This is a genomic window from Burkholderia sp. S171, from assembly GCF_009766085.1.
Classification (GTDB): domain Bacteria; phylum Pseudomonadota; class Gammaproteobacteria; order Burkholderiales; family Burkholderiaceae; genus Caballeronia.
In genome coordinates, this window is the sequence record NZ_LMUF01000013.1 from 1 (window position 1) to 57,671 (window position 57,671).

Consider the following 57,671-nt stretch of genomic DNA (forward strand, 5'->3'; position numbering starts at 1 on the left):
GCGCTTTCTTTGCTTCGTTTCTTTGTCGCTAAGGACCAAGAAATGACGTGCCGCCACGCACAGTGGCTAACAGTGATAAAAAAATCATCTAACACTGGCAGACCACGAACACCGAAAGCACCACCCCGGCATAGACTCCGACCGCTAACCCCAAGACCCCCCGAACACTGACCAACCCCCCGTCCACCGGTGCGAACAAAAATTCCCCGTCCGAGTAAGTGCAAATCCCGATGATTGCGCTGCATCATTGGCGCGACAATAAGGCCTGCGTGCTTGTTGCACCGCAGGTCTGCATCACCATTGTGCAGCACGCAAGAAATGCAACGGCAGCGCAGCAAAATCGCAGCAGCATCACCATAATCACCCAACACCAACACCGCCAGCAAAATCACGGGGCATGCGCCAAAAGCGCGCCGAGCTGAAGCTGAAACAAAGGCTCAAACAAAGCACGGAAGGGGACATGATTCTCGGCGATACGATTCTGGAAACCCGCGGCCTGACAAAAGAGTTCAAAGGCTTCACCGCCGTCAACGGCGTGAACCTGCGCGTGCGCCGCGGCTCCATCCACGCATTGATCGGCCCCAACGGCGCGGGCAAAACCACCTGCTTCAACCTGCTCACCAAGTTCCTGGAACCCACCGCAGGACAAATCGTCTTCAACGGCATCGACATCACCCGCGAACGCCCCGCGCAAATCGCTCGCCGCGGTGTCATCCGCTCTTTCCAGATTTCCGCTGTGTTCCCGCATCTGACAGTGATGCAGAACGTGCGCATCGGATTGCAACGCTCGCTCGGTACATCGTTTAAATTCTGGAAGAGCGAACGCGTTCTCGATGAACTCAATGATCGCGCCATGGACTTGCTCACCCAGGTCGGCTTGACCGATTTCGCCGATACCACCACGGTCGAACTTTCCTATGGCCGCAAACGCGCACTCGAAATCGCCACCACGCTGTCGATGGAACCCGAACTCATGCTCCTCGATGAACCCACGCAAGGCATGGGTCACGAAGACGTCGACCGCGTGACGGCGCTGATCAAGAAAGTATCAGCGGGACGCACGATCCTGATGGTTGAACACAACATGAACGTGATCGCGGGTATCTCCGACACCATCACCGTCCTGCAACGCGGCGAAGTGCTGGCCGAGGGCAGCTATGCAGAGGTATCGAAGAACGCGCTGGTGATGGAAGCCTACATGGGCAGCGCCGACGCAGCCCTCGCCGGAGCGCACGCATGAGCACGATCGTGGAAGAGCGCCGCGCAGAACAATTGCGCAAAGCATCGACTCAGGAGCCGGCGCTCGAGCTCGTTGGCGCGCAAGCCTGGTACGGTGAATCGCACATCCTGCACGGCGTGGACCTGACCGTGCATCGAGGCGAAGTGGTGACGCTGCTCGGACGCAATGGCGCAGGCCGCACAACCACGCTGCGCGCCATCATGGGTCTGACGGGCCGTCGCACGGGGTCGATTCGTATCGGTGGACATGAAACCGTTGGCATGTCGACGCACAAGATCGCGCACTACGGCGTGGGGTATTGCCCGGAAGAACGCGGCATCTTTTCAAGCCTCTCGTGCGAAGAGAACCTGCTTCTGCCGCCGCTCGTGGGCCCGGCGAAAGACGCCATGTCGATCGATGAAATCTATTCGATGTTCCCCAATCTCAAGGAGCGCCGCAGTAGCCAGGGCACGCGGTTATCCGGTGGCGAACAGCAAATGCTGGCGGTCGCGCGCATCTTGCGTACGGGTGCAAATCTGCTGCTGCTCGATGAAATTTCGGAAGGGCTTGCGCCTGTCATCGTCCAGACGCTTGCGCGAATGATCATGATGCTGAAGGCGCGTGGCTACACCATCGTGATGGTCGAACAGAATTTTCGTTTTGCTGCGCCGCTCGCCGATCGCTTCTATGTCATGGAGCACGGGAAGATCGTCGAGCATTTCAATTCCGGCGAACTCGAAACGAAAATGCCGGTGCTGCACGAGCTGCTCGGGGTTTAGAACATCAACGCACGCTCAAAGCACGCTCAACGCAAGAACAACAACTCAACGGAGACTGTAATGAAGAAGAAGACCCTCGCGCGCCTGTCGGGACTCTGCCTGGCAGTTGCCGCGGCCACGGCCTCGCTGATGGCTGGCAACGTTCAGGCAGCTCCCGGCGACACGGTGAAGATTGGCTATATCACCGACTTGTCGGGCCTTTATGCTGATATCGACGGGCAGGGTGGCCTCGAATCCATCCGCATGGCAATCGCGGATTTCGGCGGCAAGGTGAACGGCAAGCCGATTGAACTCGTCTACGCGGATCACCAGAACAAGGCGGACATTGCAGCGTCGCGGGCGCGTGAATGGATTGACCGCGACGGCGTGAACGTGATTATTGGCGGCACGAATTCGGCAACCGCGTTGTCGACGAATCAAGTGGCCGGCGAAAAGCATATCCCGTACATCAACATTGGCGCGGGCGCGGACAACCTGACCAACGAGCAATGCACGCCCTACACGGTTCACTACGCGTACGACACCATGGCGCTCGCCAAGGGCACGGGTTCGGCGGTAACGAAGCAGGGCGGCAAGACGTGGTTCTTCCTGACGGCCGACTACGCGTTCGGCAAGGCGCTGGAAAAGAACACGTCGGACGTGGTGAAGGCGAACGGCGGCCAAGTACTCGGCGCGGTTCGTCATCCGTTGTCGGCGTCTGACTTTTCTTCGTTCCTGCTGCAGGCGCAATCGTCGAAGGCGCAGGTGCTGGGTCTGGCGAACGCAGGCGGCGACACGATCAACTCGATCAAGGCCGCGAAGGAATTCGGCATCACCAAGACGATGAAGCTCGCCGCACTGCTGATCTTCCTCACCGACATCCACAGCCTGGGTCTCGAAACCACGCAAGGCCTGGTTGCAACTGACAGCTGGTACTGGAACAAGGACGCGACCACGCGCGCCTGGGCACAGCGCTACTTTGCGAAGATGAAGAAGATGCCGACAAGTCTTCACGCAGCCGATTACTCCGCGGTCACCACGTACCTGAAGGCGGTGCAAGCGGCCGGCACGACGGATAGCGACAAGGTCATGGACCAGTTGCACAAGATGAAGATCAATGACTTCTACACGCAAAACGGCTACATCCGCGCGGACGGAAGCATGATCCACGACATGTACCTGATGCAAGTGAAGACGCCGGCGGAATCGAAGGAACCTTGGGACTACTACAAGATCACGGCGACCATTCCGGGCGATCAGGCCTTCGACACCAAGGCTGAATCGCGCTGCGCGTTGTGGAAGTAAGCGGCCGGTTTTAGCGGCACTGCGGATTCAGGTGTGACGCGTCGGGTGTTGAAGCCCACGCACCCTTCGTGATCCGCATGATCGATCGACGCATGCCGGCTTGCTCATCTTGAGCCTGCCAGCATGCGTCGAAACTACTCTGACGGCAGATTCAATGGAAATTTTCGGCATTCCGCTCGCGGCGATGATGAGCCAGTTGCTGCTCGGGCTGGTGAACGGATCGTTCTACGCCATCTTGAGCCTTGGCCTCGCGGTGATTTTCGGCCTGCTCAACGTGATCAACTTCGCGCACGGCGCGTTGTTCATGCTGGGCGCGATGCTCACATGGATGGGTTTTTCGTATTTCAACGTGCCGTATTGGGCGATGCTCGTGCTCGCGCCTTTAGTGGTGGGCGTGTTCGGCATCGTGATTGAACGGACGATGTTGCGCTGGCTGTATAAGCTCGATCATCTGTATGGCTTGCTGCTTACGTTTGGTCTGACGCTGGTTATTGAAGGCGTGTTCCGGTCTATCTATGGTTCATCCGGCCAGCCTTACGATGTCCCTGAAATGCTCTCCGGCGCGACGAACCTTGGCTTCATGTACCTGCCGAATTATCGTGCGTGGGTGGTGCTGGCATCGCTGGTCGTGTGTTTTGCGACGTGGTTCGTGATCGAGAAAACGCGCCTGGGTGCGTATCTTCGCGCGGGCACCGAGAACCCGAAGATGGTCGAGGCGTTCGGCATCAACGTGCCGCTGATGGTCACGCTCACCTACGGTTTCGGCGTCGCGCTCGCGGCGTTCGCGGGCGTGCTTGCCGCGCCGGTGATCCAGGTGTCGCCGCTGATGGGGCAGTCGATGATCATCACCGTGTTCGCGGTGGTCGTTATCGGCGGAATGGGGTCGATCATGGGATCGATCCTGACCGGCCTCGGGCTCGGCGTGATTGAGGGCCTGACGCGCGTGTTCTATCCGGAAGCCTCGGCGACGGTCGTTTTCGTGATCATGGCGCTGGTGCTGCTCGTGCGCCCGGCGGGACTTTTCGGCAAGGAAAAATGATGGTTAGGAAAGTGCTCTACGGCGTGTTGCTTGCCGGTCTGATCGCGGCGCCGTTCCTCGGCGTGTACCCGGTCTTCATGATGAAAGTGCTGTGTTTCGCGCTGTTGGCGGCCGCCTTCAACTTGTTGATCGGCTACACGGGTCTGCTTTCCTTCGGCCACGCGATGTTCCTCGCCAGCGCTGGTTATTCCGCCGGATATGCCATCCAGACGCTCGGTTTTACGCCGGAACTCGGCGTGATTGCAGGCACGGCAGTGGCGACTCTTCTTGGGTTGATCGTGGGCTTGTTCGCGATTCGGCGCCAAGGCATCTACTTCGCGATGGTCACGCTGGCGCTCGCGCAGATGGTCTATTTCGTGTTCTTGCAGGCGCCGTTCACGCATGGCGAAGACGGTATGCAAGGCGTGCCGCGCGGCAAGCTGTTCGGCGCAATCAGCCTCAGTTCCGACCTGACGCTCTATTACGTCGTGCTCGTGGTGATGGTGCTGGCGTTTGGGTTCATTGTGCGCGTGGTGCATTCGCCGTTCGGGCAAGTGCTGATCGCGATCAAGGAGAACGAGCCGCGCGCGATCTCGCTGGGTTACGACACGTCGCGTTTCAAGCTGCTGGCGTTCGTGTTGTCGGCGGGATTGGCGGGACTGGCTGGCGCGCTTCAAACATTGGTGCTCGGCTTCGAGACGCTCGGCGACGCCTACTGGACCATGTCCGGCCTGGTCGTGCTGATGACCCTGGTGGGTGGCATGAGCACCATGTTCGGGCCTCTGCTTGGCGCATTCATCATTGTGGCGCTGGAGAATCGTCTCGGCGATATCGGCGCAGCGCTGTCTTCGCTCACCGGTATCGACTGGTTTAACTCGCTGGGAGAGTCGGTGACGATCGTGACAGGCCTTATCTTTATTGCATGCGTGCTGCTGTTCCGGCGCGGCATTGTGGGGGAAATCGTCGCACGGGTGAGGCCGTTGCGCGGCTAGAACGACAGTAGCCGACACCACGCAATTTAGTTGGCGATCCGAAGTAGTTGCCATGACGAATGATGGTTTTCCCGCAGTTAACCGCCGCATTTAACAGGACCTGGATAAACGGGCGCCCAATAAAGGTGCTAACGTGCACCACTAGGGTAAATGCTAGGTTGTCGGTATTGATTGCACAATCTAATATCCGTTTCAGTTCTGTTGCACCCGAATTTTGAGGTGGAGAACGAGGAGACAACGAGGCATCAAGTGCCCGACCGAAAGCGCTGTTGGATGATTCCAACAGCGCTTTTTATTTGTGCTCCGTATTCTCGGATTTTCACATCCACATCGATTTATTCTGCCGGGATCAAAGGGCCAGACGCGCCCTTCGAACGCCCGCGATTCGCATTAATTTAATCATTTTCGTACGGGTTTTCCCGAGCATTTTTTAATGCGTGCTTTGGCGCGCATTCGCTCGTTCAAATTCCTTCAAATCGCTTGCCCCACGGGGTTCTCGTCCGCTACACTCGCGATTCACCGACCGCGTGGTCGGGATATAAAAATCGTAAAATCGCGCCAGTGAACAAAACACATTTACGGGGCATATCAATGAAGTTGGCTTTACGCTGGATCTCGACGGCGGCGCTCGTCGCGAGCGTGTCCATGGTAGTCAGTACGCAGGTTTTTGCAGACGTAAAGATTGGCGTGACGTTATCCGCTACCGGCCCGGCTGCATCGCTGGGAATTCCTGAAAAGAACACCATTGCGCTGCTGCCGAAGGAGATCGCCGGGCAAAAGATGGAATACATCGTGCTCGATGACGCGACCGATTCCACGCAAGCCATCAAGAATGCCCGCAAGTTGACGAGTGAAGATCACGTCGACGCCCTGATCGGTTCCACGGTTGTTCCGAATTCGCTTGCGATGATCGATGTGGCGTCAGAGACCTCCACACCCATGATCTCGATGGCCGCAGCGGCCACGATCGTCGAACCGATGGATGCAAAACGCGCGTGGGTCTTCAAGACGCCGCAGAACGACATCTTGATGGCGACGGCTATTGCGCAGCACATGTCGAATCATGGCGTGAAGTCGGTGGCGTTTATTGGTTTCAGCGATGCTTACGGCGAGAGCTGGTTCAAGGAATTCACCAAAGCCGCCGATCTCGCGAAGATCAAGGTGGTCGCTAACGAACGGTTCGCGCGCAACGATACATCGGTGACAGGGCAGGTTCTCAAGGCCATGTCGCAGAATCCCGATGCTGTGCTGATCGCGGGCGCCGGTACGCCAGCCGCGTTGCCGCAAAAGACGCTGAAAGAGCGGGGCTACAAGGGCAAGATCTATCAGACGCATGGCGTGGCGAACAACGACTTCCTGCGCGTGTGCGGCAAGGATTGTGAGGGCACATTCCTGCCGGCCGGGCCGTTGCTGGTTGCAGCGCAGCTGCCCGATTCGAACCCCGTGAAGAAGGCCGCGCTGACTTATAAACAGGCTTACGAAAGTGCTTATGGTGCGGGTTCCGTGTCCACGTTCGGCGGTCACGCGTGGGACGCGGGTCTGTTGCTGCAACGGGCGATTCCGATCGCGTTGAAGAAGGGGCAACCGGGCACGCAGGCGTTTCGTGAAGCGTTGCGCGCGGCTATCGAGAGCACCCAGGATTTGCCCGGCTCGCACGGGATCTTCAACATGAGCGCAAACGATCACTCAGGACTCGATCAGCGGGCGCGCGTGATGGTGGAGATCGTCGGCGGGCAGTGGAAGCTCGCCAAAGACTGACGGGAAACCTAAACGACGATATGAACCGACCTAAGGCGCGTTGCTTCGAACGCGCCTTTTTTTCGAGGTGTTATCGAATAGGTTGGATGTTTTAGATGGGCTCGGCAGCGCTGGCCTGATGGCTAACGCTGAGGGAAAACGAGTCTAGGCACAGGCAATGACCGAAAATAGATTGAGCGGCAACTAATAAGCGGCAGCAAGCCAAGACCGCACGACAAGATTCATAACAACTCGCAGTAGCGTACAAGGCGTGCGCGATGGCATAGCGTCTGGAGACGATGCAATGAAAAAGACTAACTCGTGGAAGTGGCAGGGACGGCTGACAAGCGCGGCGCTCGGCGTGACGCTTGCCTTTGCTGGTGGCACTGCGTTCGCGCAGGTGAAGATTGGCGTGACGTTATCGGCGACCGGGCCGGCGGCATCGCTTGGGATTCCCGAGAAAAATACGATCGCGTTGTTGCCGAAGGAGATCGGCGGGAAGACGGTGGAGTACATCGTGCTCGATGACGGTTCCGACACCAGCCGCGCAGTGCAGAACACGCGCAAGCTGATCGATGAAGATCATGTCGACGCTATCGTGGGCTCGACCGTCACGCCGAACTCGCTTGCCATGCTCGACCCGGCAAGCCAGGGCAAGACGCCAATGATCTCGCTGGCTGCATCGGCTGCGATCATCTCGCCGATGGATGCCAAACGCTCGTGGGCGTTCAAGACGCCCCAGAACGACAGCCTGATGGCCGACGCAATTGCCGAGTATATGGAGAAGCACGGCGTGAAGACGGTTGGCTTCATCGGCTTCGCAGATGCGTACGGCGACGGCTGGTACAGCGTGTTCAACACCGCCGCGGCCGCGCACAACCTGAAGATCGTCACGAACGAGCGCTTTAATCGCACCGATACCTCGGTCACCGGCCAAGTGCTGAAGACCATGAGCGCCAATCCGGATGCGGTGTTGATCGCGGGTGCGGGTACGCCGTCTGCGCTGCCTGCCAAGGCACTGAAGGAGCGTGGTTACAAGGGCAAGGTCTATCAGACGCACGGCGTGGCGAACAACGACTTCCTGCGCGTGTGCGGGAAGGATTGCGATGGCGAATTGCTGCCCGCGGGGCCGATCCTCGTGACGGATCAATTGCCTGACAGCAATCCGGTGAAGAAGTCGTCGCAGGCTTATAAGGCGGCGTATGAGAAGGCCTACGGCGCAGGGTCGGTATCCACGTTTGGCGGTCACGCGTGGGATGCCGGGCACATGCTGGAGCAAGCTATTCCCGAAGCGCTCAAGACGGCTCAACCAGGCACCGAAGCGTTTCGTGTAGCGCTACGCAACGCGCTGGAAAACGTGAAGGACCTGCCGCTCGCGCACGGCGTGATGAACACCACGCCAACCGATCACAACGGCCTCGACAAGCGCGCCCGCGTGATGGTGCAGATTGTCGATGGCAAGTGGAAGCTGCAGACCGACTAGTCGTGACATGGATCGCTTGCGCGCCGGCAATTTGGCGCGTTAGCGTTCCAACGTTCCGGGGTATCAACCATGGCCTGAGGCTGCGTTTTTCTCGCGGTTCCAGGCCATATTTTCGATGGGCTGATCCGGCAGTCCCAGTAGCAGGACGTTCCTAAAGAGGAAGTATGGACTTATCGATTGCGGCGATTCTCGCGCAAGACGGCATCACCACGGGCGCGATCTACGCATTGCTCGCGCTCGCGCTGGTCCTCGTGTTTTCGGTGACGCGTGTCATCTTCATCCCGCAGGGCGAATTCGTCGCGTATGGCGCGCTGACGCTGGCTGCGCTGCAAACGCAGAAGCTGCCGGCAACGTGCTGGCTGCTGATTGCCATGGGCGTGGGGTGCTTCGTCGCGGAGATAGCGGGCATCGTGCGGCATCCGTCGCGACACCGGCGGATAGGGCGCACGCTCGCCGTGCTGGCGGGCAAATACCTGATGTTCCCGGTAGCAGTCTATGGGCTGACGCAGAGCGTGTTGATGCAGCCGCTGCCCATGATCCTGCAAGTCGCGCTCGCGCTGCTGATCGTGATTCCGATGGGTCCGTTCGTCTATCGGTTGGCCTATGAGCCGATCGCCGAAGCGAGCACGCTGCTGCTGCTGATCGTGGCGGTCGCCGTGCATTTCGCGATGGTCGGCCTCGGTCTCGTGATGTTCGGCGCGGAGGGCTCGCGTACGACTGCTTTCTCCGATGCCACCTTCAACGTAGGCAGCGTGTCGATCTCCGGACAGAGTCTCTGGGTGGTCGGGACGGCTGCGGTGCTGATCGTCGCGCTGTACTTGTACTTCGATCGCACGATCTCCGGGAAGGCGCTGCGCGCGACCTCGGTGAACCGGCTTGGCGCGCGCCTGGTGGGCATCGGAACGACGCAGGCTGGACGGCTTGCCTTCACGCTCGCGGCCGGCCTGGGCGCGCTCTGCGGCGTCCTGGTGGCACCAATCACAACTATCTACTACGACTCGGGCTTCCTGATCGGCTTGAAGGGCTTTGTTGGGGCGATCGTGGGCGGATTGGTAAGTTATCCACTCGCCGCAGCGGGTTCGCTGCTGGTTGGACTGCTTGAATCGTATTCGTCGTTCTGGGCGAGCGCGTACAAAGAGGTGATCGTCTTCACGCTGATCATTCCGGTGCTGCTGTGGCGGAGTCTGGCAAGCCCGCATTCGGACGAAGATGAGGAGTGACGCGATGAAATTCGTCCTGCGAAACAAGTTTTTCTGGGTATTCCTGCTGCTCGTATTCGTGCTGCCGGTGCTGCCGCATCCAGTGCGCATGCCCGAGTACTGGATCACGCTGCTGAACTACATCGGTTTGTACTCCATTGTCGCTATCGGGCTCGTGCTGTTGACGGGTATTGGCGGGATGACGAGCTTCGGGCAAGCGGCGTTCGTGGGTGTGGGCGCTTATTCAACCGCCTACCTGACGACACAGTTTGGTGTGTCGCCGTGGCTTGCGTTGATCGTGGGCGTGGTGCTGACGGCGCTGATCGCGCTGCTGCTTGGGATGGTCACCATGCGGCTGTCTGGTCACTTCCTGCCGCTTGGAACAATCGCGTGGGGGCTATCGCTGTTCTTCCTGTTTGGGAATCTCGAATTTCTCGGCAAATACGACGGCATCAACGGCATTCCGGTGCTCAACCTGTTCGGATGGCATCTCGAATCCGGAAGGTCGATCTATTACCTGATCTGGGCGGTCGTGTTGCTCGCGGTCGTATCTGTTCAAAATCTGCTTAATAGCCGTCCGGGTCGCGCGATTCGTGCACTTCGCGGTGGCGGCACGATGGCCGAAGCCATGGGCGTGAACACTGCTTGGATGCGGGTGGTGATCTTCGTCTATGCCGCCGTGCTGGCCGCGATCTCTGGCTTCCTCTATGCGCATTTGCAGCGCGCGGTGAATCCAACGCCGTTCGGTTTGAATCACGGCATTGAATTCCTGTTCATGGCGGTGGTCGGGGGCGTATCGCATGTCTGGGGTGCGGTGTTGGGCGCGACGATCCTCACCGTTCTGCAGGACTATCTGCAGACCTTGCTGCCCAAACTGCTTGGCTCGAATGGCAATTTCGAGATCATCGTATTCGGGATATTGATGGTCTTGCTGCTTCAATACGCTCGGCAAGGGGTCTGGCCGTTTGTCGCGCGGCTCTTTCCCAGTGGCCCGCGTGCCCGTGCACCCGAGCACGCTGAAGCGCTGCCACAACGCGCGAAGCCAACTATCGGGGAGCCTTTGCTGGTCGTCGATAAAGCTCGCAAGGAGTTCGGTGGACTGGTCGCCGTCAACGACGTCAGCTTCCAGGTGAAGGCGGGCGAGATCATCGGATTGATCGGCCCGAACGGCGCGGGGAAATCGACGACATTCAACCTGGTTACCGGTGTGCTGCAGGCTACGAGCGGCTCGATCACCTTTCAGGGCGAACGTATCGATGCACTGACTTCACGTGAAATTGTCAAACGCGGTATTGGGCGGACGTTCCAGCACGTGCGGTTGCTATCGGGAATGACGGTTCTGGAGAACGTTGCGATTGGTGCGCACTTGCGAGGAAAGACGGGCGTCTGGCGCAGCGTCGCGCGTTTGAACGCCACGGAAGAAGGGCGTTTGATGGCAGAGGCGGTAAAGCAGATCACGCGTGTGGGCTTGGAGAAACATCTCTACGACGAAGCCGGCAGTCTGGCGTTGGGGCAACAACGCATTCTGGAAATTGCCCGCGCTCTATGCTGCGATCCGACTTTGCTATTACTCGACGAGCCCGCGGCCGGTTTGCGCTATCAGGAGAAACGGCAATTGGCGGAATTGCTGCGACGCCTGAAGGGCGAGGGCATGAGCATCTTGCTGGTAGAACACGACATGGATTTCGTGATGAATTTGACCGACCGGTTGGTAGTGATGGAGTTTGGAACCCGAATTGCGGAAGGATTGCCTGAGGATGTCCAGAAAGACCCAGCCGTGTTAGAAGCCTATTTGGGTGGGGTGGACTGATGGCTGATGCAATTCTTCAAGTCGCCGGATTGTCCGTTCGTTACGGCAAGGTCGAGGCACTGCACGACGGCAAGCTTACCGTTGGCGCGGGGCAAATCGTTTCAGTTATTGGGCCGAACGGCGCTGGCAAATCTACTTTGCTCAACGCCATCATGGGCGCGCTTCCTTCTACGGGGTATGCAAAGGGCACCGTTTTATATCAGGGCGAGGATGTTTCGGCGTTGGCGATCGAGAAACGCGTTGCCCGTGGAATGTGTCTGGTGCCAGAAAAGCGCGAATTGTTCGCGAGCATGACCGTGGAAGACAACTTGGTCTTGGGCGCATATCGACGGAAGCGGGCAGGCGAGCGCAATTTTCTCGATCAACTCGATCATGTGTTCGACTTGTTCCCACGTCTAAAAGAACGTAGAAAGCAGGCTGCCGGAACGTTGTCGGGCGGGGAGCGACAGATGCTTGCGGTGGGCCGTGCGCTGATGGGAAAGCCGGATTTGCTGATGTTGGATGAACCTAGTCTTGGGCTTGCACCGTTAATCGTGAAGGAAATTTTCCATATCATCAGTGCGTTGCGCCAAACGGGTGTCGCTACGTTGCTGATCGAGCAGAATGCACGCGCAGCGCTGCAGATATCGGATTACGGCTACGTGCTCGAAACAGGCGAGTTCGCGATGGAAGGCGTTGCTAGCGAACTGGCACACGATCCAAAGGTTATTGAAACATATTTGGGATTGGCGAAGAAAGTCGCGTAGCTGCCTTAAGGCTCAGCAAACTTTGGTGGCGTGTTTCACGTGAAACACGCTATTTTTTTTAGCTAAGCATTGATGGTGGATTTTTATGCGACTTGGAGATTATCGACGCGGTGGTTTTCAATGGCATGTTTCACGTGAAACATGCCATTTTTTCGCGCTAGCTGTTTAGCCTGAATCGTGGCAAAAGCTAACCGGCTATAATTCTTCGATATCTCTTTCGAAGGTCCGCCACATCGCGCGGGAACCCATGCTTTATCCAACTGAATTCGATGTGATCGTCGTAGGTGGCGGTCACGCTGGAACTGAAGCCGCCTTAGCCTCAGCTCGAACAGGCGCGGCCACGCTTTTGTTGACCCATAACATCGAAACGCTCGGCCAAATGAGCTGTAATCCCTCGATTGGCGGGATTGGGAAGGGCCATCTGGTAAAGGAAATCGATGCTCTTGGCGGCGCAATGGCCGCAGCAACTGACGAAGCGGGCATCCAGTTTCGAATTCTGAACTCGTCGAAAGGACCGGCCGTCCGCGCCACACGGGCGCAGGCAGATCGCGTTCTGTACAAGCAAGCGATTCGGCATCGGCTCGAAAATCAGCCGAATCTTTGGTTGTTCCAGCAGGCAGTGGATGATTTGATCGTAGAAGGCGACCGAGTTGTCGGCGCTGTGACTCAGGTCGGTGTGAAATTCCGTGCGAAAGCAGTCGTGCTGACGGCCGGTACTTTCCTCGATGGAAAGATTCACGTGGGTTTGAATAACTACACGGGCGGCAGGGCGGGCGATCCGGCTGCCGTGTCTTTGTCCGCGCGGCTTAAGGAACTTCAGCTCCCGCAAGGTCGACTGAAAACGGGTACGCCGCCGCGTATTGATGGCCGCACCATCGACTATTCAAAGCTCGAAGAGCAACCGGGCGATCTCGATCCAGTGCCCGTGTTCTCTTTCCTCGGGCGCGTTGAGCAACATCCGCGACAAGTACCGTGCTGGGTGACGCATACCAACGAGCGTACGCACGACATCATTCGGGCGGGCCTCGACCGTTCGCCGATGTACACAGGCGTGATCGAAGGCGTCGGTCCGCGCTATTGCCCGTCGATTGAGGACAAGATCCATCGGTTTGCGTCCAAGGACTCGCACCAGATCTTCCTGGAACCTGAAGGCCTGACGACGAACGAGTTTTATCCGAACGGCATTTCCACAAGCTTGCCATTCGACGTTCAGCTTGAATTGGTCCGTTCCATGAAGGGGTTGGAGCACGCGCACATTCTGCGACCGGGCTACGCGATTGAATACGATTACTTCGATCCCCGTGCGCTCAAGGCATCGTTGGAAACCAAAGCAATTGGCGGTCTGTTCTTCGCGGGACAGATCAATGGCACGACCGGCTACGAGGAAGCCGCTGCACAAGGCTTGCTCGCGGGTCTTAACGCGGCGTTGCAAGTCGGTGGGAAGGATGCATGGTGCCCCCGTCGTGACGAAGCGTATTTGGGCGTTCTGGTCGACGATTTGGTTACGCAAGGGGTGTCCGAGCCGTATCGGATGTTCACCAGTCGCGCGGAATATCGCCTGTCGCTGCGTGAAGACAACGCTGATATGCGTTTGACCGAGGCGGGTAGGGCGTTGGGCATTGTGGATGACATCCGCTGGAACGTGTTCAACGAAAAACGTGACGCTGTTTCACGTGAAACACAGCGCCTGAAATCGACTTGGGTTAACCCTAAAACGTTGCCCGTAGAAGAATCTATCGCGCTGCTCGGCAAGCCTATTGACCACGAATACAGCTTGGCGGATTTACTGCGGCGACCGAGCGTCACCTATGCCGATGTTTGTGCATTGCGGAATCACACGTCCGGCCCAGAAACACCGCTGGCCCACGATCCGATCTTGCTTGGCCAAATCGAAGAGCAGATCGAGATCGCGGTGAAATATCAGGGCTACATCGACCGCCAGGCCGGCGAGATAGAGCGCAATGGCACGCACGAGAATACGCGCTTGCCGGAAGCGTTCGACTACGCAGAAGTGCGCGGACTGTCCTTCGAGGCTCGTCAAAAACTCATACAGCATCGGCCGGAGACGATTGGCCAAGCGTCGCGTATTCCGGGCGTTACGCCGGCTACCATTTCCTTGCTCATGGTTCACCTCAAACGGGCGATGGGCCGCCACGACGGCACAGGTCAGGCAGCGGTCGAAAATACTAGGACCGGGCGTGGCAGCGCTCGCTCCGTCTCGTGATGCAGCGTGAAGCCGGGGACGCCGGACTACAAAAGCTTTTAAACGAAGGAATCGAGCAACTCGGCATTGCCGTCACGGACGCGCAGCGCCAGAAGTTGCTCGACTACGTGGCGTTGCTGGGTAAGTGGAACGCGGTCTACAACCTGACCGCAATCCGTGATCCGCGCCAGATGCTGATCCAGCATATTCTTGATTCTCTCGCGATCATCCCGTTTCTCACACGGCGTACCGAACCTCAGTCCGCGCTCGATGTCGGGTCAGGCGGCGGTTTGCCCGGAATAGTCATGGCAATTGTCCTACCTGAGTGGCAAGTCACACTGAACGACATTGTTCACAAGAAAACGGCCTTCCAATCGCAGGCAAAGTTGCAGCTCGGACTGACCAACTTGTCGGTTGTGACAGGACGTGTCGAGAACCTGCACCCCGGTATAGAAGTCCCAGGTCTTTTCGATGTAATCGTGTCGCGCGCGTTCGCAGAACTCTCTGACTTCGTTACACTTGCGCGTCATCTGGTTGCTGGCAACGGCCGCATCTGGGCGATGAAAGGAATCAGGCCGGACGCCGAGATCGCTCGCCTTCCCGCCGACACGAAAGTCTGCTGTATCGAACGTCTCCGCGTGCCCATGCTCGACGCCGAGCGCCACCTGATCGAAATTGAAATCGGAGCGGCCCCACATTGAACACTGCAGTCGACATCTCACGCGCACCTGAAATCCAGTCAGGAAAGAAGGGACACATCACGATGGCAAAAATCTTCTGCGTCGCGAACCAGAAGGGCGGCGTCGGAAAGACGACGACAGCAGTCAATCTCGCGGCGAGTCTGGCGGCGCTTGACCAGCGCGTCTTGCTGATCGATCTGGACCCGCAGGGCAACGCCACCATGGGCAGCGGCGTCGACAAAGCCGCCGTCGAGAACACTGTGTACGACGTACTGGTGAACGGGGTGACGGTACTTGAAGCGCGTACTCGCACGGATGCGGTCGGCTACGACGTCTTGCCGGCTAACCGCGAACTGGCGGGTGCGGAGGTGGAGCTGGTCGGCGTGGAAAACCGCGAACGCGTGCTGCGTAAGGCGTTGACGGAAGTCGAAGCCGAATACGATTTCATTCTTATCGATTGCCCGCCGGCTTTGTCGTTACTCACGCTAAACGGTTTATGCGCCGCCCACGGCGTGGTCATCCCGATGCAGTGCGAGTATTTCGCGCTGGAAGGCCTGTCCGACCTCGTCAACACGATCAAGCAGGTCCACGCGAATCTCAACCGCGACCTGAAGGTGATCGGATTGTTGCGCGTCATGTTCGATCCCCGGATTACGTTGCAGCAACAGGTATCGGATCAACTGAAACAGCATTTCGGTGACAAGCTCTTCGACGTCGTCATTCCCCGCAATGTCCGTCTGGCCGAAGCGCCCAGTTACGGTTTGCCGGGTGTCGTGTTCGACCGGGCATCGCGTGGTGCGCAGGCGTATATCCAGTTCGGCACGGAAATGATCGAGCGCGTACGCGCGCTTTAACGGACATAGCGTCAAGATGGCAGAACGAGGAAGCAAGATGAACGCAACGATGAAGAAGAAGGGCCTTGGGCGCGGTCTGGAGGCCCTGCTGGGCGGAAGCTCGGATATCACCGAGGCTGTGCGCAGCGAAGGCCTGCCGAACGTTCTACGCCTCGACTCGATGCAAGCCGGCAAGTACCAGCCGCGTACCCGAATGGACGAAGGCGCTCTGCAGGAGCTCGCGGCCAGCATCCGGGCACAAGGTGTGATGCAGCCGATTCTCGTGCGTTCGATCGGCGACGACCGGTACGAAATCATTGCCGGCGAGCGGCGCTTCCGGGCGGCGAAACTCGCGGGCCTCGAAGAAGTGCCGGTGCTGGTGAAGAACGTGCCGGATCAGGCCGCTGCGGCCATGGCGCTGATCGAGAACATCCAGCGCGAGGATTTGAATCCGCTGGAAGAGGCGCAGGGTATCCAGCGCCTGCTCAACGAATTCGATTTCACGCACGAGCAAGCCGCGGAATCGGTCGGGCGTTCGCGTAGTGCCGTATCGAATTTGCTGCGCCTGTTGAACCTGGCTACACCGGTTCAAACCATGCTGCTCGCGGGCGATCTAGACATGGGCCACGCTCGCGCGCTGCTTGCCGTCGACGCCGCCACGCAGATCCAGTTGGCCAACCAGGTGGTCAACAAGCGCATGTCGGTGCGCGAGACCGAGAAGCTGGTTTCATCGACGACCAAGGAAGTGCCCGCTACGAAAGCGCGCGTCGCGCACGATGGCGGCCGCGACACGCGTCGGTTGGAAGAGGAGTTGTCCGACCTCCTGTCGGCGAACGTGAAGATCAAGATGGGCGGGCGAGGGCGCGGCAAGTTGCAGATCGATTTCGGCGATCTCGATGCGCTCGAAGGCATTTTGGGACGCCTGCGCACAGGCGCCGTCAGCGGCAAAGCGGTGACCACGGACAATACCTCCGCAGCGCAGGCATAGGTCTCGATGCAGTCGCCCGCGGACTCCAAACGTCTCCGAACGAATCTTTTGGCAAAAGCGTTGGCGCTTGTCACCAAAGAGCCCGTGCTGGCGATCCTGCTGGTCGCGCTCGTCGCGCTGCAAGTCCTGCATCCCAAGCCGTGGGCGTCGTTACCCGCGTTGATCGACTGGCAGACCGTGCTGACGCTTGCCGGCTTGCTGATGTTGACCAAGGCGGTGGAGCTGTCCGGCTTCCTCATGTGGATGGCGCACCGCGTTGTGCATCGGATTCACGGTGAACGCGGCCTGGCGTTTCTGCTGATCGGCCTGGCCGCAGCACTCTCGACCTTGCTCACCAACGACGTCGCCCTGTTCGCCGTCGTGCCGTTGACCCTGTCGCTGCACAAACTCGCGCCGCTTCCCGTCAAGCGGCTGGTGATCTTCATCGCGATCGCTGTGAATGCCGGGTCGATCCTGACGCCGCTCGGCAACCCGCAGAACCTGTTCCTCTGGCAGACGAGCGGCGTGTCCTTCGGCGGCTTCGTGTGGGCGTTGCTGCCGTTGTGCGCGGCGCTCATGGTGATGCTTTACGCGCTGGCCGCGGTCATGTTCCACAACAAGCCGCTCGATCTCCCTGGCGATACCGAAGCACATTCCGTCGATATCCCGCTCTGCACGGTGGCGGGCATTGCGTTCATCGCATTCGTGGTTCTCGCCGATATCCATTACGCCGGAATCGGCCTGGCCGCCGTTGCGCTGGGTTTCCTGATCTGGCGACGTCAGGTCGTGCTGAAAATCGACTGGTTGCTGCTGCTGATCTTCGTGCTGATGTTCATCGTGTTGCGCAGCGTGGCCGCCTTGCCGTGGGTGAATCACGCAATCGCAAGCCTTGGCCTCGATACGCCACTCAAGGCGTATGCGGCGGGCGCAGTGTTGTCACAGGGAATCAGCAACGTGCCGGCGGCAATCATGCTCGCGGAGTTTTCGAAAGACTGGCGAGCGCTGGCGTTCGGCGTAAGCGTAGGGGGATTTGGCATCGCGATCGGTTCGCTTGCCAATCTGATCGCCGTCCGGCTTTCGGGTGAACGCGGCATGTGGGGTCCATTTCACCTCATCTCCATTCCATTCTGGATCGTCGCAGCGGCTGTAGGAGCCTGGCTCGTTTAATCAGATGAAAATGGTGCGACGCACGCAACGTGATTCGTGTCCTGCTGAAAAACGACGTGAAACCACCGCACATCCGGCGGTAATCAAACTCGTTGTCCGTACAAGTGAAATCTCCTTTCAGAGACGTGTTTTTAAGGCTCGTCCGCTTGATTTTTGATGGCCCTAAGCTATTGAATCTGTGACAACAATCGCTTACAATCCCCCGGATTTATCAGCTTGGCGACTCCGAAAGCGCAACGTAAGTATGTGGTTGAATCCAGCCATGAACCGGCGGCAAATGTGCAGGTTGTAACTGACTTTAGTGAGATGTGTGATGGCGGTGCGAGAGCAGGATCGAGCGCCGGAAGGCGGGCAAGATGGGCGCGATTCACGCCATGCCGCTAATTCGACCGGACACAAGACGTCTGGTTCAACGCCCAGCACCACTTCTTCTGGTCAGTCGCGCCACCTGTCGGATCATCCATTCGACGATTCGTGGGACGCTGAAGCACAAGATAACAAAACTGTTCCGCTGACGCGGGCAGAGGCGGAGACGCTGTTTGGTCCTGAAGTAAGTCGTTCCTCGCGTGTCACGCCGTTCAAGGTGGTGGCGGCGCAAATGGTTTTGTCCCTGTGTGCGACGTTGGCATGGTGGCTGTTCTACAGTCCACCGGGCGCTGCTGCGCTGTCCGCGTTCCTCGGGGGAGCGATTTGCTGGGTGCCGAGCGGCTTGTTCGCGGCACGTCTGAAAGCGAAGAGCGGCGCCGAAACCATCGCAAGCTGGATGATCGGCGAAGCAATGAAGATGGGCGCGACTATCGCCATGTTCGTGGCCATTGCGTACGGTTTCAAAGGCGTGCTGTGGGTGCCGCTGCTGGTCACGTACCTCATCGCGTTGAAGACGTACTGGATCGCGATGGCTTGGAAGTAGGCCGCGGCATCGCGCGGCTGGCGAACTTGACGCGCCAGGTAAGTGACGGACCAACGGTAACAGAGCAAATTAATACGTGCGGAGTAACTCTCCTGCACGCGGGCCCGTGCCCTGCTGATCGCCCATGGAATGGCGGTTCGAGGATTACACGGGCGGCGGAAGATTTTCGACAATTTGGGTGGCTTTAAAGTTATGGCAGCTAGCGAAGGAACGCACGCGATGGATCCGTCGGAGTACATCGCGCACCATTTGCAGAATCTCTCCACCTCTTCGCAGACGTCGATTTTCGATATCCACGTCTGGAATCTCGACACGCTTTTCTGGTCGATCCTGTGCGGTCTCGCCACAATTGCGATTCTCGGACTGGCGGCTCGCAAGGCAACGTCCGGCGTGCCGGGCCGCTTCCAGTGCGCGATCGAGATGCTGGTCGAGATGGTGGAAGACCAGTCGAAGTCGATGGTCCACGGCAGCCGCCGTTTCATCGCCCCGCTCGCCCTCACGGTGTTCGTGTGGGTCGCACTCATGAATTCGCTCGACTTCATCCCGGTTGATCTGCCTACGCGCGTGATCGGCTGGCTGGGTCTGTCGGAGACGTTCCCGCATATGCGCATCGTCCCGACGGCTGACCTGAACGGCACGCTGGGCATTGCTATCGGCGTGTTCGTGCTGATGATTTACTACAACTTCAAGATCAAGGGCGTTGGCGGCTTCGTGCACGAACTGCTGTCAGCTCCGTTCGGCGCGCATCCGCTGCTGTGGATCCCGAACCTTGCACTCAACATCATCGAGTTCGTCGCCAAGACGGTTTCCCTCGGCATGCGGCTGTTCGGCAACATGTACGCAGGAGAACTGTTGTTCCTGCTGATCGCGCTGCTCGGCAGCATGTGGCACTTCGGCGCGGACGCCTCCGTGCTCGGCTTTTTGGGCCACGTAGTTGCAGGGACGGTTTGGGCGATCTTCCACATTCTGATCGTGCTGCTGCAGGCGTTTATTTTCATGATGCTGACGCTGGTGTATCTCGGCCAGGCGCATGACTCGCACTAAAGCTTCAATCAGGCAGCAGGGAAGGCTCACAGTAGTTCGGTAAAACGCTGCAGAACAGCGCAGCGGCGAACCAAGAATCAGCAGAATCGCATCGAGTTTCAATTTTATAAATCTAAGTTCCAAAGTCTTTTTCACATAGGAGTAGTCATGAACGCTTTCATCGCCAACATCCAGGGTCTGACCGCCATCGGTATCGGCATCATCATCGGCCTGGGTGCAATCGGCGCCTGTATCGGTATCGGCCTGATGGGCGGCAAGTACATCGAAGCATGTGCGCGCCAGCCGGAACTGATGAACCCGCTGCAAACCAAGATGTTCCTCTTGGCTGGTCTGATCGACGCGGCGTTCCTGATTGGCGTTGGTGTGGCAATGCTGTTTGCGTTCGCGAACCCGCTGCTGTCGAAGCTCGTCGCAGGCTGAGATTCCTCGGAAGTGTGCGCTCGAGCTTTCAAGCGACGAGCGCAGGACGGAACGTGCGACGGCGCTTAATCGATGCAAACCTCGATCAAGCGCCTTGCCGTTTCACTCTCCGGATTAGCAACGTTTAAGGAAACACCGTGAATCTCAACGCAACCCTGTTTGCGCAAATGGTCGTGTTTCTGATCCTCGCGTGGTTCACGATGAAGTTCGTGTGGCCGCCGTTGATCAACGCCCTGGATGAGCGCTCGAAGAAGATCGCCGACGGCTTGTCAGCCGCCGAAAAGGGCAAGGCCGAACTCGAAGCCGCACATAAGCGCGTCGACCAGGAACTCGCGCAAGCCCGTAACGACGGCCAGCAGCGTATTGCGGATGCTGAAAAGCGCGCAGTCGCAGTTGCCGACGAAATCAAGGCTAACGCCCAGGCTGAAGCCGCGCGCATCATTGCGCAAGCGAAGGCCGACGCAGACCAGCAAGTCGTCAAGGCGCGCGAAACATTGCGCGGCGAAGTCGCGGCGCTGGCCGTGAAGGGCGCCGAGCAGATCCTGAAGCGCGAAGTCGATCAATCGGCTCACGCCGAGATGCTGAATCAACTCAAAGCCGAGCTCTGATCATGGCCGAACTTGCAACCATCGCACGACCGTACGCTGAAGCTGTATTCCGCGTGGCCGAAGCGGGTGAGCTCGCCGCCTGGTCTGACTTCGTCGAGGAGCTGGCTCAGGTTGCGCGTCTGCCTGAAGTGCTGTCCATCGCGACGAGCCCGAAAGTGAGCCGCGATCAGGTCAGCGAGCTGTTGTTGTCGGCGGTGAAATCACCGCTCGCGCAACAGCCAGAGGCAAAGAACTTAGTACGGATGCTGGTGGACAACCACCGGTTGACGCTGATGCCGGAAATTGCCGTGCAGTTCGACGAGCTGAAGAATTCCCGCGAAGGTGCGGCTGATGCGCTGATTGTCAGCGCATTCCCGCTGGAAGGCGCACAGTTGACCGACCTTGTCGCGAATCTCGAACGCAAGTTCCACTGCAAGCTGAAACCTACTGTTGAAGTCGATAAGTCGCTGATTGGCGGTGTTCGCGTGACGGTAGGCGACGAAGTACTCGATACCTCGGTCCGTGCGCGCCTTGCCGGCATGCAGACGGCTCTGTCCGCCTGACGCGCTTTTGCGCCGGCGCACGTAAAGAATTGACTATCAGGAGTGACTAATGCAACTCAATCCCTCTGAGATCAGCGAGCTGATCAAGAGCCGGATCCAGGGTCTGGAAGCGAGCGTCGATGTTCGCAACCAAGGCACTGTGATTTCCGTGACCGACGGTATCGTGCGTATTCACGGTTTGTCGGACGTGATGCAGGGCGAAATGCTCGAATTCCCGGGCAACACCTTCGGCCTCGCGCTGAACCTCGAGCGCGATTCGGTTGGCGCCGTGATTTTGGGCGAATACGAACACATTTCGGAAGGCGATATCGTCAAGACGACGGGTCGTATTCTTGAAGTGCCGGTAGGCCCGGAACTGCTCGGCCGTGTGGTCGACGCACTGGGCGTGCCTATCGACGGTAAGGGTCCGGTCAACGCAAAGCTGACCGACGCTGTCGAAAAGATTGCGCCGGGCGTGATTTGGCGTAAGTCGGTGTCGGAGCCGGTTCAAACGGGTCTGAAGTCCATCGACGCAATGGTGCCGGTTGGCCGTGGCCAGCGCGAGCTGATCATTGGCGACCGTCAGTGCGGCAAGACGGCTGTGGCCATTGACGCGATCATCAACCAGAAAGGCAAGAACCTCTTCTGTATCTACGTCGCAATCGGCCAGAAAGCTTCGTCGATCATGAACGTGGTGCGCAAGCTGGAAGAAAGCGGCGCGATGGAATACACGATCGTGGTCGCGGCTTCGGCTTCGGAATCGGCTGCGATGCAATACCTCGCACCGTACGCCGGCTGCACGATGGGCGAGTACTTCCGCGATCGCGGTCAAGACGCGCTGATCGTGTATGACGATTTGACCAAGCAAGCATGGGCGTATCGTCAGATTTCGCTGTTGCTGCGCCGTCCGCCGGGCCGTGAAGCGTATCCGGGCGACGTGTTCTATCTGCACTCGCGTCTGTTGGAACGTGCTGCTCGCGTGTCGGAAGACTACGTTGAGAAGTTCACGAAGGGTGAAGTCAAGGGCAAGAGCGGTTCGCTGACGGCATTGCCGGTCATTGAAACGCAAGCCGGCGACGTGACCGCATTCGTTCCGACGAACGTGATCTCGATTACCGACGGCCAGATCTTCCTGGAAACCGACTTGTTCAACGCCGGTATCCGTCCTGCTATTAACGCAGGCGTGTCCGTGTCGCGAGTCGGCGGTGCAGCGCAGACCAAGGTCATCAAGAAGCTGTCCGGCGGTATTCGTACCGACCTGGCGCAGTATCGTGAATTGGCCGCGTTCTCGCAGTTCGCATCGGACCTGGACGAAGCCACGCGTAAGCAACTGGAGCGCGGTCGTCGCGTGACGGAATTGCTGAAGCAGCCGCAGTATCAGCCGCTGCAAGTGTGGGAACTGGCGATCGCGCTGTTTGCCGCGAACAACGGTTACCTTGACGATCTCGAAGTCGCTCAAGTGCTGCCGTTCGAAAAGGGTCTTCGCGACTTCTTGAAGACCAAGCACGCCGACATGATCAAGCGTATCGAAGATAACAAAGACTTGTCGAAGGACGACGAAGGCGCATTGCATGCCGCGCTGAAGGACTTCAAGAAGTCGGGCGCTTACTGATCCTCGTATTGGTCGAACTTTGAAGCGGCGCGGGCCGCTTTCAGAACAAACGAAGCATCCCGCGCCACTTCGATGGCTTTGCATGGGTCCCGAGTAAGCGCTAAAGCGCTAACTCGGGCCGACAAAGGAGTAAGCAATGGCTGGAATGAAGGAAATCCGCGGCAAGATCAAGAGCGTGCAAAACACGCGCAAGATCACCAAGGCGATGGAAATGGTGGCTGCGTCGAAAATGCGCCGCGCGCAGGAGCGCATGCGCGCTGCTCGCCCGTATGCCGACAAGATCCGCGACGTCGCTGCGCACATGAGCGCTGCCACGCCTGAGTATCGCCATCCGTTCATGGTTGAGAACAAGGGCGCGAAAGCGGCCGGCATGATCCTCGTCACGACCGATAAAGGTCTGTGCGGCGGCATGAACACGAACGTGCTGCGCGCTGCGCTCCTGAAGTTCAAGGAGCTGGAGCAGAAAGGTCAGACGATCGAAGCATCGGCGATCGGCAGCAAGGGTCTGGGCTTCCTGAACCGGTTGAAGGCCAAGACCGTGTCGCAAGTCACGCATCTGGGCGACACGCCGCATCTGGAAAAGCTGATCGGCGCGATCAAGGTTCAGCTCGACCTGTATTCGGAAGGCAAGATCAGCGCGGTTTATCTGGCGTTCACCCGTTTCGTCAACACGATGAAGCAGGAAGCTGTGATCGAACAATTGCTGCCGTTGTCGGCCAGCGATTTCGCGCGCAAGGACGGCCTGGATAAAGACAGCGAACTGGTCACGCCGAAGACATCGTGGGACTACATCTACGAACCGGATGCGCAGACCGTCGTCGACGAACTGCTCGTGCGTTATGTCGAAGCGCTCGTCTATCAGGCGGTAGCGGAAAACATGGCGTCGGAGCAATCGGCTCGGATGGTCGCGATGAAGGCTGCGTCCGACAACGCGAAGACCGTGATCGGCGAATTGCAGCTCGTGTACAACAAGAGCCGGCAAGCATCGATCACGAAGGAATTGTCAGAAATCGTCGGTGGCGCTGCAGCGGTCGGTTGATCGTCCAAGCGTCGAATCGAACTGCGCCTGTCGCGCGAGTGAAGAATTCAAGTATCTAAAGGAAATGCGATGAGTACTACTGCTTTGGTAGAAGGCAAGATCGTACAGTGCATCGGCGCGGTTATCGACGTGGAATTCCCGCGTTCCGACATGCCGAAAATCTACGACGCGCTCGTTTTGGAAGGGTCGGAACTGACGCTCGAAGTCCAGCAGCAACTGGGCGACGGCGTGGTTCGTACCATTTGCCTGGGTGCATCGGATGGATTGCGCCGCGGTACGGTGGTGAAGAACACGGGTAAGCCGATCAGCGTGCCGGTTGGCAAGCCGACGCTTGGCCGGATCATGGACGTGCTGGGTCGTCCGATCGATGAAGCCGGCCCGATCAACTCGGACGTCACGCGCGGGATTCACCAGAAAGCGCCGAAGTTCGAAGATCTGTCGCCATCGACCGAACTGCTCGAAACCGGCATCAAGGTGATTGACCTGATCTGCCCGTTTGCCAAGGGCGGTAAGGTTGGCCTGTTCGGTGGCGCCGGTGTGGGCAAGACCGTGAACATGATGGAACTGATCAACAACATCGCTAAAGAGCACGGTGGTTATTCCGTGTTCGCCGGTGTTGGCGAGCGTACCCGCGAAGGGAACGACTTCTATCATGAAATGAAGGATTCGAACGTTCTGGACAAGGTCGCGCTGGTATACGGCCAGATGAACGAGCCGCCGGGCAACCGTCTGCGCGTGGCGCTGACCGGCCTGACGATGGCTGAGCATTTCCGTGACGAAGGTTTGGACGTGCTGTTCTTCGTGGACAACATCTACCGTTTCACGCTGGCTGGTACGGAAGTGTCGGCTCTGCTGGGACGTATGCCGTCGGCAGTGGGCTATCAGCCGACGCTGGCTGAAGAAATGGGCCGTCTGCAAGAACGGATCACGTCGACGAAAACCGGCTCGATCACCTCGGTGCAAGCCGTGTACGTTCCTGCCGATGACTTGACCGACCCGTCGCCGGCGACCACGTTTGGTCACTTGGACGCAACCGTCGTGTTGTCGCGTGATATCGCTTCGCTGGGTATTTATCCGGCTGTGGATCCGCTCGATTCGACCTCGCGTCAGATCGACCCGAACGTGATTGGCGAAGAGCATTACGCCATCACGCGTGGTGTGCAGCAAACGCTGCAGCGCTACAAGGAATTGCGCGACATTATCGCGATTCTGGGCATGGACGAACTCGCGCCGGATGACAAGCTCGCGGTTGCGCGCGCTCGTAAGATCCAGCGTTTCCTGTCGCAGCCGTTCCACGTCGCGGAAGTCTTCACGGGCTCGCCGGGCAAGTACGTGCCGCTGAAGGAAACCATCCGTGGTTTCAAGATGATCGTTGAAGGTGAGTGCGATCATCTGCCGGAGCAGGCGTTCTACATGGTCGGCACCATCGACGAAGCCTTTGAAAAGGCCAAGAAGATTCAATAAGGATGGATGGGCGCGGAGATTGTAGAAAAACCGCGTCCTATTGGAGTCGATATGGCAACTATTCAAGTAGACGTCGTCAGCGCGGAAGAGCAGATCTTCTCGGGCCGGGCGAAGTTCGTCGCGCTGCCGGGCGAAGCGGGTGAACTCGGCATTCTGCCGGGCCACACGCCGCTCATCACGCGGATTCGTCCGGGTGCAGTGCGCATTGAAGCGGAGAACGGTGACGAAGAGTTTGTGTTCGTTGCTGGCGGGATTCTCGAGATTCAGCCGGGCGTGGTGACGGTTCTGGCCGATACCGCGATCCGTGGTCAGGATCTCGATGAAGCGAAGGCGCTCGAAGCGAAGAAGCGCGCTGAAGAAGCGTTGCAGAACACGGGTTCGAACCTCGAATACGCAACCGCGCAAGCGGAGTTGGCGTACGCGACGGCTCAGATCGCGGCAATTCAGCGGCTGCGGAAATTGCGCGGTAATCACTGAAGCGTTTCGCGAGTCTGGCGAGATGAAAAAGCAGCCCTCGGGCTGCTTTTTTTATTGGCCTTCAAAACGGCGATGCATGCGTCCGTGATCCAGCCGCTTCCGCGCAAAACTGCACAACGGACATGCGTTGATCCGGGCGGTTTTGCGGGTGACTTGCGGGTAAGACTCAATGCCCTCGCTCTTTCTCGCGATGCACAATTAGTCTTCCGAATCGCTTTCATGGCGCTTCGTCTTCGTCTTATAGCGCCATCCCACGGAGGAGACCTTCGACATGCCTACCCAACCAACGCACACCGGGCCGCAGATCGAACCACGCGACGGCTTGTCGTACGTTCGCGGCTCGACGGACATGCCGCTGAGCGACGCCACCGTTTCCCGCTTCCTGCGCGGTACGGCCGCGAAATATCCCGACCGTCCTGCGGTGATCTTCCGCGAACAAAACATCCGTTGGACCTGGCGTGAATTCGCCGACGAAGTCGATGTCCTCGCGTCGGGTTTGCTCAAGCTTGGCGTTCAAGCAGGCGACCGCGTAGGCATCTGGTCGCCGAACCGCTCTGAATGGTTGCTCACGCAATTCGCCACGGCGCGGATCGGCGCGATCCTGGTGAACATCAATCCGGCGTATCGGTTGTCGGAACTTGAGTACGCATTGAACAAGGTCGGCTGCAAGGCGGTGATTGCGGCGGAGCAGTTCAAGACGTCGAAATATCTGGAGATGCTGCAAACGCTCGCGCCCGAACTCGCCACCGACGAACCCGGCGCACTCAACGCGGCGCGTTTTCCCGATTTAAAAGCCGTGATCCGAATGGGCGAGGGCGAGACGCCCGGCATGCTGCGTTTCCCCGATGTCATGTCGCGCGGCCGCGAGCACCTGAACACGGCGCAACTCGACGCGCGGGAATTGACGCTCACCGACCACGATCCCATCAACATCCAGTTCACGAGCGGCACAACCGGCAACCCCAAGGGCGCCACGCTCACGCATCACAACGTGGTGAATAACGGCCGCTACATCGCGCACTCGATGTTGCTCACCGAACAGGATTCGTTGTGCATCCCCGTGCCCTTGTATCACTGCTTCGGCATGGTGCTGGCGGTGCTTGCGTGCGTATCGGTGGGCGCGACGATGGTGTTCCCAGGCGAAGCCTTCGATCCCGCTGCCACGCTAGCTGCTGTCGACGAAGAGCGTTGCACCGCGCTGCACGGCGTGCCAACGATGTTCATCGCGGAACTCGATCTCCCGAACTTCGATAAGTACGACTTGAGCCGTTTGCGTACCGGGATCATGGCGGGTTCGCCCTGCCCGATCGAGACCATGAAGCGCGTAGTCGCCAAGATGAATCTGCGTGAAATCACGATCGCGTACGGGATGACTGAAACGAGCCCGGTGTCGTTTCAAAGCTCGACCACCGATCCCCTCGATAAACGCACCACGACCGTCGGCCAGATCCAGCCGCATTTGGAAGTGAAGCTGGTTGATCCGCTCGGCGAAATTGTCCCGGTTGGCGAGACAGGCGAACTCTGCACGCGCGGTTATTCGGTGATGAATGGATATTGGGGCGACGAAGAAAAAACGCGCGAAGCGATTATCGACGGCTGGATGCATACCGGCGATCTGGCGACCCTCGACACCGAGGGATATTGCAATATCGTCGGACGTTTAAAGGACATGCTAATTCGCGGCGGCGAGAACATTTATCCTCGCGAGATCGAAGAATTCCTGTTTCGGCATCCGAAGATTCAATCGGCCCAGGTATTCGGTGTTCCCGATATTAAATACGGCGAGGAAGTATGCGCATGGATTGTTCTCCGCCAAGGTGAACACGCGAGCGCAGAAGACATTCGCGAGTTTTGCCAAGGGCAGATAGCACACTACAAAATTCCGCGGCATATCCGCTTTGTAGACGAGTTGCCGATGACCGTTACGGGCAAGGTTCAGAAGTTCATCATGCGGGCAAAGATGATCGATGAATTGAAGCTATCGGAGGCCAAAACAGCGTAACTATGGGTAAATACTGAGATCTGCAACTGAAAATGGCTGCCCGGGATAATCACGGCAGCCATTCAAATTCTCACGCAAACGTTTGTATAGACGAAAAAAAAGCGGGCCTGGAGCCCGCTAAAAACCACACGCTACGGGGTTAGCGCGAGGAGACCAAGGGTGGGACCGGCCGATATCATTTCATCGGCCAACGACCCCAACAAACATGTCCCTGAAAGTGGGATTCGGCACCAGGCCGACCATCGAATGCAACTTAAAACGTTGTAGTTCACCAACGCTGCACCCGATCACATCCGTGTTGAGACCGTTGAAGTGATTGTGGGCGAATAATCCGAGCATCACCGTAACAAAGTGTTTCAGGTTGTAACGCTCGACGCACAAGGCCCGCCGATTATCCCGTCCAATCTTTGTCGATTATTGCGATTTACGAGGTGATATTTCAGCGCTGGGTTTTGAAATACTTCCGCTGCCAAGCGCGATATGCGGATTTTAAGGACAATCAAAAAGCGTCGACCCGACCGGGCGACGAACTGCACTGGAGACAACCGCATGACCATCGACGCAGACCTTCTCGCCTATTACGCCAAGGTTGCTGCAGCGTTCCCTGAGCAGCCGTCGGATGCTGATCCGATCGCCATCCGACGGCAGTTTCAGAATGTCGCGCGCGAGTTCGCAGCGCCGCGTCCGGCGGGAGTGGACGTTGAAGACATGATTCTGCCGCTTGAAGGGCGCACGCTGCGTGCGCGGGTCTATCGGCCGGCGGGGGCCGGGAAGCCGTTGCCGCTGGTGGTCTATTTTCACGGCGGTGGCTGGGTAGTCGGGGACTTGGAGACGCACGACCTGATGGTTGCGCGATTTGCCCTGGACTCGCACTGCGCGGTCGTGAGCGTGGATTATCGGATGGCGCCGGAGCACCCGTTCCCCGCGCCCGTTGAGGATGCGCTCGATGCGTTGCTGTGGCTCGCCGAGCATCGTTCGCGTATGGGCTTTGCGACTAGCCGGTTGGGCGTGGCCGGCGACAGTGCTGGCGGCCATCTCGCAGCCGTGGCCGCCCGTGCTGCGAACGATCGCGTGGCCGGTCTGGTCACGGCGCAGTTGTTGATCTATCCGGTGGCGCGCTGCCGTTTCGAGGGCGGCAGCTTTACGGCCAACGCCGAAGGGCCGGGCTTGACCACCGAAGAAATGCGCTTTTACTGGGCTCAATTCCTGACGGCCGAACCACCTGCCGATGACGATGTGCGCGCTTTCCCGCTCGCGGAGTCCTATGATCGGACGCCGGCGCGGGCGTTGATAGTCGCCGCAGCCTACGATCCGCTTTACGACGACGCCCACGAATTCTCGCGTTTTCTTGAAGCAAATGGCGGCCGCACGGAGGTCATTGACGCGCACGATATGACGCACGGTTTCGGCCGGATCCAGGCGCATTCGAAAGCGGCGGCGGCCTGGATGAAAAAAACATCGAAACGCTTCGGTGAATTGTTACATGCAGAGCGTTGACTTTTCGATGCCCAGCGACATTTGCTTACGCGGTTCTTACGCTGAGTTGTCAACCCGATGAATCTGACGAATGGATGAGCCGGTGGGCGAAAAAGGCGGCCTGAGCTCGGCCGCCTCCGCATTCATTTCAACCATTTATCGAGCATCGCCTGAAACTCGCCGGTCGAGCGCGACAAGTGCAGCCATTGATCGACGTATTGCTGGAACACCACGTCGCCGCGTGGCAGCAGGTACGCCTTTTCTCCGAACTGGAACGGTTTGTCCGGATGGACGGAGCACAGGCCTGGATTCAGCTTTTGCTGGAGCAGGGTTTCCGAGGCGTCGGTGACCATCACGTCGGCTTGGCCGTCGAGGATTTGCTTGAAGATGGTCACGTTGTCCGGGTACTCGATCAGTTGCGAGTGCGTGAAGAACTGCTTCGCGAACTTCTCGTTCGTGCCGCCCGGATTCACGATGGTGCGTACGCCCGATTGATCAATTTGCGCGACGGTCTGGTATTTATCGACATCGGCGCAACGGACAATGGGCGTCTTGCCGTCGACCATGTAGGGTTCCGTGAAGAACGCGCGTTTCTGGCGTTCCAGCGAGGTTGAAACCCCGCCAACCGCGATGTCGCACTTCGCGACAAAATCGTTCATCAGGTTCGACCACGATGTCTTGATGAACTCGGCTTTGACGTTCATCGACTGCGCCAGGTTTTGCGCGGCGTCAATGTCGATACCTTCGAACTGGCCGTCCGGCCTCAGGAACGAGTACGGCTTGTAGTCGCCCGTTGTGCAGACGCGCAGCGTGCCGCGTGCCAGGATTTCGTCGAGCCTCGATGACGCGGCCGGGGCGACGGGTGCGACGGGTGCGCTGGCCGGTAACGTCGCGCCGGGGGCGGCGGTGATGCTGCCGCCTTGCACGGTCTGCGCCTGCGCGCCAATGGCGAAGCCGAGCAGCAGCAGCGCGCAAGCACTCGTGCGAAAGACACCGCGAAGCGACGCGCACCCAAGGGCAAGAACTTTCATCGACACTCCTGGAAAGATTGTTTTAGCCGCCGATGATATCGAAGGGGGTCGTCGTTCGCACCTACCCCAAAAACCCTAACCCTTGAGTACGAACGAAAACCCCTGTCCGGTAGAATGCCCCTTTGCCTAACGCTCCAAATCACGTGCCTTCCACACTCCTGAACGACACTTTCCTGCGCGCGCTGCAGCGCCAGCCCACCGACTACACGCCAATCTGGCTGATGCGTCAGGCGGGCCGTTATCTGCCCGAGTACAACGCCACGCGTTCGCGCGCCGGGAGCTTCCTCGGGCTCGCAACCAATCCCGACTACGCGACGGAAGTTACGCTTCAGCCGCTGGAGCGCTTCCCGCTCGACGCCGCCATCCTGTTCTCGGACATCCTGACCATTCCCGACGCAATGGGCCTCGGCCTGAATTTCGTCCAGGGCGAAGGCCCGCGATTCGAGCGCACGGTTCGCACGGAAGAGGATGTCGCCAAACTGCACGTGCCGGACATCGACGCCACGCTGCGCTACGTGACCGACGCGGTATCGCAAATCCGCCGTGCATTAACCGACGCGCAAGGCCGCCAGAAAGTGCCGCTGATCGGTTTTTCGGGTAGCCCGTGGACACTCGCCTGCTACATGGTCGAAGGCGGCGGATCGCCCGATCACCATACGGTCAAGGCAATGGCTTACACGCGGCCGGACCTGATGCATCGCATCCTCGATATCAACGCGCAAGCAGTCGTCGCTTATTTGAACGCGCAGATCGAAGCGGGCGCGCAAGCCGTGATGATCTTCGATACCTGGGGCGGTGCACTCGCCGACGGCGCTTATCAACGCTTCTCGCTCGACTACATCGCGAAGGTGGTTGCAGGATTGAAGCGCGAACACGACGGTGTCAAGGTGCCGGTCATCACGTTCACGAAGGGCGGCGGTTTGTGGCTGGAACAGATCGCGGCAATTGGCGTGGATGCGGTCGGTCTCGACTGGACCGTGAACCTGGGCCAGGCGCGCGAAAAAGTGGGCGATCGGGTCGCGCTCCAGGGAAACATCGATCCCGCGGTGCTATTCGCGTCGCCGGCCGTGATTCGCACCGAAGCGCGCGCCGTGCTCGACAGCTTCGGCAATTTTCCCGGTCACGTCTTCAATCTCGGCCACGGTATTTCGCAGTTCACGCATCCGGAAAACGTGGCGGAACTCGTGGATGAAGTCCATCGGCACAGTCGCGCCATTCGGGCAAAGAACTGACGTTTGGTCAAAAAAGATTGCTGCGTTGCGTCACGAAAAGCTTACGTCAAACGTTTGGGCGGCAAGACAAAAGTGCCGCGAAATGCCCGTAGATTGGCCGTTCCGCCAATGTCAAGAGTTGACTTATGCACATTTTGTACGTTGCGGCGCGCCATCTTCAAATCAGACCTAAGTGCCATCATGAAGGCCTGTTTTGTGTCTTCAAATACATGATTAATAAGAGAAATTTGAGAGCAACCCGAAATGTGGGCTACCGCACACAGCGAGCGAGATCGCCACTTTTTGTCCCTGTCAATCAAAGTTCTCAACAAAGTTATCCACAGGCCTGTGGAAAGCTTCGAAATCTCAAAATTAATCCACAGCTTAGCGTCGATTGTGATGTTTCACTTTAACTACGCCCCGCGCAGCCGCATGTTCAGGTGGAACGGTTGCTCCTGCGTGGCTTGCGGCGGGTGCGGCAATTGAGCGTCTTTGTCCGCGTCGCGCTGGACCATCCGCTCCCGACGCTTTTCGACTATCGATATGATCTGGCCCCCATGCCGTTGCCCGGCATGCTGGTACGAATTCCCTTCGGGCGTCGCGACGCAGTTGGCTTGATTTGCGAGGTTACGGATCACACCGATGTGCCGACGGACAAGCTGCGCGATGTGGCCGCGATTTGCAGCACGCTCGCGCCGCTTGCCGACGAATGGCGCGCGCTGACGCTGTTTGCGGCTGAGTATTACCAGCGCGGTCTGGGCGAGGTGGCGCTGCCCGCGCTGCCGCAGGTTCTGCGCGACGCCTCGCGATGGGCCAAATTGCTTGCGCCGGAGGAGCGGTATCGGCTGACGCCGGAAGGGCGCGCCAGTTTGCCCGATGCGTTGCCGGCTCGCGCCACCGCGCTGCGCCGTCTCGCCGATGCCCTCGCCGCCAATCCCACGTTACCGGCCGCCGAGGCTCGCGCGCTGCATCCGAAAGCGCGTGCGACGCTCGATGAATGGCAGACGCGCGGCTGGGTCGCGCTGGAAACCGGCGATGCGCCGGAGCAGGACACAGCGCTCGCGCCCGCAGTTGAAAAAGCCGCGCTGCACGCCGCCGATGCGCTTTTGCCGCAATTGACCGCCGAGCAGTCCGATGCCGTCGATGCGATTACCGGCGCTAAGGGTTTCGCCGCGTTCCTGCTGCACGGCGTGACCGGCAGCGGTAAAACCGAGGTTTATCTCCACGCATTGGCCCATCTGCTCGGTTCGCGCCCCGACGCGCAAGCGCTCGTGCTCGTCCCGGAAATCAATCTCACGCCGCAATTCGAAGCCGCTTTCCGCACGCGTTTCGCCGCGCTGCCGGAGGGCGCCATCGTGACGATGCATAGTGGGCTGGCCGAAGGCGAACGCGCCCGCAACTGGCTCGCGGCGCACACAGGTCGCGCTCGGCTCGTGCTCGGGACGCGGCTGGCGATCCTGGCGTCGCTGCCGGAGCTTTCGCTGATTGTGGTCGATGAGGAACACGATCCCGCCTACAAGCAGCAGGAAGGCCTGCGCTATTCGGCGCGGGATCTCGCGGTTTATCGGGCGAACAAGTTGGAGATTCCGGTCGTGCTGGGGTCGGCGACGCCATCGCTGGAAAGTTGGTGGCAGGCCGAGCAGGGCCGATACACCAAACTCACGCTCACGCGTCGTGCTGTGGCAACCGCGGTTCTGCCGAGCGTCCGACTGATTGACCTGGAAGAGGAACGGCAGCGCGGGCGGGCGTCGGTGGAGGGGTTATCGGGACCACTGATCGCCGCGATGAAAATGCGCCTGGAACGCGGCGAGCAAAGCCTCGTGTTTCTCAACCGGCGCGGTTACGCCCCTATCCTTTCGTGCGACGCCTGCGGCTGGGTCGCCGGTTGCCCGCGATGCAGCGCCTACGTCGTGCTTCACAAACCCGAACGCGCGTTGCGTTGCCACCATTGCGGCTGGGAATCGCGCATTCCCAAATCCTGCCCGGACTGCGGAAATGTGGATATCGCGCCGATGGGGCGCGGCACGCAGCGCGTGGAAGAAACGCTCGCGACGGCGGTTCCGGAGGCGAGGGTGTTACGCATCGATGCCGACAGCACGCGGCGCAAGGGCAGCGCACAAGCCCTTTTCTCCGATGTCCACGCGGGCGAGGTCGATATCCTCGTCGGCACGCAGATGATCGCAAAGGGGCACGACTTTCAGCGCGTGACGCTGGTCGGCGTGCTCAACGCCGATACCGCGCTCTTCTCCCACGATTTCCGTGCAAGCGAGCGGCTTTTCGCCCAGTTGATGCAAGTAAGCGGTCGGGCGGGGCGCGCAGGCTTGCCGGGCGAAGTGATGATCCAGACGCGCTACGCACGGCACGCGCTTTATCACGCGCTGGCTCGGCACGACTACGTTGGGTTTGCCAATTCCACGCTGGCCGAGCGCCGCGACGCGCATCTGCCGCCCTTCGTCTATCAGGCGATGCTTCGCGCCGAAGGCCGCACGCTCGAGACCGCGCTGGACTTTTTGGGGGCTGCGGCCGCAGAGTTCGCCGCGCTGGCTGGCGCCGAACGCGTGACCGTATACGACGCGGTGCCGCTGACTATCGTGAAGGTGTTTAACGTGCACCGCGCGCAGTTGTTGCTGGAATGCGCGTCGCGGGCTGTTTTGCAGAATGCGTTGCGGGCCTGGCAGCCGGCGTTACGCAGTCTCAAGGTAAAAGGCGTGATCCGATGGAATGTCGAGGTCGATCCGCTCGATATCTAGTTTCCCTCGCGCCGGTGAGCGGCGCTTAGCCGCCCATTGCTTATTACCCGGCGCTTCCGCATTCAGCTATTGCCGCGGTCCGCACCGTGCACGCGTGCAACCGTCAGGCCGCCGACCGTCATGTCGCCACCATCGTCGCGAGTGCCGCCCTCAGGGCGTTCGACGTGCGGATGCGCGCCGCGGATGAACAACACCACACACAGCGTGCACATCGCCCAAATACTACAAAGAATCATCCAAGTGCTCATATCCTGTTCTCCCCGAAACCGCGCGGCTAAAATTTAAGACGGCCGCAAAGTTTCATCGCTGACATGGCCGTACCAGTTCTTATCGGCACCAGGGAGCAATTACTTAGGGGTGCCTCAAGAATAATTATCAGACAAGAAATTCTGAAGCACGCCCAGACCAAACCGCCATCCGCATTGACCTGTAATCCCTTGTTCGGAAAGGAGTTTTGACCGATTTAACAAAGGTGCAACCCATCTCGAAATGTTGGTTGCACCTTTTTTAAGAGCGGGTTACGATTCGGCCACTTTTCAAGCTATCGCCGGTCCCGATTCCGGCAAGGAAGGATATATGGCGAGCACCACCCTGGGCGTCAAAGTCGACGATCTGCTGCGCACCCGCCTCAGAGACGCTGCTACGCGGCTAGAGCGCACGCCGCACTGGCTCATCAAGCAAGCCATCTTCGCCTATCTCGAACGCATCGAACATGGACAGTTGCCACCCGAACTGTCCGGTGCAATTGGCTCAGCCGACTCGCTTGAACCGTCCTTGCACGCCGACTCGGAAGAAGACGGCGCGCCGCATCCTTTCCTCGATTTCGCCCAAAACGTGCAACCGCAATCTGTATTGCGCGCCGCGATTACGGCCGCGTATCGACGCCCCGAGCCGGAATGCGTGCCGTTTTTGATCGGACAGGCCCGGCTGCCTGCCAATGTCGCCGCTGATACGAATGCAATGGCGACGAAGCTGGTCGAAGCGCTGCGCAAAAAGCAGACGGGCGGCGGCGTCGAAGGCCTGATCCACGAGTTTTCGCTGTCGAGCCAGGAAGGCGTTGCGCTGATGTGTCTCGCGGAAGCCTTGCTGCGCATCCCCGATCGCGCCACGCGTGATGCGCTGATCCGCGACAAGGTCAGCAAGGGCGACTGGCGCTCGCATATGGGCCAGGCGCCGTCGCTGTTCGTGAACGCGGCGACGTGGGGCCTGATGATCACCGGCAAGCTGGTGACGACGAATAGCGAAGCGGGGTTGTCGTCGGCGTTGACGCGGTTGATCGGCCGTGGCGGTGAGCCGCTAATCCGCAAGGGCGTCGATATGGCCATGCGCCTGATGGGCGAGCAATTCGTCACGGGCGAGACGATTTCAGAAGCGCTGGCGAATAGCCGTAAATTCGAAGCGCGCGGTTTCCGTTACTCCTACGACATGCTCGGCGAAGCCGCGACGACCGAAGAAGACGCGGTTCGCTACTACGCATCGTATGAACAGGCGATTCACGCGATCGGCAAGGCTGCCGGATCGCGCGGCATTTATGAAGGCCCGGGCATTTCGATCAAGCTGTCCGCGCTGCATCCGCGTTACTCGCGCTCGCAGCAGGAACGCACGATGACCGAGTTGCTGCCGCGCGTGAAAGCGCTGGCGTTGCTCGCGCGGCGGTATGACATCGGCTTGAACATCGATGCGGAAGAAGCCGACCGGCTGGAAATTTCGCTCGATCTGCTCGAAGCGCTGTGCTTCGATCCGGAACTGGCCGGCTGGAACGGCATCGGCTTCGTGGTGCAGGCGTATCAAAAGCGTTGCCCATTTGTGATCGATTATTTGATCGATCTGGCGCGTCGCAGCCGCCACAGAATCATGGTTCGGCTGGTTAAGGGCGCGTACTGGGATTCGGAAATCAAGCGCGCGCAAGTCGATGGCCTCGAAGGCTATCCGGTCTACACGCGCAAGATCTACACGGACATCTCTTACGTAGCCTGCGCGAAGAAATTGCTCAGCGCGCCCGATGCCGTCTATCCGCAATTCGCCACGCACAACGCGTTCACGTTGTCGGCGATCTATCACCTCGCCGGGGGGAATTATTACCCCGGTCAGTACGAGTTCCAATGCCTGCACGGCATGGGCGAACCGCTGTACGAAGAAGTCACCGGACGCGACAAGCTCAATCGGCCGTGTCGCGTGTACGCGCCTGTTGGCACGCACGAAACGTTGCTCGCGTATCTCGTGCGCCGCTTGCTTGAGAACGGCGCGAATACGTCGTTTGTGAACCGTATCGCCGATAAAACGATTCCGGTCAGCGATCTCGTGGAGGACCCTATCGACGAAGCGTCCAAGCTCTCGCCGCTCGGTCTGCCACATGCCAAGATTGCGCTGCCGCGCCAGTTGTACGGCAACGAGCGCCTCAATTCGATGGGCTTCGATCTGTCGAATGAGCATCGGCTGGCGTCATTGTCGTCGGCGTTGCTCGCAAGCGCGAATCATCCATGGCGCGCGGCGCCCATGCTCGAATCCAGCGACGTGATAGAGGGCGTTGCTCGCGATGTCCGCAACCCCGCCGATTTGCGTGACCTCGTAGGAACGGTGGTTGAGGCAACGTCGGAACAATTGGCACTCGCGCTCAGTAACGCCGTCGCCGCCGCACCGATCTGGCAATCGACACCGGTAGATGAACGCGCCGATTGCCTCGCCCGCGCAGCCGACCTGCTCGAAGCGCAGATGCATACGCTGATGGGTCTCGTCGTGCGTGAGGCGGGTAAATCGCTGGCGAATGCGGTGTCGGAGATTCGTGAGGCTATCGACTTCCTGCGTTATTACTCGGCGCAGATCCGCAGCGAGTTTTCCAACGATACCCACCGTCCGCTCGGCCCCGTGGTCTGCATCAGCCCGTGGAACTTCCCGCTCGCGATTTTCATGGGACAAGTCGCCGCCGCGCTCGCTGCCGGCAATACGGTGCTCGCGAAGCCGGCTGAACAGACGCCGCTGATCGCCGCGCAAGCCGTGCGCATCCTGCGCGAAGCCGGCGTGCCGCCGGGCGCGGTGCAACTGCTGCCGGGCAATGGTGAAACCGTGGGTGCTGCGCTGGTCGCCGATCCGCGCACGCGCGCCGTGATGTTCACGGGCTCGACGGAAGTTGCGCGCCTGATCAACAAGACGTTGTCCGAACGGCTCGATCCGGATGGCCGGCCGATTCCGCTGATTGCGGAGACGGGCGGGCAGAATTCGATGATCGTCGATTCGTCAGCGCTGGCCGAGCAAGTGGTCGCGGACGTGTTGCAATCGTCCTTCGATTCCGCCGGTCAACGGTGTTCCGCGCTGCGCGTGTTGTGCCTGCAGGACGACGTCGCGGATCGCACGCTCGAAATGCTCACCGGCGCGATGCGGCAACTCGCGATGGGCAATCCCGATCGCCTTTCCACCGATGTCGGTCCCGTGATCGATGCCGAAGCGAAGCAGAGCATCGACGCGCACATTGCATCCATGCGCGAGAAGGGCCGCAACGTCGTGCAGTTGCCCATGCCCGAGGGCTGCGCACAAGGCACGTTCGTCCCGCCGACGCTGATCGAACTTGATTCCATCGACGAGTTGAAGCGCGAGGTCTTCGGTCCGGTACTTCACGTAGTGCGGTATCGCCGGGCACATCTTGATAAACTGCTCGACCAAATTAAAGCGACGGGTTACGGGCTGACGTTGGGGATCCATACGCGTATCGATGAAACCATCGCGCACGTGGTCAGCCGGGCGCACGTGGGCAACATCTACGTGAACCGGAACGTGATTGGCGCGGTGGTCGGCGTGCAGCCGTTCGGCGGCGAAGGTTTGTCGGGCACGGGGCCGAAAGCGGGCGGTGCGCTGTACTTGCAGCGGCTTCTCGCCAAGCGTCCGACGGGCTTGCCGAAATCGCTGGAAAGCGCGCTGATCGTGGATCAAACAGCCGCGAATGCAACGCCGGCTGCGCTGACCGCGTTGCGTGACTGGGCGATTGCCGAGCGCGATCCGCAAACGGCGGCACGTTGCGAAGGCCATCTGCAACACGTGATGGCCGGCGCGACCGCCGTGCTGGCAGGCCCGACCGGCGAGCGCAACACGTACACGCTCGGCGCACGCGGCACGGTGCTGTGCGTGGCATCGACGGCAAGCGGCGCGCGTGCGCAACTCGCCGCCGTGCTCGCCACGGGCAACAAGGCGCTATTCTCCGGCGCCGCGGGTGAGCAACTCGTCGCCGCGTTGCCGGCGAAGATCGCGCCGTATGCGTCGACGCGCAAGAACCAGGACGCGTCCTTCGATGCAGTTTTGTTCGAAGGCGACAGCGACGAATTGATGGCGTTGGTGAAGGACGTCGCGAAACGCCCGGGACCGATCGTTTCGGTGCAGGGTGTGCCGGCGGGAGCCTTCGCCGAGGACGCCCACGATGGCGAGCAGGAATACGCGCTCGAACGGTTGCTGACGGAACGCTCGGTGAGCGTGAACACGGCGGCCGCGGGCGGCAATGCGAATTTGATGACGATTGGCTGAGCTGTATTCAGCGCAGCGGGTTGGCTCAAACAAACGGCAGCAGGCACGGCGATCCCGGCACACGCTGCCATCTACCAGGGAATCAGGAGAGTTATGGATTACACGATGAAGAAGCTGGCAGCCGCGATGTTGGTCACAGGTCTGTCGGTTGCTGCAACAGCTCAGGCTCAAACCGCTGAAGACGTGAAGGTAGGATTCGCCGGCCCGATGACCGGCGCGCAAGCGCACTATGGCAAGGATTTCCAGAACGGCGTGGTGCTCGCGGTTGAAGATTTCAACGCGACCAAGCCCGTGATCGGCGGCAAGCCGATTCGCATCGTGCTCGATTCCGCTGATGACCAGGCTGACCCGCGCACGGGCACGACCGTCGCTCAAAAGCTGGTCGACGACAACGTCAAGGGCATGCTCGGCCACTTCAACTCGGGCACGACGATCCCCGCTTCGCGCATCTACGCGAACGCTGGCATTCCCGAAATCGCGATGGCGACCGCACCGGAATACACGACGCAGGGTTACAAGACCGCGTTCCGCATGATGACCTCCGATACGCAGCAAGGATCGGTGGCCGGCGACTTCGCAGTGAAGACGTTGAAGATGAAGAAGATTGCGATTGTCGATGACCGCACGGCTTATGGCCAGGGTCTCGCCGACCAGTTCGAGAAGGCCGCGAAGGCATCGGGCGCGACGATCGTGGATCGTGAATACGCGAACGACAAGGCTGTCGACTTCAAGGCCATCCTGACCAAGATCAAGTCGTTGAATCCGGACCTCGTGTACTACGGCGGCGCCGATTCGCAAGCGGGTCCGATGGTCAAGCAAATGAAGACGCTGGGCCTGCGCGCGCCGTTGATGGCGGGCGAAATGGTCAAGACCGACACGTTCCTGAAGATCGCCGGCACTGCGGCTGACGGCACGGTGGCATCGCTGGCTGGTCTGCCGCTCGATGAAATGCCGGGTGGCGCGGCTTATGTCGCGAAGTACAAGGCACGGTTTAACGAAGACGTGCAAACGTACTCGCCGTACGCGTACGACGGCGCAATGGCCATGTTCGCTGCAATGAAGAGCGCGAACTCGACCGATCCGGCGAAGTATCTGCCGATGCTCGCCAAGACTGATATGGCAGGCGTGACGTCGAAGCAGCTCGCGTATGACTCGAAGGGCGATTTGAAGAACGGCGGGATCACGCTGTATAAGGTCGTCGACGGCAAGTGGACGACGCTGCAAAGCGTGGGTGGGAAGTAAGGTTTTATCGTGCTGTGAAAAACCCCGCATGCGTTCGCGCTGCGGGGTTTTTTAACGCCTAAACGCCGAAATCCTCTTCCCAGTATTCATTCTCCCGGCGTGTATCGCTGCTTCGCTCCTCTTCTGTTTTCCTTAGTTCTACGCGGCGAATTTTCCCCGAGATGGTTTTCGGCAATTCATAAAATTCGATGCGTCGAATACGCTTGTACGCGGCCAGTTTCTGCGCGGCGAACTTCAGGATTTCGCCGGCGGTTTCCTTCGTCGGTTCATGTCCGTTGCGCAACGCGACGAACGCTTTCGGTACCGATAAACGCAACGGGTCCGGACTCGGCACTACCGCCGCTTCGCCCACCGCCGGATGCTCGATCAGCACGCTCTCCAGCTCAAACGGACTGATCCGATAATCTGCCGCCTTGAAGACATCGTCGGAGCGGCCTACGTAGGTGAAATAGCCATCGTCGTCGATGGACGCCACATCGCCCGTTCGATAATGGCCGCCGCGCATCGCGTCCTGCGTCTTCGATGGATCGTCCACGTAGCCGTCCATCAAACCCAGCGGCTTGGGGTCGAGGATCAGCGCGAGTTCGCCTTCCTGGGCGGCGTTGTCGTCGTGATCGAGCAGCGTGATGCGGTAGCCTGGCAATGGCCTGCCCATCGAGCCAGGCTTCATCGGCTGGCTTGGCGAATTCGCGATCTGCGCCGTGGTTTCGGTCTGGCCGAAACCATCGCGTAACGTGAGGTTCCAGGCCTTTTTCACGCGCTCGATAATCTCCGGATTCAACGGTTCACCGGCACCCACAACCTCGCGCAAGTGCACCTCATACGCCGATAAATCCTCTTGGATCATCATGCGCCAGACGGTCGGCGGCGCGCACAGCGTGGTGATCGGATGCTTGACGAGCGCGTCCAGCGTGGCCTTCGCGCTGAAGCGCGACGTGTTGTGGATGAACACGGTCGCGCCCGCGTTCCACGGAGCGAAGACACAACTCCAGGCGTGTTTTGCCCAGCCGGGCGAGCTGATGTTCAGATGGACATCGCCGGGTTTCAGGCCGATCCAGTACATGGTCGATAAATGTCCCACCGGATAACTCTGATGGCTGTGCAGCACGAGCTTCGGGCGACTCGTCGTGCCGCTCGTGAAGTACAGAAGCAGCGGATCGGTCGCGAGCGTTCTGCCTTCGGGCTCGAACGAGGGACTTTCGTTGAAGGCATCGGCGAAGTTCAGCCAGCCTTCGGGCAACGCAGCGTTCTGCGGGATAGCGACGGCGATGCGCGTTTTGGTTTTATCGATGGAATCGAACTTCGCGGTTTCACTCGATGCCACGATCACATGCTTCACTTCACCGCGCGTCATGCGGTCCGCGATGTCCGCCGGGGTCAGCAACATGGTCGCGGGAATGGTGACGGCGCCGAGTTTCATCGCGGCGAGCATGGTTTCCCAAAGCGCCGGCTGGTTCGGCAGCATCAGCAAGATCCGGTCGCCTCGCTGGACGCCTTGCTGCCTTAGCCAGTTTGCCAACTGATTCGATCTCGCCGATAACTCCGCAAACGAGAGCTTCGTCTCGTCCCCGTTTTCCTCGACCACCCACAGCGCTGGCGCAAGGTTGCTGCGCGCGTATTCATCGAACCAGTCGAGTGCCCAGTTGAACTCCGTCAGTTCGGGCCACGCGAAGTCTTTGTACGCGGTGGCGTAGTCGTCGCGATGACGTAGCAGAAAGTCTCTTGCTTGCAGAAATGCTTGCGATGCCATGGTCTTGCGTCTCCTGGATTTTGTTCGCTTTTGGCTGAGCCTTGATCTGGCTCTTTTGCGCGGGTCTTTGTGAGACCCGCTTGTTCACTTCTGCCGCAACTTCTCGCCCTGCTCCCTCACTTGATCCAAGGTTGCCGCCGGGGTGCTCGCATCTTGCGGAATCCTGATTTCTATTACTGACGGCAATCCCGTTTTCATCGCGCGCTCGAATGCGGGCATGAATTGCGCGGTTGATTCCACAAGTTCTCCATGCGCGCCAAATGAGCGCGCATAGGCCGGGAAGTCGGGGTTCGTCAGCACCGTGCCATGCACGCGGTTCGGATAGTGGCGTTCCTGATGCATGCGGATCGTGCCGTATTGCTGGTTGTTCACCACCACGAATATCACCGCGAGCTTGTACTGCATCGCCGTGGCCAACTCCTGGCTCGACATCAGGAAACATCCGTCGCCCGCAAACGCCACCACTACCCGGTCCGGATACAACGATTTCGCCGCGATGGCTGCGGGAACGCCATAACCCATTGCGCCACTTGTCGGCGCAACCTGCGACCTGAAATACCGATACGCATAGTGCCGATGCAACCACGTCGCATAATTTCCCGCGCCGTTCGTCACGATGGCATCGGCGGGAAGATGCTCGCTGAGTTGCTCCATGATCTCGCCGAGCTGGACATCGCCGAGCATGGGCCGCGGCTTGCGCCACGCGAGATACGCGTCATGTGCCGTTTCAATAGCGCCGCTCCACGGGATGACTGCGGGCGGCTTGAGCGCCACCAGCGCCGACACCATCTCTGGCATACCTGAAACAATCGGCAGATCCGCCGAATACACGCGCCCCAGTTCTTCCGCGCCTTGATGCACGTGGATCAGCGTTTGTTTCGTCTTGGGTATGTCGAGCAACGTGTAGCCGCCGGTCGTCGATTCGCCCATCCGGGGGCCGAGGACCAGGAGCAAATCGGCTTCGCGGATGCGCGCGGCGAGGGCGGGATTGATCCCGAGGCCGACATCGCCGGCATAGTTCGGGTGGTTGTTGTCCAGCGTGTCCTGGAACCGGAAGGCACAACCGACCGGCAATTGCCAAGCTTCAACGAAACGCGCGAAATCGGCCGTGGCTTCGGGCGTCCATCCGCTGCCGCCAGCAATGACAAAAGGTTTCTTCGATGCCGCGAGCATCTCGTTCAAACGCGCGATCTGCGCGGGCGCGGGTGACGCTGCCACACGCTGATATCGCGGTGCGCCCGGCACGGCTTCGCATGCGTCGCTCAGCACGTCTTCGGGCAACGCGAGCACGACCGGACCTGGCCGGCCGGAGGTCGCGATATGGAATGCATGGCTCAGATATTCGGGGATACGGCGCGGATCGTCGATTTGCGCGACCCACTTCGCCATCTGTCCGAACATGCGTCGATAGTCGATTTCCTGGAAGGCCTCGCGGTCCATGTGTTCGCGTGCGCATTGGCCGATCAGCAGGATCATCGGTGTGGAATCCTGGAATGCCGTGTGGACGCCGATCGATGCATGCGTGGCACCCGGGCCACGCGTAACCAATGCCACACCGGGGCGGCCGGTCAGTTTGCCTACCGCTTCCGCCATGTTTGCCGCTGCAGCTTCGTGGCGGCACACGATGGTCTGGATGCGGCTGGTTTCATCGTGGAGAGAATCCAGGATGGCGAGGAAGCTTTCGCCAGGAACGCAGAAGACGCGTTCAACGCCGTGCGTGAGGAGTGCATCGACGACCAGGCGTGCGCCGGTGGTCGGAAGGGCGCTGGAGGACGGGACAGCAGATGTCATGCGATGAAATCTCCCAAAAGGTTTCGCGCGGACGGCGATGGGCATTGGATTTCATAGCTTACGCTTGCGCGGGGCGCTGGCGCTAGGGAGGGGTTTTGCTGGGTGGTGGCTTAGAGCAGGAAGCGAACATCAAGCGAGCGCCGCTGCTGAAACCCGATTGGCCGTCTGTGGTGGGCTGTGTTGCGTTAGCCGATTGGCTAGTTTCGCGGTCATGCACGAATCGATACCTTATAGAGCAGCGGTCAAATCAAGCAAAGGGGGCAGGCCGAGCATCACGACGGACGGCTCATTCTGGATATCTGGAACTCTATGCGGCAACGCTGGCCGCGGTCGTGTTGCGTCCCAACGAGCAATAGCAGAAATCAGCTATGCGAGCGGTCCGGTCCGGCTTAAATGACGAAATGCATATATAGCACTGAGTGCTATACTTCATGAAGAAGAAAAAGGTGGGGTATGCGGGTTTTCAAGACCAAATGGTTTGCGCGCTGGGCCGATAAGGAGGGAGTGGCCGATGCGGCGCAGCTAGCTGCTGTCGAGGAAATGAGCCGGGGTCTGATTGATGCAAATTTGGGCGGCCACGTGTTCAAGAAGCGCGTCGGTATCGGCGGACGGGGCAAGCGCAGTGGACTACGCACGCTGCTGGCGTTTCGGGTGGGTGAGCGGGCCTTCTTCGTGTTCGGGTTTGCCAAGAACGAGCGGGCCAATGTGAGCGACAAGGGACTGGTGGCGTTGAAGCTGCTCGGTCGCAGTTGTTGGGCTATGACGCGCGCACGCTGGCTCAGGCGCTGCATGCAGGCGAATTACATGAGGTAGAGCGCGATGAGTGACAAACTGTTGAAGGCGTTGCACGAAACGGCGCAAGGGTTACACGAGGCTGGAACGATGGACACGGTGACGCTGCGAGAGTTCGATGCGCTGTGCTTGCCGCCGATCAAGGATTACAGCGCAGCGCAGATCAAGCGACTGCGCCAGCGCAGCAAGGCGAGTCAGGCGGTGTTCGCGGCGTGCCTGAACACCAGCGCATCGACAGTGCAGAAATGGGAACAGGGCCAGAAGCGCCCGAATGGGCCGTCGTTGAAGCTGCTTGATCTGGTCGACCGTAAAGGCCTGGAAGCGATGTTTTAAAGGGCCTTCCCGTCGGGATTATCTCAACCTCAACACTCAACAATATTCACCGCCAGCCCGCCTCGCGACGTTTCCTTGTATTTGGTCTTCATATCGGCGCCGGTTTGCATCATCGTCTTGATGACGGAATCGAGTGACACGTAATGACTACCGTCTCCCCGCATTGCCATGCGCGCAGCGTTCACGGCTTTCATCGAACCCATCGCGTTACGTTCGATGCATGGGATCTGCACCATCCCGCCAACCGGATCGCAGGTCAGCCCGAGGTTGTGTTCCATGCCGATCTCGGCCGCGTTCTCGACCTGCGTCGGCGTTCCGCCCATGACCGCCGCCAAACCCGCGGCCGCCATCGAACAGGCGACGCCGACTTCGCCCTGGCACCCGACTTCGGCACCGGAAATGGAAGCGTTCATCTTGTACAGAATCCCGATAGCCGCCGCCGTCAGCAAAAAGTCGATCACGCCCTGCGCATTCGATCCCGGCATGAACCGGTCGTAGTAATGCAGCACTGCCGGAATAATCCCAGCCGCGCCGTTGGTCGGCGCCGTCACCACGCGCCCACCCACCGCGTTTTCCTCATTCACCGCAATAGCGTAAAGATTGATCCAGTCGATCATGGAAAGCGGATCGCGCAACGCTTGCTCAGGTTTGTCGACCAGTGCCCGATACAACACCGGCGCGCGCCGCTTGACCTGGAACGGACCGGGCAGGCATCCATCGGCGTCGGGGTTATCGATTCCGCAACCGCGCTTCACGCACGACTGCATCACGTCCCAAATGCGCAGCAAGCCCGAACGAATCTCGTCTTCGCTGCGCCAGACACGCTCGTTGTCCCACATCAATTGCGCCACGGATTTGCCCGTTTCACGGCACAACGCAAGCAATTCATCGCCAGATTTAAACGAGTACGGCAACTGTTCAATCGCGGTCAACACCTTCACATTCGATGCCCCCGCCGTCACCACAAAACCACCGCCCACCGAGAGATAGGTCGAGTCGCGCAACGACACGCCGTTGGCATCGAAGGCATGGAGTTTCATGCCGTTCGGATGCTCAGCCAGTGCCTGCCGCAGAAACGCAATGTGTTCCTTCAACACGAACGGAATCTCATGCCGGCCCAGCAGCGGAAGCTTTTTCGTGGCGCGCACGGTTTCTAGACGCGTGCTGATCGTGCCGGCATCTACCGTATCCGGCGCATCGCCCATGAGACCGAGCATCACGCCCCGATCCGTGCCGTGACCCTTGCCGGTTGCGCCCAGCGAGCCATACAACTCGCATTTCACGCTAACCGTGGCGTCCAGCAGACCATCGCGTTCGAGCCCCTGCACGAACATCAGGGCGGCGCGCATCGGCCCGACCGTATGCGAACTCGACGGACCGATGCCGATTTTGAAAAGATCGAAAACGCTGACTGCCATGACTACTCCTGCAAGGGTCGTGCTAAAAAATCAGCGCGCCGGCAACGGTAAACAAACCGCGAGCCAGGCCGGCGGCGTGGGCGCCAAGCGCAGCGCGATGGGCGCGTAACGCCCGTCAAGCCGCGCCGATAGATGAAACAATTCGGCCGCGTTTTTCGGATCCCACGTGCCCGAATAACCGGGCAGGCCAGCCTCGCGGCGGGTGGCATCGAAGGGCACGCTCGAATGAACAAATTCGTCGTGCGTGCGCGTGCCGAGCGCGTATGGCGTGAGCCAGTTCAGCGCGGCGGCGAGGGTCGCGCCCGACTGCGAGCGCTCACCCAGCCAGTTGCGGTTATGACGGCGTGCGGCGAGCGCGGCCGTAACCAGCGGCTGCAGGTCGTACGTCACGTAATGCAGCGCGTCGCGCTCAGCGAAATCGACGGTCGAACCGTCCGGCGCGATGTTGTCTCCAATATGCTCCACATACAGACGCTGCGCCGCGTTAATCAGCTTGCGGTCATCGATAGTGAACGCGCCCATCGAAATCAACTTGATCCGATGACTCTGCCAGTTGTTTCGATACGTACCGGTCAGCGGCCGTTTCTGCTTGTCGATATCCGCGATATATCCCGTCACCATCTTCGAGATGAACGCGCTCGAGGCATTGCGCGTTTTTACCGGCAATGCGCTCGCGGTCAGGTCGTAGGCGAGGATCAGCGATTCGAAATTCGTTTCATCGATAGGATTAAAACTCGGCTGATACGTCGTCACCCACGCGAATAAAAACCGGTCGACGAGACGTAAATACGCTTCGTTGCCGGTCGCGCGCCACGCAAGCGCCGCGTCGCGCATCAATCCAAGATCCTTCTCCGCTTCTTCGCTTTCGTCGCGAATGCCCTGATGCGGCAACGTGCCTTCTGTGTGAAGCGTCGCCCGCGCTTTCGGCTGATCGTTCAGCCGCGATTGGACCATCTGCACCAGTGCTTTCACGCCCGGATCGGCGTTCGTGCGCTCGCTGGTCTGCATCGCAGGCGCAGCGCAAAAATTCATTGCGGCGAACGCGCTCTGTGTAGTCAATGCCGATGCTGCAAGGGCCGCGATCATCGCCGGAATACGCCACGTTTTACTCACCATTCGCACCTGTCGCGCCATGCAAAACTCCCTGATTGGCTTGGTCCGGGTGAGATGGTATCTGGTGTTGCGTGGCTCGGGCAAAACTGTCCGGCTCTCAGGAAAGCCGGACAGTTGAAACGCGCACTTATTCGCCGTATTCCGACAACGGAATGCACGAGCAGAACAGATTGCGGTCGCCGTAAGCGTTGTCGGCGCGGCCGACCGGCGGCCAATACTTGCGCGCGATCAACGAAGTCAGCGGATACGCCGCCGTTTCACGGGAATAGGCGTGGCTCCAGTCATCGGCGACAACAACCGCTGCCGTATGCGGCGCGTTCTTCAGCGGATTGTCCTCGCGATCTGACTTGCCTTCTTCCACCGCGCGAATTTCATCGCGAATGGCGATCATTGCATCGATAAACCGATCCAGTTCCTCTTTCGATTCCGATTCCGTCGGCTCGACCATCAACGTGCCCGGCACCGGGAAGCTCATCGTCGGCGCGTGGAAACCGTAATCGATCAGGCGCTTGGCCACGTCATCGACCGAAATGCCGCTGGTTTCTTTCAACGGCCGCAGATCGAGAATGCACTCGTGCGCGACCAGACCACCCGCGCCGCTGTACAGCACGGGGTAATGCGGCGCGAGCCTTTTCGCCACATAGTTCGCCGCGAGGATCGCGCTTTCGGTGGCGTTCGTGAGGCCTTGCGCGCCCATCATCGCGATATACATCCACGAGATCGGCAGGATGGCGGCCGAGCCATAAGGCGCCGACGATACCGCGCCAATGCCGGCCACATCGCGTTGATAACCGGTCGACTGCTGGTTCGGCAGGAACTTCGCCAGATGCGCGCCGACAGCAACCGGACCCACGCCCGGTCCGCCGCCGCCATGCGGAATGCAGAAGGTCTTGTGCAAGTTCAGGTGCGACACATCGCCGCCGAACTGGCCCGGCGCGGTGAGGCCGACCATTGCGTTCATGTTCGCGCCATCGACGTAAACCTGACCGCCATGTGCATGCACGATCTCGCAGATCTCGCGCACGTTCACTTCGAACACGCCGTGCGTCGACGGATACGTGATCATGATTGCCGCCAGATTCGCAGCGTGCTTTTCGGCCTTGGCCTTCAAGTCGGCGATATCGACGTTGCCTTGCTCATCGCACGCAACGACCACGACCTGCATGCCCGCCATTTGCGCCGATGCCGGGTTCGTCCCATGCGCCGACGATGGAATCAAGCAGATGTTCCGATGCCCTTCGCCACGCGACTCGTGATACGCGTGGATGATCAGCAAGCCGGCGTATTCGCCTTGCGAACCGGCGTTCGGTTGCAGCGATACAGCCGCGTAACCGGTACACGCAACCAGCATCTGCTCGAGCTGGTCGATCATTGTCCGATAACCAACGGTCTGCTCAGCCGGCGCGAACGGATGGATCTGCGCGAATTCGGGCCACGTCACGGGCAACATTTCCGACGTTGCGTTCAGCTTCATCGTGCATGAACCGAGCGGGATCATCGTGCGATCGAGCGCGAGATCCTTGTCGGCCAGACTGCGCAGGTAGCGCAGCATTTCATGCTCGGAGTGATGACGGTTGAACACCGGATGCGTGAGGTATTCGCTCGTACGTTCGAGGGCTTTCGGCAAGGAGACTTTTGCGTCGGCATCGAGTGCATCGATATCGAACGTTTCCGTTTTGCCCGCCACTTCGGCGAACAACGCGAAGAGCTTCAGGAGATCATCGCGCGTGGTGGTTTCATCGACGGAAACGCCTACGTGCGTTGCATCAATGTGGCGCAGGTTCACGTGCACAGCGGACGCCGCCTGATGCAGCGCCGTGGTATTCGCGCCGCTGACGATGGTGACGGTATCGAAGAAGGTTTCGTTCGCGAGCGTGTAGCCGAGTTTTTGCACGCCGGCGGCGAAGATCGACGCCACGCGATTCACGCGCAACGCGATGGTCTTCAGGCCCTGCGGCCCGTGATACACGGCGTACATGCTGGCCATGATCGCGAGCAGCGCCTGCGCCGTACATACATTCGATGTCGCCTTTTCGCGGCGAATATGTTGTTCACGCGTTTGCAGCGCGAGACGCAACGCGTGCTTGCCTTGGGCATCGACAGTCACGCCGACCAGACGGCCCGGCATTTGCCGTTTGAAGTCATCGCGTACGGCCATGTATGCAGCGTGCGGACCGCCGAAACCAACCGGCACGCCAAAGCGCTGCGTATTACCAATAGCCACATCCGCGCCCCATTCGCCCGGCGGCGTGAGCAGCGTGAGCGCGAGCAGATCGGCGGCGGCGATTACGAAACCACCGGCGGCATGAACAGCTTGAGTCAACGCGCGATAGTCGTGCACATCGCCATTCGCGCCCGGGTATTGCAGCAGCACGCCGAATGCGTTGGCCGTGGCGGCGTCGGCGGCGGGGCCGACTTTCACTTCAATACCCGCTGGTTTTGCACGCGTGCGCACGACTTCGATGGTCTGCGGCAGCACGTCGTCGGCGATATAAAACAGGTTCGATTTCGGCTTGCCCGCGCGTTGCAGCAGCGTCATGGCTTCGGCGGCGGCGGTGGCTTCGTCGAGCAATGACGCGTTCGAGATCGCGAGACCCGTCAGGTCGATAATCATCTGCTGGAAGTTGAGCAACGCTTCCAGGCGGCCTTGCGAAATTTCCGGCTGATACGGCGTGTAAGCCGTGTACCACGCCGGGTTTTCAAGCACGTTGCGCAGGATGACGGCCGGCGTGTGCGTGCCGTAATATCCCTGCCCAATATAGTTTCTGAACACCAGGTTCTGATCCGCGAGCTTTCTCAACGAAGCCAGCGCTTCCGCTTCGCTTTTTGGCTGCGTGAACGCGCCGAGCGGCAGCGTTTCGTGGCGACGGATAGCTTCGGGAATCACCGCGTCGATGAACGCCGCGCGCGACGCGAAACCGAGCGCGTCGAGCATGGCGTGCTGGTCGGCCGCATCCGGGCCAATGTGCCGCTGGGCGAACGCATCGTGGCATTCGAGCGCGGCGAGGGACAAGGATGAGCGGTTCATCAGATGGTCCGGGTGTTCGAGCTTCATGATAATTCCTGCAGGTGCGGCGGCTTTTTATGGAAAGCGCGCCGCACGGTCGTTGATAGATTTACTCGCCCACTTACTCGCCGATCGAGGTGCCGTACGCACCGGCATCGATCAATCGATCCGTCTTGGCGTCGGCGGCGGGCTTGATCTTGAAGAGCCAGCTTTCGTACGGCGTGCCGTTGATCTGGTCCGGCGTGCCCGTCAACGCATCGTTCGCGCCGACGATTTCGCCGGATACGGGCGCGTAGATATCGGATGCTGCTTTCACCGATTCGATCACCGCGATGGCGTCGCCGGCGGCAACCGTCTTACCTACAGGAGGCAGTTCGATGAACACGACATCGCCCAGTGCTTCCTGCGCGTGATCCGTAATACCGATGGTCAGGGTGCCGTCGGATTCGGTGCGCACCCATTCGTGCGATTCGGTGTATTTGAGGTCGGCCGGGATGCTCATGCGGATGCTCCAGTTGTCTTTAAGGATGGGACGTGCGTGGCTGTTTCAGCAGGCAATTGAAGGCGTTTCAAACCGCCGCCAACACCTTGCCGTTGCGCACGAAAGGCAGTTTTACCACGCTTGCCGGCAGTTGTTTGTCGCGGATCACGACGTGCACTTTATCGCCCGGTTTCACGCTCGCCGGCACCCGGGCGAACGCGATGGATTCCTGCATCGACGGCGAGAAAGTGCCGCTCGTGATCTCGCCTTCGCCGTCGGCCGTGACGACTTTTTGGTGAGCACGAAGCACGCCACCGGCACGGCCGTTTTCCTTCTGCAGAATCAAGCCGACAAAGCGCGCTTTCGATCCATTCGATTCCAGCGCGGCGCGGCCGACGAATGCGCGATCCGGGTTGGTGAGGTCGACGGTCCAGGCGAGGCCGGCGTCCAGCGGCGAAACCGTGTCGTCCATGTCCTGGCCGTACAGATTCATGCCGGCTTCGAGACGCAGCGTGTCGCGTGCGCCGAGGCCGGCAGGCTTCACGCCCTGCGCGATCAGCGCGTTCCAGAACGCTGCCACTTGCGTAGCGGGAACCACGATTTCGAAACCGTCCTCGCCCGTGTAACCGGTGCGCGCGAGCATCACGTCGCCGAACGAGCTGGCGGGAAATTGCACGGCGTTGAAGGGTTTGAGTTCTGCGGTGGCGTCACGCGTTTCCGGCAGCACTTGCCAGACTTTTTCGCGAGCGTTCGGGCCTTGCACGGCGACGATCGCGAAATCGCGGCGCGGCGTGATGGTCAGTCCAAAACCGCCTTCGGCATTCAGATGGCCGAACCACGCGATGTCTTTCTCAGCCGTTCCGGCGTTCACGACGACGCGGTAGTTGTCATCGGCGAAGTAATAGACGATCAGGTCATCGATCACGCCGCCTTCCGGGTTCAGCAGGCACGAATAGAGCGCCTTGCCGGGGACGGTGAGTTTGTCGACGTTGTTGGCGATCGCGTACTTGAAGAACTCGCGCGCTTTGTCGCCGGTGAAATCGACGACGCGCATGTGAGACACGTCGAACATGCCCGCGTCGGTGCGCACCGCGTGGTGTTCGTCGATCTGCGAACCGTAATTGACGGGCATGTCCCAGCCGCCGAAATCGACCATGCGTGCGTTGAGCGCAAGGTGAGTGGCGTGCAAGGGCGTGTGTTGAAGATCAGACATGGAGCGGGCCTCGGGCGTGCGCGAAAACAAAAAAAGGCCATGCGTCGAACCCGCTCGGGGTTTCGGCTTTTTGAGCTGCATGGATAAAACCAATGCAACGTATAAAGCCCAAACCGCGTAGCGATTCGGTACATGACCCCTCTGTCCTCGGTACCTGAGAGATTGCACGCTGTGCGCCTACCATCCGACGTTCAACGCGCGCCCCTTCGGTGGGCATCTGGCTGGTGCTTCTGATCAGCCGATGCCGCTCTCCAGAGTTCGACTTTCCGCTTACGGGCACCCGGTTAAAGGCGCACTGCATGAACGGAACTTCGACGCGGCCGGTCCTTTTGCCTGAGAGTTTGTGGGTGTGCCCCTTCGGCGGCGCTTGCTTTGTATTAAGCCGTTCTCGATACAAACGACCAAAGCCAGCGCGCTCTCCCGACGCGTGCGGCGAATTTACGCGACCGAATTCAGCTTGTCAAACGGCGAGGGCTGGTGCGGCGACCCTTAATTCTTCCCGAGCCCGGGATCCACACGTCTGCCAATGTCCCGCAAGCGCGCCAGTTGATCGACCATCGATGGCGCTTCGTCAAGGCTGCTGACAAAGGTCCAGAGATACGTCATCACGGCATAGACATGTCCGGCCTTGACCGCCGGCGCCAACGCCAACTGGCTGATGGCGATAACAAACAGCACCGCCGCCACGCAACCAACGAACAGAAACGCCGCGGCCTCACGGTTCGAGAGGTGAATCCGGAGCTTGGAAAGCACGCGATAGTGCCGTTTCAGGGTGACCGTTCCGACCTTCGCGACCAAGCCGATTTCCTTTTCCAGTCGATCGTTCAGGCGCTGATGCAAGCCCTGGTTGCGCCGTGCAAAGCGCGGCAGCAAGGCCATGCACAGCAGCAACCCGCCCAGGCTGGCGACGCCGATCCATGGCTCGATCACCAGCAACATCGCCACGGCGCCGACTATGGATACCAACGCGGTGACCATAGTCGGCACGTGTTTTTCGAAGAAATCGACAAATTCCCGGGCCAACACCACGCGCGCCGCAGCCGTCGACGTACTTTGGTTCTGCAACCGCTGATTGAGGATCACCGGCACCGCCAGATCGGCGTATATCCGCGTGAAAGTGCGCGTATCCACGGCCCGGCGCGCAGCGCCGACCGCCCAGAACGCCAATACGATCACCGCGTAGAACAACGCGCTGCGGGCGTCGCCGCGAATGATCGAGTCGACGGCGAATCCAGCAAACAGCGGATACGCGAGTAACAGCGCGTTCTCCAGTGCGACGAGCGACAAAGTGCAAAACAGCTTGCCCGGATAGGCACGGGCGATGGCTTTCAGTGTGGACGTGGCGGATTGCTGAGCGAGTTTTTCGCTCTCAACCATCCGGATTTCGGGTGTGACGAATGACATGATCGTACCTTGGGTAAAATCGCCGCTATAATTTGAGCGACTGCTCAAATTATAATTGAGCAGTCGCTCAAAGTGCAAGCTCAACCCATCCGTTCACGCTTGAAAAGGAATCGAACATGTCGCGGTCGTCCCCCGAACGCAAAGGTCAGATCATTGCGGCCGCCCTTGAGTTGTTTCGCCAGAAAGGTTTCGCCGATGTCTCCACGCGCGATCTCGCCGAGCACGCGGGGTTGTCGCGGAGTCACATTTATCACTACTTCGGCGACTGGAATGAGTTGCGCCGCGAAGCATTCGTGCACTTTGCCGACGAGCAGCTCGAAGAAGCCGGTGCGCGTCTCAGCGATAAACCACCGGTCGAAGCGTTATTGGGTTTTATCTGTGACTGCCTGCCGGCAAGCAAGGATGACGGGTGGGGGCTGTGGCTGGATGCCTGGGACGAAGCCATGCACGACGCAGAACTGGCGCGGGCTTATTTAAGCGAGATCGGTCGCTGGCAAGATTTGCTTCGCGGAATTATCGAAGAGGGCGTGGAGGCGAAGGTGTTCCGATGTGCGTCGCCGGAACGTGCTGCGCGGCAAATTTTCGCGCTGGCGATGGGTTACGCCGATGATCTGCTGCTGCAGCCGTCGGTTGAAGCTGGCGAGGCTGCGCTGGAGGAGGTCGTGGAAGTAGCGGAGATGGTGTTGGGTTGTCAGCTCAAAGCGTTGAATCGATAAGCAATTTGAGCCGAACGACAGGCCAGTCGTTCGGCGCATAAAAGTGCTTACTGAATCGCGCGCTGCAAACCGTCCAGCTCGCCGTTCAGCGTGTGCTGTTCTTCACCCGACAAACCGCCACCATGCTGGGACGCCATGTCGCGCGCTTCCTGACGCACTACATCCAGCCGATGATGGAACGCATCGCCTTGTGGCGGCGGGTAATAGCCCTGGCTCACGCGCTGATCGACGTGATGCCAAAGCGAATTGATACGCCCGTTGACCTGATCCATCCTGTGTACCGCTTCCATGTGCGGATCGGGACGCGCAGGCGCTTGCTCGACCACATTGACTTGCCGCGGCGGCTCGACGACGCACGCCGCCAGCGATCCCGCGAGCGCCACGCCAATCAGCGCGCGGGCAAAACTTGCTTTAACCGTCAGCATTGAAGTTCTCCTCGTTGGTGTTTTTAAGGTTTTTTAAGATAAGACGACTGAAGAAGAACGGCCCATGCGCGACCCCGGCTGACGCCGGAGCCGTGTTGAAATGTAACGCTGTGTGTTTGAAAGTCGTGCGTGGGCCGTTTGTTTGTTACCAGGGCGATCAGGCCGATCAGAGCGGCGTGAAATCCAGCCGGCGTCCTTCGGCATTGCTGCGAATCGCGATGTCGATGATGGTCATGACATCGACGGCATCTTGGGACGTGACCGGGAACGGCTTGCCCTCGAGCACCGAAGCCGCCAGCGCTCGATAAAACTCCGCATACGCGCCATCGCGGGTGGCAAATTCCTGGCGCAAGTCGTGGTCGCCATCGACTTCGCGAAGCAGGCCGGGCGGATTGTGGCCGAAGTTGGGATTCCCCGGACGCAGACCGGCTTTGAGCTGGTCTTCCTGAACATCGAGCCCCGTTTTCACATAGCTGCCGCGCGTGCCGTGAATGGCGAAGCGCGGCGGTTCCAGCGCAGCCAGCGCGGTCGCGTGCAGCACGATTTCCTTGTCTTCGTAGCCCAGCAGCAGATGAACATAGTCCGGTGCGCTCGCGTGATCGCGGTGCGCCTTGACGCTGGCGAAAATGGTTTGCGGCCGGCCGAACAGCGTCAACGCCTGATCGATGAGATGCGGCCCGAGATCGAACAACAAGCCGCCGCCACGCGACGCTTCCTCGCGCCAGCGTTGCGGCACTTTCGGCCGGAAACGATCGAAATGCGATTCGTAGTGCGTCACGCGCCCAAGCCGGCCGCTTTCGATCAACGCACGCACCGTCATGAAATCGCCATCCCAGCGACGGTTGTGGAACGGCGCAAACAGCAATCCGCGCGTTTTGGCCAGTTCGGTCAACGTTTTTGCGTCAGCGCCGGACAAGGTGACCGGTTTGTCGACCACCACGTTCCGGCCCGCCTCCAGGGCTTTCCTGGCGAGATCGAAATGGGTGTCGTTGGGGGTTGCTATGACGATGCAATCAAGTTCATCGAGGGCGAGCAGTGCATCGAAATCTTCGACGATCGTCGCGTTCGGATAATCAGCCTGCGCACGCTCGGGTTTGCCGGTGGCAATGGCGGATACCGTCGCGCGGCCGCAATGTTCTATCACGGGCGCGTGAAACGTCTCGCCGGCAAAGCCATAGCCCATCAGGCCTACTTTTAGAAGTGCTGTCATGCGGGCATCCTGTTGGTTGGCGATGCCAGTATTGTGGCATGGGCCGAGGGGGCGGTTTGGGGTTGAAACTTCGCTAGGCGTTTCGATCTGCGCTCGCGAAAGGGCCAGAACCATCGCTTTCGAGCGATGGTTTCTTCCGTGTTAACATCGCGCTCTCGAAATTGCGCCTGCTTCAGGGTGGCGCAATTTCGCTCGCCATCTTGCTCACCAACGCGTACGTCCGGCAGCCGAAACGTCCGCCCGATTTACGCATCTCAAAGTGTCCGAACGATGTCCGCAGCAGGTATGAACGCCGCGCAATCCGAAGCGGTGCGCTATCTCGATGGCCCGTGTCTTGTGCTTGCCGGCGCCGGCAGCGGCAAGACACGCGTGATCACCCAGAAGATTGCCCATCTGATCGAAGGGAAGGGCTTCGAGCCGAAGCACATTGCCGCGCTGACCTTCACGAACAAGGCCGCGCTGGAGATGCGCGAGCGCACGGCAAAGCTGCTCGAAGGGAAGACGCTCACCACGCCCGGCAAGGAAGGCCGCCGGGTGCCGGTGAACCAGTTGACCATATCGACGTTTCATTCCCTTGGCGTGCAGATCATGCGGCAGGAGGCCGAGCACGTCGGCCTGAAGCCGCAATTCTCGATCATGGATTCCAGCGATTGCTTCGGCCTCGTCCAGGAACAGCTCGGAACCACCGATAAAGGCTTGATCCGCAAGGTCCAATCGATTATTTCGCTGTGGAAGAACGGGATGATGTCGCCGGATCAGGCGTCGGCGAGCGCGTCAAACGAAGACGAGATGCAGGCGGCCATTGTGTTTCGGAGCTACGTGGCAACGCTGCACGCGTATCAGGCCCTTGATTTCGATGATCTAATTTTGAAGCCCGCGCAGCTTTTCGCGGAGAACGAGCAGGTTCGCGAGAAGTGGCAGAACCGGCTGCGTTATCTGCTGATCGACGAATATCAGGACACGAATACCTGCCAGTACGAGCTGCTGAAACTGCTGGCCGGTCCGCGTGCAGCGTTCACGGCTGTGGGTGACGACGACCAGGCTATTTACGGTTGGCGCGGCGCAACGCTGGAGAACTTGGCGCAGTTGGGCAAGGACTTTCCGAAGCTACATGTGGTGAAGCTCGAGCAGAACTACCGGTCGACGGTGCGCATCCTGACGGCTGCCAACAACGTGATTGCGAACAACCCGAAGCTGTTCGAGAAGAAACTGTGGTCCGAACACGGTATGGGCGATTCCATCACGGTGACCGCTTGCAACGACGAAGAGCACGAAGCGGAATCGGTGGTGTTCCGGCTGTCGGCGCATAAGTTCGAGCGGCGCGCGGCGTTTCGCGACTACGCCATTTTGTATCGTGGGAATTTTCAGGCGCGGATCTTTGAACAGGTTTTGCGGCGGGAGCGGATTCCCTACGTGTTGTCGGGCGGCCAGTCATTCTTCGATAAAGCCGAGATTAAGGACATCGTTTCATATTTGCGATTGATCGCGAATCCCGACGACGACCCCGCGTTTATCCGCGCGATCACCACGCCGCGGCGGGGTGTCGGTAATACCACGCTCGAGGCGCTGGGCTCGTTCGCGGGGC

Annotated in this window: 46 protein-coding genes and 2 riboswitches (1 of these 48 running past the window's edge); of the genes, 34 read left to right on the forward strand and 12 right to left on the reverse strand. The window is 59.6% G+C overall.

Annotated elements, in window-relative coordinates; translation table 11 throughout:
• Positions 1-460 precede the first annotated feature (460 nt).
• From GSQ93_RS08535 to GSQ93_RS08660, 26 genes are all read left to right on the forward strand, one after another.
• The gene (locus GSQ93_RS08535) at positions 461-1,240 is read left to right on the forward strand and encodes an ABC transporter ATP-binding protein (RefSeq protein WP_158935241.1); all 780 of its coding nucleotides are present in this window, start codon (positions 461-463) and stop codon (positions 1,238-1,240) included.
• On the forward strand, positions 1,237-1,998 hold the full coding sequence (locus GSQ93_RS08540; protein ID WP_158935242.1) for an ABC transporter ATP-binding protein: 762 nt from the start codon (positions 1,237-1,239) through the stop codon (positions 1,996-1,998). The genes GSQ93_RS08535 and GSQ93_RS08540 overlap by 4 nt, the downstream gene beginning before the upstream one ends.
• A 60-nt stretch (positions 1,999-2,058) precedes the next feature.
• Positions 2,059-3,282, forward strand: coding sequence for an ABC transporter substrate-binding protein (locus GSQ93_RS08545; protein WP_158935243.1), 1,224 nt, complete (start codon positions 2,059-2,061; stop codon positions 3,280-3,282).
• 154 nt (positions 3,283-3,436) lie between these two features.
• Complete coding sequence (locus GSQ93_RS08550; protein ID WP_158935244.1) at positions 3,437-4,321, forward strand: branched-chain amino acid ABC transporter permease; 885 nt, start codon at positions 3,437-3,439, stop codon at positions 4,319-4,321.
• Positions 4,321-5,292 carry a branched-chain amino acid ABC transporter permease gene (locus GSQ93_RS08555; protein WP_158935340.1) on the forward strand — a complete coding sequence of 324 codons (972 nt, stop codon included), beginning with the start codon at positions 4,321-4,323 and terminating at the stop codon, positions 5,290-5,292. The genes GSQ93_RS08550 and GSQ93_RS08555 overlap by 1 nt, the downstream gene beginning before the upstream one ends.
• Positions 5,293-5,883: 591 nt before the next feature.
• The gene (locus GSQ93_RS08560) at positions 5,884-7,050 is read left to right on the forward strand and encodes an ABC transporter substrate-binding protein (RefSeq protein WP_158935245.1); all 1,167 of its coding nucleotides are present in this window, start codon (positions 5,884-5,886) and stop codon (positions 7,048-7,050) included.
• 283 nt (positions 7,051-7,333) lie between these two features.
• Positions 7,334-8,512: an ABC transporter substrate-binding protein gene (locus tag GSQ93_RS08565; protein ID WP_158935246.1), complete on the forward strand. Its 1,179-nt coding sequence runs from the start codon at positions 7,334-7,336 to the stop codon at positions 8,510-8,512.
• A 164-nt stretch (positions 8,513-8,676) separates the two neighbouring features.
• On the forward strand, positions 8,677-9,732 hold the full coding sequence (locus GSQ93_RS08570; protein ID WP_158935247.1) for a branched-chain amino acid ABC transporter permease: 1,056 nt from the start codon (positions 8,677-8,679) through the stop codon (positions 9,730-9,732).
• A gap of 4 nt (positions 9,733-9,736) precedes the next feature.
• A complete protein-coding gene (locus GSQ93_RS08575; protein WP_158935248.1) occupies positions 9,737-11,521 on the forward strand; it encodes an ATP-binding cassette domain-containing protein in 1,785 nt (594 codons plus the stop codon).
• A complete protein-coding gene (locus GSQ93_RS08580; RefSeq protein WP_158935249.1) occupies positions 11,521-12,267 on the forward strand; it encodes an ABC transporter ATP-binding protein in 747 nt (248 codons plus the stop codon). The genes GSQ93_RS08575 and GSQ93_RS08580 overlap by 1 nt, the downstream gene beginning before the upstream one ends.
• 247 nt (positions 12,268-12,514) lie before the next feature.
• On the forward strand, positions 12,515-14,491 hold the full coding sequence (gene mnmG / locus GSQ93_RS08585; RefSeq protein WP_158935250.1) for a tRNA uridine-5-carboxymethylaminomethyl(34) synthesis enzyme MnmG: 1,977 nt from the start codon (positions 12,515-12,517) through the stop codon (positions 14,489-14,491).
• Positions 14,491-15,171: a 16S rRNA (guanine(527)-N(7))-methyltransferase RsmG gene (gene rsmG, locus GSQ93_RS08590; protein WP_158935341.1), complete on the forward strand. Its 681-nt coding sequence runs from the start codon at positions 14,491-14,493 to the stop codon at positions 15,169-15,171. Before mnmG ends, rsmG begins: the two co-directional genes overlap by 1 nt.
• A gap of 62 nt (positions 15,172-15,233) precedes the next feature.
• Positions 15,234-16,004, forward strand: coding sequence for a ParA family protein (locus GSQ93_RS08595; RefSeq protein ID WP_158935342.1), 771 nt, complete (start codon positions 15,234-15,236; stop codon positions 16,002-16,004).
• A gap of 37 nt (positions 16,005-16,041) precedes the next feature.
• Positions 16,042-16,971 (forward strand): ParB/RepB/Spo0J family partition protein, encoded by a 930-nt coding sequence (locus GSQ93_RS08600; RefSeq protein WP_158935251.1) that lies wholly within the window; start codon positions 16,042-16,044, stop codon positions 16,969-16,971.
• 6 nt (positions 16,972-16,977) lie between these two features.
• A complete protein-coding gene (locus GSQ93_RS08605) occupies positions 16,978-18,117 on the forward strand; it encodes an SLC13 family permease (RefSeq protein ID WP_158935252.1) in 1,140 nt (379 codons plus the stop codon).
• A gap of 313 nt (positions 18,118-18,430) precedes the next feature.
• A complete protein-coding gene (locus GSQ93_RS08610) occupies positions 18,431-19,027 on the forward strand; it encodes an ATP synthase subunit I (RefSeq protein ID WP_158935253.1) in 597 nt (198 codons plus the stop codon).
• A gap of 192 nt (positions 19,028-19,219) precedes the next feature.
• Positions 19,220-20,071 carry a F0F1 ATP synthase subunit A gene (atpB, locus tag GSQ93_RS08615; RefSeq protein ID WP_158935254.1) on the forward strand — a complete coding sequence of 284 codons (852 nt, stop codon included), beginning with the start codon at positions 19,220-19,222 and terminating at the stop codon, positions 20,069-20,071.
• A 147-nt stretch (positions 20,072-20,218) separates the two neighbouring features.
• Positions 20,219-20,491, forward strand: coding sequence for a F0F1 ATP synthase subunit C (atpE, locus tag GSQ93_RS08620; RefSeq protein ID WP_031364235.1), 273 nt, complete (start codon positions 20,219-20,221; stop codon positions 20,489-20,491).
• A gap of 137 nt (positions 20,492-20,628) precedes the next feature.
• Entirely contained in the window at positions 20,629-21,099 is a 471-nt protein-coding gene (locus GSQ93_RS08625) for a F0F1 ATP synthase subunit B (protein ID WP_158935255.1), read from the forward strand.
• 2 nt (positions 21,100-21,101) lie between these two features.
• A complete protein-coding gene (locus tag GSQ93_RS08630; protein ID WP_158935256.1) occupies positions 21,102-21,641 on the forward strand; it encodes a F0F1 ATP synthase subunit delta in 540 nt (179 codons plus the stop codon).
• A gap of 49 nt (positions 21,642-21,690) precedes the next feature.
• The gene (gene atpA, locus GSQ93_RS08635; RefSeq protein WP_158935257.1) at positions 21,691-23,232 is read left to right on the forward strand and encodes a F0F1 ATP synthase subunit alpha; all 1,542 of its coding nucleotides are present in this window, start codon (positions 21,691-21,693) and stop codon (positions 23,230-23,232) included.
• Between the two features lie 136 nt (positions 23,233-23,368).
• Entirely contained in the window at positions 23,369-24,271 is a 903-nt protein-coding gene (gene atpG, locus GSQ93_RS08640) for a F0F1 ATP synthase subunit gamma (RefSeq protein WP_158935258.1), read from the forward strand.
• Between the two features lie 69 nt (positions 24,272-24,340).
• On the forward strand, positions 24,341-25,735 hold the full coding sequence (atpD, locus tag GSQ93_RS08645) for a F0F1 ATP synthase subunit beta (protein ID WP_158935259.1): 1,395 nt from the start codon (positions 24,341-24,343) through the stop codon (positions 25,733-25,735).
• Between the two features lie 51 nt (positions 25,736-25,786).
• Positions 25,787-26,212, forward strand: coding sequence for a F0F1 ATP synthase subunit epsilon (locus GSQ93_RS08650; protein WP_031364241.1), 426 nt, complete (start codon positions 25,787-25,789; stop codon positions 26,210-26,212).
• Between the two features lie 271 nt (positions 26,213-26,483).
• Positions 26,484-28,214: an AMP-binding protein gene (locus GSQ93_RS08655; protein WP_158935260.1), complete on the forward strand. Its 1,731-nt coding sequence runs from the start codon at positions 26,484-26,486 to the stop codon at positions 28,212-28,214.
• A gap of 549 nt (positions 28,215-28,763) precedes the next feature.
• Positions 28,764-29,711 (forward strand): alpha/beta hydrolase, encoded by a 948-nt coding sequence (locus GSQ93_RS08660; protein ID WP_158935261.1) that lies wholly within the window; start codon positions 28,764-28,766, stop codon positions 29,709-29,711.
• A 122-nt stretch (positions 29,712-29,833) separates the two neighbouring features.
• Here GSQ93_RS08660 and GSQ93_RS08665 read toward each other — a convergent pair whose 3' ends face one another.
• Complete coding sequence (locus GSQ93_RS08665; protein WP_158935262.1) at positions 29,834-30,721, reverse strand: transporter substrate-binding domain-containing protein; 888 nt, start codon at positions 30,719-30,721, stop codon at positions 29,834-29,836.
• Positions 30,722-30,864: 143 nt separating this feature from the next.
• Here GSQ93_RS08665 and hemE point away from each other — a divergent pair, with 143 nt between their 5' ends.
• Both hemE and GSQ93_RS08675 read left to right on the forward strand, forming a co-directional pair.
• On the forward strand, positions 30,865-31,953 hold the full coding sequence (hemE, locus tag GSQ93_RS08670) for a uroporphyrinogen decarboxylase (RefSeq protein WP_158935263.1): 1,089 nt from the start codon (positions 30,865-30,867) through the stop codon (positions 31,951-31,953).
• Between the two features lie 419 nt (positions 31,954-32,372).
• Positions 32,373-34,682 (forward strand): primosomal protein N', encoded by a 2,310-nt coding sequence (locus GSQ93_RS08675; RefSeq protein WP_254073811.1) that lies wholly within the window; start codon positions 32,373-32,375, stop codon positions 34,680-34,682.
• A 62-nt stretch (positions 34,683-34,744) separates the two neighbouring features.
• Here the strand turns inward: GSQ93_RS08675 and GSQ93_RS08680 are convergent, their stop codons facing one another.
• The gene (locus GSQ93_RS08680; RefSeq protein WP_158935264.1) at positions 34,745-34,930 is read right to left on the reverse strand and encodes a hypothetical protein; all 186 of its coding nucleotides are present in this window, start codon (positions 34,928-34,930) and stop codon (positions 34,745-34,747) included.
• A 328-nt stretch (positions 34,931-35,258) separates the two neighbouring features.
• On the opposite strand from GSQ93_RS08680, the gene putA reads away from it, so the two are divergent.
• Complete coding sequence (gene putA, locus GSQ93_RS08685) at positions 35,259-39,191, forward strand: trifunctional transcriptional regulator/proline dehydrogenase/L-glutamate gamma-semialdehyde dehydrogenase (protein WP_158935265.1); 3,933 nt, start codon at positions 35,259-35,261, stop codon at positions 39,189-39,191.
• A gap of 93 nt (positions 39,192-39,284) precedes the next feature.
• On the forward strand, positions 39,285-40,433 hold the full coding sequence (locus GSQ93_RS08690) for a branched-chain amino acid ABC transporter substrate-binding protein (RefSeq protein WP_158935266.1): 1,149 nt from the start codon (positions 39,285-39,287) through the stop codon (positions 40,431-40,433).
• Between the two features lie 58 nt (positions 40,434-40,491).
• On the opposite strand, the gene GSQ93_RS08695 is transcribed toward GSQ93_RS08690, so the two are convergent.
• Both GSQ93_RS08695 and GSQ93_RS08700 read right to left on the reverse strand, forming a co-directional pair.
• On the reverse strand, positions 40,492-42,183 hold the full coding sequence (locus GSQ93_RS08695) for an AMP-binding protein (protein WP_158935267.1): 1,692 nt from the start codon (positions 42,181-42,183) through the stop codon (positions 40,492-40,494).
• A gap of 84 nt (positions 42,184-42,267) precedes the next feature.
• A complete protein-coding gene (locus GSQ93_RS08700) occupies positions 42,268-43,974 on the reverse strand; it encodes a thiamine pyrophosphate-binding protein (RefSeq protein ID WP_158935268.1) in 1,707 nt (568 codons plus the stop codon).
• Between the two features lie 453 nt (positions 43,975-44,427).
• Here GSQ93_RS08700 and GSQ93_RS08705 point away from each other — a divergent pair, with 453 nt between their 5' ends.
• Positions 44,428-44,787, forward strand: coding sequence for a type II toxin-antitoxin system RelE/ParE family toxin (locus GSQ93_RS08705; protein ID WP_216857590.1), 360 nt, complete (start codon positions 44,428-44,430; stop codon positions 44,785-44,787).
• A gap of 6 nt (positions 44,788-44,793) precedes the next feature.
• Positions 44,794-45,099 carry a DNA-binding transcriptional regulator gene (locus tag GSQ93_RS08710; protein WP_158935269.1) on the forward strand — a complete coding sequence of 102 codons (306 nt, stop codon included), beginning with the start codon at positions 44,794-44,796 and terminating at the stop codon, positions 45,097-45,099.
• A gap of 29 nt (positions 45,100-45,128) precedes the next feature.
• Here the strand turns inward: GSQ93_RS08710 and GSQ93_RS08715 are convergent, their stop codons facing one another.
• From GSQ93_RS08715 to GSQ93_RS08740, 6 genes are all read right to left on the reverse strand, one after another.
• Positions 45,129-46,517: an L-serine ammonia-lyase gene (locus GSQ93_RS08715; protein WP_158935270.1), complete on the reverse strand. Its 1,389-nt coding sequence runs from the start codon at positions 46,515-46,517 to the stop codon at positions 45,129-45,131.
• A 30-nt stretch (positions 46,518-46,547) separates the two neighbouring features.
• Positions 46,548-47,651: an alginate lyase family protein gene (locus GSQ93_RS08720; RefSeq protein ID WP_158935271.1), complete on the reverse strand. Its 1,104-nt coding sequence runs from the start codon at positions 47,649-47,651 to the stop codon at positions 46,548-46,550.
• Positions 47,652-47,757: 106 nt separating this feature from the next.
• Entirely contained in the window at positions 47,758-50,685 is a 2,928-nt protein-coding gene (gene gcvP, locus GSQ93_RS08725) for an aminomethyl-transferring glycine dehydrogenase (protein WP_158935272.1), read from the reverse strand.
• A gap of 73 nt (positions 50,686-50,758) precedes the next feature.
• On the reverse strand, positions 50,759-51,139 hold the full coding sequence (gene gcvH, locus GSQ93_RS08730; RefSeq protein ID WP_158935273.1) for a glycine cleavage system protein GcvH: 381 nt from the start codon (positions 51,137-51,139) through the stop codon (positions 50,759-50,761).
• A gap of 67 nt (positions 51,140-51,206) precedes the next feature.
• A complete protein-coding gene (gene gcvT, locus GSQ93_RS08735) occupies positions 51,207-52,331 on the reverse strand; it encodes a glycine cleavage system aminomethyltransferase GcvT (protein ID WP_158935274.1) in 1,125 nt (374 codons plus the stop codon).
• 131 nt (positions 52,332-52,462) lie between these two features.
• A riboswitch (glycine riboswitch) is annotated at positions 52,463-52,596 on the reverse strand.
• Between the two features lie 45 nt (positions 52,597-52,641).
• Positions 52,642-52,764, reverse strand: a riboswitch (glycine riboswitch).
• A gap of 56 nt (positions 52,765-52,820) precedes the next feature.
• Positions 52,821-53,735: an ABC transporter six-transmembrane domain-containing protein gene (locus GSQ93_RS08740; protein ID WP_158935275.1), complete on the reverse strand. Its 915-nt coding sequence runs from the start codon at positions 53,733-53,735 to the stop codon at positions 52,821-52,823.
• 116 nt (positions 53,736-53,851) lie between these two features.
• On the opposite strand from GSQ93_RS08740, the gene GSQ93_RS08745 reads away from it, so the two are divergent.
• Positions 53,852-54,451 carry a TetR/AcrR family transcriptional regulator gene (locus GSQ93_RS08745; protein ID WP_158935276.1) on the forward strand — a complete coding sequence of 200 codons (600 nt, stop codon included), beginning with the start codon at positions 53,852-53,854 and terminating at the stop codon, positions 54,449-54,451.
• Between the two features lie 47 nt (positions 54,452-54,498).
• On the opposite strand, the gene GSQ93_RS08750 is transcribed toward GSQ93_RS08745, so the two are convergent.
• Positions 54,499-54,876 carry a hypothetical protein gene (locus tag GSQ93_RS08750; protein ID WP_158935277.1) on the reverse strand — a complete coding sequence of 126 codons (378 nt, stop codon included), beginning with the start codon at positions 54,874-54,876 and terminating at the stop codon, positions 54,499-54,501.
• A 166-nt stretch (positions 54,877-55,042) separates the two neighbouring features.
• A complete protein-coding gene (locus GSQ93_RS08755) occupies positions 55,043-56,086 on the reverse strand; it encodes an oxidoreductase (protein ID WP_158935278.1) in 1,044 nt (347 codons plus the stop codon).
• A gap of 270 nt (positions 56,087-56,356) precedes the next feature.
• Between GSQ93_RS08755 and GSQ93_RS08760 the strand changes: the two genes are divergently transcribed.
• Positions 56,357-57,671, forward strand: partial view of a UvrD-helicase domain-containing protein gene (locus GSQ93_RS08760; RefSeq protein ID WP_158935279.1) — the 5' portion only. 791 nt of this gene lie beyond the right edge of the window; the window shows 1,315 of its 2,106 coding nt (coding positions 1-1,315); it begins with the start codon at positions 56,357-56,359; its stop codon lies beyond the right edge, outside the window.

Bases quoted from the DNA above. Each gene is read 5' to 3' on its own strand.
- GSQ93_RS08535 (WP_158935241.1), top strand. From the start codon at position 461: ATGATTCTCGGCGATACGATTCTGGAAACCCGCGGCCTGACAAAAGAG.
- GSQ93_RS08540 (WP_158935242.1), top strand. From the start codon at position 1,237: ATGAGCACGATCGTGGAAGAGCGCCGCGCAGAACAATTGCGCAAAGCA.
- GSQ93_RS08545 (WP_158935243.1), top strand. From the start codon at position 2,059: ATGAAGAAGAAGACCCTCGCGCGCCTGTCGGGACTCTGCCTGGCAGTT.
- GSQ93_RS08550 (WP_158935244.1), top strand. From the start codon at position 3,437: ATGGAAATTTTCGGCATTCCGCTCGCGGCGATGATGAGCCAGTTGCTG.
- GSQ93_RS08555 (WP_158935340.1), top strand. From the start codon at position 4,321: ATGGTTAGGAAAGTGCTCTACGGCGTGTTGCTTGCCGGTCTGATCGCG.
- GSQ93_RS08560 (WP_158935245.1), top strand. From the start codon at position 5,884: ATGAAGTTGGCTTTACGCTGGATCTCGACGGCGGCGCTCGTCGCGAGC.
- GSQ93_RS08565 (WP_158935246.1), top strand. From the start codon at position 7,334: ATGAAAAAGACTAACTCGTGGAAGTGGCAGGGACGGCTGACAAGCGCG.
- GSQ93_RS08570 (WP_158935247.1), top strand. From the start codon at position 8,677: ATGGACTTATCGATTGCGGCGATTCTCGCGCAAGACGGCATCACCACG.
- GSQ93_RS08575 (WP_158935248.1), top strand. From the start codon at position 9,737: ATGAAATTCGTCCTGCGAAACAAGTTTTTCTGGGTATTCCTGCTGCTC.
- GSQ93_RS08580 (WP_158935249.1), top strand. From the start codon at position 11,521: ATGGCTGATGCAATTCTTCAAGTCGCCGGATTGTCCGTTCGTTACGGC.
- mnmG (WP_158935250.1), top strand. From the start codon at position 12,515: ATGCTTTATCCAACTGAATTCGATGTGATCGTCGTAGGTGGCGGTCAC.
- rsmG (WP_158935341.1), top strand. From the start codon at position 14,491: ATGCAGCGTGAAGCCGGGGACGCCGGACTACAAAAGCTTTTAAACGAA.
- GSQ93_RS08595 (WP_158935342.1), top strand. From the start codon at position 15,234: ATGGCAAAAATCTTCTGCGTCGCGAACCAGAAGGGCGGCGTCGGAAAG.
- GSQ93_RS08600 (WP_158935251.1), top strand. From the start codon at position 16,042: ATGAACGCAACGATGAAGAAGAAGGGCCTTGGGCGCGGTCTGGAGGCC.
- GSQ93_RS08605 (WP_158935252.1), top strand. From the start codon at position 16,978: ATGCAGTCGCCCGCGGACTCCAAACGTCTCCGAACGAATCTTTTGGCA.
- GSQ93_RS08610 (WP_158935253.1), top strand. From the start codon at position 18,431: ATGGCGGTGCGAGAGCAGGATCGAGCGCCGGAAGGCGGGCAAGATGGG.
- atpB (WP_158935254.1), top strand. From the start codon at position 19,220: ATGGCAGCTAGCGAAGGAACGCACGCGATGGATCCGTCGGAGTACATC.
- atpE (WP_031364235.1), top strand. From the start codon at position 20,219: ATGAACGCTTTCATCGCCAACATCCAGGGTCTGACCGCCATCGGTATC.
- GSQ93_RS08630 (WP_158935256.1), top strand. From the start codon at position 21,102: ATGGCCGAACTTGCAACCATCGCACGACCGTACGCTGAAGCTGTATTC.
- atpA (WP_158935257.1), top strand. From the start codon at position 21,691: ATGCAACTCAATCCCTCTGAGATCAGCGAGCTGATCAAGAGCCGGATC.
- atpG (WP_158935258.1), top strand. From the start codon at position 23,369: ATGGCTGGAATGAAGGAAATCCGCGGCAAGATCAAGAGCGTGCAAAAC.
- atpD (WP_158935259.1), top strand. From the start codon at position 24,341: ATGAGTACTACTGCTTTGGTAGAAGGCAAGATCGTACAGTGCATCGGC.
- GSQ93_RS08650 (WP_031364241.1), top strand. From the start codon at position 25,787: ATGGCAACTATTCAAGTAGACGTCGTCAGCGCGGAAGAGCAGATCTTC.
- GSQ93_RS08655 (WP_158935260.1), top strand. From the start codon at position 26,484: ATGCCTACCCAACCAACGCACACCGGGCCGCAGATCGAACCACGCGAC.
- GSQ93_RS08660 (WP_158935261.1), top strand. From the start codon at position 28,764: ATGACCATCGACGCAGACCTTCTCGCCTATTACGCCAAGGTTGCTGCA.
- GSQ93_RS08665 (WP_158935262.1), bottom strand. From the start codon at position 30,721: ATGAAAGTTCTTGCCCTTGGGTGCGCGTCGCTTCGCGGTGTCTTTCGC.
- GSQ93_RS08680 (WP_158935264.1), bottom strand. From the start codon at position 34,930: ATGAGCACTTGGATGATTCTTTGTAGTATTTGGGCGATGTGCACGCTG.
- putA (WP_158935265.1), top strand. From the start codon at position 35,259: ATGGCGAGCACCACCCTGGGCGTCAAAGTCGACGATCTGCTGCGCACC.
- GSQ93_RS08690 (WP_158935266.1), top strand. From the start codon at position 39,285: ATGGATTACACGATGAAGAAGCTGGCAGCCGCGATGTTGGTCACAGGT.
- GSQ93_RS08695 (WP_158935267.1), bottom strand. From the start codon at position 42,183: ATGGCATCGCAAGCATTTCTGCAAGCAAGAGACTTTCTGCTACGTCAT.
- GSQ93_RS08700 (WP_158935268.1), bottom strand. From the start codon at position 43,974: ATGACATCTGCTGTCCCGTCCTCCAGCGCCCTTCCGACCACCGGCGCA.
- GSQ93_RS08705 (WP_216857590.1), top strand. From the start codon at position 44,428: ATGCGGGTTTTCAAGACCAAATGGTTTGCGCGCTGGGCCGATAAGGAG.
- GSQ93_RS08710 (WP_158935269.1), top strand. From the start codon at position 44,794: ATGAGTGACAAACTGTTGAAGGCGTTGCACGAAACGGCGCAAGGGTTA.
- GSQ93_RS08715 (WP_158935270.1), bottom strand. From the start codon at position 46,517: ATGGCAGTCAGCGTTTTCGATCTTTTCAAAATCGGCATCGGTCCGTCG.
- GSQ93_RS08720 (WP_158935271.1), bottom strand. From the start codon at position 47,651: ATGGCGCGACAGGTGCGAATGGTGAGTAAAACGTGGCGTATTCCGGCG.
- gcvP (WP_158935272.1), bottom strand. From the start codon at position 50,685: ATGAAGCTCGAACACCCGGACCATCTGATGAACCGCTCATCCTTGTCC.
- gcvH (WP_158935273.1), bottom strand. From the start codon at position 51,139: ATGAGCATCCCGGCCGACCTCAAATACACCGAATCGCACGAATGGGTG.
- gcvT (WP_158935274.1), bottom strand. From the start codon at position 52,331: ATGTCTGATCTTCAACACACGCCCTTGCACGCCACTCACCTTGCGCTC.
- GSQ93_RS08740 (WP_158935275.1), bottom strand. From the start codon at position 53,735: ATGTCATTCGTCACACCCGAAATCCGGATGGTTGAGAGCGAAAAACTC.
- GSQ93_RS08745 (WP_158935276.1), top strand. From the start codon at position 53,852: ATGTCGCGGTCGTCCCCCGAACGCAAAGGTCAGATCATTGCGGCCGCC.
- GSQ93_RS08750 (WP_158935277.1), bottom strand. From the start codon at position 54,876: ATGCTGACGGTTAAAGCAAGTTTTGCCCGCGCGCTGATTGGCGTGGCG.
- GSQ93_RS08755 (WP_158935278.1), bottom strand. From the start codon at position 56,086: ATGACAGCACTTCTAAAAGTAGGCCTGATGGGCTATGGCTTTGCCGGC.